Annotated in this window: 52 protein-coding genes and 1 riboswitch (2 of these 53 only partly in view); of the genes, 32 read left to right on the top strand and 20 right to left on the bottom strand. The window is 61.5% G+C overall.

The features are described from left to right. On the top strand, window positions 1–312 hold the end of the coding sequence (locus BM338_RS12485; protein WP_218156335.1) for a DUF4126 domain-containing protein. The gene continues 333 nt to the left of window position 1, outside the view; 312 of the gene's 645 nt are visible here — the last part of the coding sequence; its start codon lies off the left edge, out of view; it ends in the stop codon at window positions 310–312. A gap of 3 nt (window positions 313–315) precedes the next feature. On the opposite strand, the gene BM338_RS12480 is transcribed toward BM338_RS12485, so the two are convergent. Then, complete coding sequence (locus tag BM338_RS12480) at window positions 316–2,067, bottom strand: M1 family metallopeptidase (protein ID WP_090451174.1); 1,752 nt, start codon at window positions 2,065–2,067, stop codon at window positions 316–318. 129 nt (window positions 2,068–2,196) lie between these two features. On the opposite strand from BM338_RS12480, the gene BM338_RS12475 reads away from it, so the two are divergent. Both BM338_RS12475 and BM338_RS12470 read left to right on the top strand, forming a co-directional pair. Next, window positions 2,197–2,700 (top strand): hypothetical protein, encoded by a 504-nt coding sequence (locus BM338_RS12475; RefSeq protein ID WP_090451173.1) that lies wholly within the window; start codon window positions 2,197–2,199, stop codon window positions 2,698–2,700. A 259-nt stretch (window positions 2,701–2,959) separates the two neighbouring features. Next, the gene (locus BM338_RS12470) at window positions 2,960–3,295 is read left to right on the top strand and encodes an endonuclease domain-containing protein (RefSeq protein ID WP_090451172.1); all 336 of its coding nucleotides are present in this window, start codon (window positions 2,960–2,962) and stop codon (window positions 3,293–3,295) included. A gap of 147 nt (window positions 3,296–3,442) precedes the next feature. Here BM338_RS12470 and BM338_RS12465 read toward each other — a convergent pair whose 3' ends face one another. The 4 genes from BM338_RS12465 to BM338_RS12450 all read right to left on the bottom strand — a co-directional run bounded on the left by BM338_RS12465 (window position 3,443) and on the right by BM338_RS12450 (window position 8,606). Further along, the gene (locus tag BM338_RS12465; RefSeq protein ID WP_090451171.1) at window positions 3,443–4,822 is read right to left on the bottom strand and encodes a leucyl aminopeptidase family protein; all 1,380 of its coding nucleotides are present in this window, start codon (window positions 4,820–4,822) and stop codon (window positions 3,443–3,445) included. A 147-nt stretch (window positions 4,823–4,969) separates the two neighbouring features. Continuing rightward, window positions 4,970–5,671: an HAD family hydrolase gene (locus tag BM338_RS12460; RefSeq protein ID WP_090451170.1), complete on the bottom strand. Its 702-nt coding sequence runs from the start codon at window positions 5,669–5,671 to the stop codon at window positions 4,970–4,972. A gap of 8 nt (window positions 5,672–5,679) precedes the next feature. After that, window positions 5,680–6,906: a LysM peptidoglycan-binding domain-containing protein gene (locus tag BM338_RS12455; RefSeq protein WP_090451169.1), complete on the bottom strand. Its 1,227-nt coding sequence runs from the start codon at window positions 6,904–6,906 to the stop codon at window positions 5,680–5,682. A gap of 326 nt (window positions 6,907–7,232) precedes the next feature. Next, window positions 7,233–8,606: a Do family serine endopeptidase gene (locus BM338_RS12450; RefSeq protein WP_090451168.1), complete on the bottom strand. Its 1,374-nt coding sequence runs from the start codon at window positions 8,604–8,606 to the stop codon at window positions 7,233–7,235. A 619-nt stretch (window positions 8,607–9,225) separates the two neighbouring features. Here BM338_RS12450 and BM338_RS12445 point away from each other — a divergent pair. The 6 genes from BM338_RS12445 (at window position 9,226) to BM338_RS12420 (ending at window position 16,075) form a co-directional block, all read left to right on the top strand. Then, complete coding sequence (locus BM338_RS12445; protein ID WP_090451167.1) at window positions 9,226–11,388, top strand: adenosylcobalamin-dependent ribonucleoside-diphosphate reductase; 2,163 nt, start codon at window positions 9,226–9,228, stop codon at window positions 11,386–11,388. 158 nt (window positions 11,389–11,546) lie between these two features. Then, complete coding sequence (locus BM338_RS12440) at window positions 11,547–12,122, top strand: hypothetical protein (RefSeq protein WP_177229323.1); 576 nt, start codon at window positions 11,547–11,549, stop codon at window positions 12,120–12,122. Between the two features lie 100 nt (window positions 12,123–12,222). Further along, window positions 12,223–12,978: a TSCPD domain-containing protein gene (locus BM338_RS12435; protein ID WP_090451166.1), complete on the top strand. Its 756-nt coding sequence runs from the start codon at window positions 12,223–12,225 to the stop codon at window positions 12,976–12,978. A gap of 116 nt (window positions 12,979–13,094) precedes the next feature. Beyond that, window positions 13,095–13,895 (top strand): hypothetical protein, encoded by an 801-nt coding sequence (locus BM338_RS12430; RefSeq protein ID WP_177229322.1) that lies wholly within the window; start codon window positions 13,095–13,097, stop codon window positions 13,893–13,895. A 109-nt stretch (window positions 13,896–14,004) separates the two neighbouring features. Next, window positions 14,005–15,369: a tetratricopeptide repeat protein gene (locus BM338_RS12425; RefSeq protein WP_177229321.1), complete on the top strand. Its 1,365-nt coding sequence runs from the start codon at window positions 14,005–14,007 to the stop codon at window positions 15,367–15,369. Window positions 15,370–15,559: 190 nt separating this feature from the next. Beyond that, entirely contained in the window at window positions 15,560–16,075 is a 516-nt protein-coding gene (locus BM338_RS12420; RefSeq protein WP_090451164.1) for a hypothetical protein, read from the top strand. 21 nt (window positions 16,076–16,096) lie between these two features. Here the strand turns inward: BM338_RS12420 and BM338_RS21605 are convergent, their stop codons facing one another. Continuing rightward, the gene (locus BM338_RS21605) at window positions 16,097–16,267 is read right to left on the bottom strand and encodes a hypothetical protein (protein ID WP_177229320.1); all 171 of its coding nucleotides are present in this window, start codon (window positions 16,265–16,267) and stop codon (window positions 16,097–16,099) included. Here BM338_RS21605 and BM338_RS12415 point away from each other — a divergent pair. Beyond that, window positions 16,266–17,156: a CPBP family glutamic-type intramembrane protease gene (locus tag BM338_RS12415; RefSeq protein WP_090451163.1), complete on the top strand. Its 891-nt coding sequence runs from the start codon at window positions 16,266–16,268 to the stop codon at window positions 17,154–17,156. The two genes, BM338_RS21605 and BM338_RS12415, sit on opposite strands and share 2 nt — an antisense overlap. A gap of 126 nt (window positions 17,157–17,282) precedes the next feature. Here BM338_RS12415 and BM338_RS12410 read toward each other — a convergent pair whose 3' ends face one another. Beyond that, the gene (locus BM338_RS12410) at window positions 17,283–18,869 is read right to left on the bottom strand and encodes a DUF4434 domain-containing protein (protein WP_177229319.1); all 1,587 of its coding nucleotides are present in this window, start codon (window positions 18,867–18,869) and stop codon (window positions 17,283–17,285) included. Between the two features lie 205 nt (window positions 18,870–19,074). Between BM338_RS12410 and BM338_RS12405 the strand changes: the two genes are divergently transcribed. The 3 genes from BM338_RS12405 to BM338_RS12395 all read left to right on the top strand — a co-directional run bounded on the left by BM338_RS12405 (window position 19,075) and on the right by BM338_RS12395 (window position 22,758). Next, window positions 19,075–19,539 (top strand): LIC_13387 family protein, encoded by a 465-nt coding sequence (locus BM338_RS12405; protein WP_177229318.1) that lies wholly within the window; start codon window positions 19,075–19,077, stop codon window positions 19,537–19,539. Window positions 19,540–19,707: 168 nt separating this feature from the next. Continuing rightward, window positions 19,708–20,739 carry a hypothetical protein gene (locus tag BM338_RS12400; RefSeq protein WP_090451160.1) on the top strand — a complete coding sequence of 344 codons (1,032 nt, stop codon included), beginning with the start codon at window positions 19,708–19,710 and terminating at the stop codon, window positions 20,737–20,739. A 159-nt stretch (window positions 20,740–20,898) separates the two neighbouring features. After that, window positions 20,899–22,758 carry an esterase/lipase family protein gene (locus BM338_RS12395; protein WP_143109290.1) on the top strand — a complete coding sequence of 620 codons (1,860 nt, stop codon included), beginning with the start codon at window positions 20,899–20,901 and terminating at the stop codon, window positions 22,756–22,758. Between the two features lie 152 nt (window positions 22,759–22,910). Here the strand turns inward: BM338_RS12395 and BM338_RS12390 are convergent, their stop codons facing one another. Continuing rightward, window positions 22,911–23,384 (bottom strand): hypothetical protein, encoded by a 474-nt coding sequence (locus tag BM338_RS12390; RefSeq protein WP_343124158.1) that lies wholly within the window; start codon window positions 23,382–23,384, stop codon window positions 22,911–22,913. A gap of 92 nt (window positions 23,385–23,476) precedes the next feature. After that, window positions 23,477–24,130, bottom strand: coding sequence for a hydrolase (locus BM338_RS12385; RefSeq protein ID WP_090451157.1), 654 nt, complete (start codon window positions 24,128–24,130; stop codon window positions 23,477–23,479). Window positions 24,131–24,327: 197 nt separating this feature from the next. Here BM338_RS12385 and BM338_RS12380 point away from each other — a divergent pair, with 197 nt between their 5' ends. The 11 genes from BM338_RS12380 (at window position 24,328) to BM338_RS12330 (ending at window position 35,298) form a co-directional block, all read left to right on the top strand. Further along, on the top strand, window positions 24,328–25,221 hold the full coding sequence (locus BM338_RS12380) for a LysR family transcriptional regulator (protein ID WP_090451156.1): 894 nt from the start codon (window positions 24,328–24,330) through the stop codon (window positions 25,219–25,221). 768 nt (window positions 25,222–25,989) lie between these two features. After that, window positions 25,990–26,301, top strand: a complete 312-nt coding sequence (locus BM338_RS12375) for a hypothetical protein (RefSeq protein WP_090451155.1) — start codon at window positions 25,990–25,992, stop codon at window positions 26,299–26,301. Window positions 26,302–26,464: 163 nt separating this feature from the next. Continuing rightward, entirely contained in the window at window positions 26,465–28,156 is a 1,692-nt protein-coding gene (locus BM338_RS12370) for a TrbL/VirB6 family protein (protein ID WP_090451154.1), read from the top strand. Then, window positions 28,143–28,694 (top strand): hypothetical protein, encoded by a 552-nt coding sequence (locus BM338_RS12365; protein WP_090451153.1) that lies wholly within the window; start codon window positions 28,143–28,145, stop codon window positions 28,692–28,694. The genes BM338_RS12370 and BM338_RS12365 overlap by 14 nt, the downstream gene beginning before the upstream one ends. Window positions 28,695–29,269: 575 nt before the next feature. Then, on the top strand, window positions 29,270–29,872 hold the full coding sequence (locus tag BM338_RS12360) for an outer membrane beta-barrel protein (protein WP_090451152.1): 603 nt from the start codon (window positions 29,270–29,272) through the stop codon (window positions 29,870–29,872). 115 nt (window positions 29,873–29,987) lie between these two features. Next, entirely contained in the window at window positions 29,988–30,587 is a 600-nt protein-coding gene (locus BM338_RS12355; protein WP_090451151.1) for a hypothetical protein, read from the top strand. Window positions 30,588–31,306: 719 nt separating this feature from the next. Further along, window positions 31,307–32,380, top strand: coding sequence for a hypothetical protein (locus BM338_RS12350; protein WP_177229316.1), 1,074 nt, complete (start codon window positions 31,307–31,309; stop codon window positions 32,378–32,380). A gap of 243 nt (window positions 32,381–32,623) precedes the next feature. Continuing rightward, entirely contained in the window at window positions 32,624–33,037 is a 414-nt protein-coding gene (locus tag BM338_RS12345) for a lysozyme inhibitor LprI family protein (RefSeq protein ID WP_218156334.1), read from the top strand. A 96-nt stretch (window positions 33,038–33,133) separates the two neighbouring features. Continuing rightward, window positions 33,134–34,066, top strand: a complete 933-nt coding sequence (locus tag BM338_RS12340) for a M14 family metallopeptidase (RefSeq protein ID WP_090451150.1) — start codon at window positions 33,134–33,136, stop codon at window positions 34,064–34,066. Between the two features lie 45 nt (window positions 34,067–34,111). Next, entirely contained in the window at window positions 34,112–34,624 is a 513-nt protein-coding gene (locus tag BM338_RS12335; protein WP_090451149.1) for a DUF1697 domain-containing protein, read from the top strand. 137 nt (window positions 34,625–34,761) lie between these two features. Beyond that, entirely contained in the window at window positions 34,762–35,298 is a 537-nt protein-coding gene (locus BM338_RS12330; RefSeq protein WP_090451148.1) for a DUF6630 family protein, read from the top strand. A gap of 57 nt (window positions 35,299–35,355) precedes the next feature. Here BM338_RS12330 and BM338_RS12325 read toward each other — a convergent pair whose 3' ends face one another. Beyond that, window positions 35,356–35,757, bottom strand: a complete 402-nt coding sequence (locus tag BM338_RS12325; RefSeq protein WP_090451147.1) for a RidA family protein — start codon at window positions 35,755–35,757, stop codon at window positions 35,356–35,358. Window positions 35,758–35,900: 143 nt separating this feature from the next. On the opposite strand from BM338_RS12325, the gene BM338_RS12320 reads away from it, so the two are divergent. Beyond that, on the top strand, window positions 35,901–36,494 hold the full coding sequence (locus BM338_RS12320) for a YIP1 family protein (RefSeq protein WP_177229315.1): 594 nt from the start codon (window positions 35,901–35,903) through the stop codon (window positions 36,492–36,494). 91 nt (window positions 36,495–36,585) lie between these two features. On the opposite strand, the gene BM338_RS12315 is transcribed toward BM338_RS12320, so the two are convergent. Then, the gene (locus tag BM338_RS12315; protein ID WP_090451283.1) at window positions 36,586–37,350 is read right to left on the bottom strand and encodes an SDR family oxidoreductase; all 765 of its coding nucleotides are present in this window, start codon (window positions 37,348–37,350) and stop codon (window positions 36,586–36,588) included. A gap of 366 nt (window positions 37,351–37,716) precedes the next feature. Between BM338_RS12315 and BM338_RS12310 the strand changes: the two genes are divergently transcribed. Further along, the gene (locus BM338_RS12310; protein WP_090451145.1) at window positions 37,717–38,370 is read left to right on the top strand and encodes a hypothetical protein; all 654 of its coding nucleotides are present in this window, start codon (window positions 37,717–37,719) and stop codon (window positions 38,368–38,370) included. A gap of 80 nt (window positions 38,371–38,450) precedes the next feature. Here the strand turns inward: BM338_RS12310 and BM338_RS12305 are convergent, their stop codons facing one another. Continuing rightward, window positions 38,451–39,299, bottom strand: coding sequence for a LysR family transcriptional regulator (locus tag BM338_RS12305; RefSeq protein WP_090451144.1), 849 nt, complete (start codon window positions 39,297–39,299; stop codon window positions 38,451–38,453). A 111-nt stretch (window positions 39,300–39,410) separates the two neighbouring features. On the opposite strand from BM338_RS12305, the gene BM338_RS12300 reads away from it, so the two are divergent. Further along, the gene (locus tag BM338_RS12300) at window positions 39,411–39,920 is read left to right on the top strand and encodes a lipocalin-like domain-containing protein (RefSeq protein WP_090451143.1); all 510 of its coding nucleotides are present in this window, start codon (window positions 39,411–39,413) and stop codon (window positions 39,918–39,920) included. 79 nt (window positions 39,921–39,999) lie between these two features. On the opposite strand, the gene BM338_RS12295 is transcribed toward BM338_RS12300, so the two are convergent. The 3 genes from BM338_RS12295 to BM338_RS12285 all read right to left on the bottom strand — a co-directional run bounded on the left by BM338_RS12295 (window position 40,000) and on the right by BM338_RS12285 (window position 42,707). After that, window positions 40,000–40,326, bottom strand: a complete 327-nt coding sequence (locus BM338_RS12295) for a ubiquitin family protein (protein ID WP_218156333.1) — start codon at window positions 40,324–40,326, stop codon at window positions 40,000–40,002. A 34-nt stretch (window positions 40,327–40,360) separates the two neighbouring features. Further along, window positions 40,361–41,470, bottom strand: a complete 1,110-nt coding sequence (locus tag BM338_RS12290; RefSeq protein ID WP_143109289.1) for an NHL repeat-containing protein — start codon at window positions 41,468–41,470, stop codon at window positions 40,361–40,363. Between the two features lie 364 nt (window positions 41,471–41,834). Further along, entirely contained in the window at window positions 41,835–42,707 is an 873-nt protein-coding gene (locus BM338_RS12285; RefSeq protein ID WP_090451141.1) for an ATP-grasp domain-containing protein, read from the bottom strand. A gap of 14 nt (window positions 42,708–42,721) precedes the next feature. Beyond that, window positions 42,722–42,798: riboswitch (S-adenosyl-L-homocysteine riboswitch) on the bottom strand. 160 nt (window positions 42,799–42,958) lie between these two features. On the opposite strand from BM338_RS12285, the gene BM338_RS12280 reads away from it, so the two are divergent. Continuing rightward, entirely contained in the window at window positions 42,959–44,461 is a 1,503-nt protein-coding gene (locus BM338_RS12280) for a GGDEF domain-containing protein (protein ID WP_177229314.1), read from the top strand. 12 nt (window positions 44,462–44,473) lie between these two features. Here BM338_RS12280 and BM338_RS12275 read toward each other — a convergent pair whose 3' ends face one another. Then, window positions 44,474–45,499 (bottom strand): TraB/GumN family protein, encoded by a 1,026-nt coding sequence (locus tag BM338_RS12275; protein ID WP_177229313.1) that lies wholly within the window; start codon window positions 45,497–45,499, stop codon window positions 44,474–44,476. A gap of 97 nt (window positions 45,500–45,596) precedes the next feature. Between BM338_RS12275 and BM338_RS12270 the strand changes: the two genes are divergently transcribed. Continuing rightward, on the top strand, window positions 45,597–46,070 hold the full coding sequence (locus BM338_RS12270; protein WP_090451138.1) for a cupin domain-containing protein: 474 nt from the start codon (window positions 45,597–45,599) through the stop codon (window positions 46,068–46,070). A 321-nt stretch (window positions 46,071–46,391) separates the two neighbouring features. Here the strand turns inward: BM338_RS12270 and pgaD are convergent, their stop codons facing one another. Genes pgaD through pgaA form a run of 4 tightly spaced genes read right to left on the bottom strand, consistent with a single transcriptional unit; the run spans window position 46,392 to window position 52,115 of the window. Continuing rightward, window positions 46,392–46,865, bottom strand: a complete 474-nt coding sequence (gene pgaD, locus BM338_RS12265) for a poly-beta-1,6-N-acetyl-D-glucosamine biosynthesis protein PgaD (protein ID WP_090451137.1) — start codon at window positions 46,863–46,865, stop codon at window positions 46,392–46,394. Continuing rightward, the gene (pgaC, locus tag BM338_RS12260) at window positions 46,862–48,109 is read right to left on the bottom strand and encodes a poly-beta-1,6-N-acetyl-D-glucosamine synthase (protein ID WP_090451136.1); all 1,248 of its coding nucleotides are present in this window, start codon (window positions 48,107–48,109) and stop codon (window positions 46,862–46,864) included. Before pgaC ends, pgaD begins: the two co-directional genes overlap by 4 nt. An 8-nt stretch (window positions 48,110–48,117) precedes the next feature. Then, complete coding sequence (gene pgaB, locus BM338_RS12255) at window positions 48,118–50,025, bottom strand: poly-beta-1,6-N-acetyl-D-glucosamine N-deacetylase PgaB (protein WP_090451282.1); 1,908 nt, start codon at window positions 50,023–50,025, stop codon at window positions 48,118–48,120. A 2-nt stretch (window positions 50,026–50,027) separates the two neighbouring features. Further along, the gene (gene pgaA / locus BM338_RS12250; protein ID WP_177229312.1) at window positions 50,028–52,115 is read right to left on the bottom strand and encodes a poly-beta-1,6 N-acetyl-D-glucosamine export porin PgaA; all 2,088 of its coding nucleotides are present in this window, start codon (window positions 52,113–52,115) and stop codon (window positions 50,028–50,030) included. Between the two features lie 733 nt (window positions 52,116–52,848). On the opposite strand from pgaA, the gene BM338_RS12245 reads away from it, so the two are divergent. From BM338_RS12245 to BM338_RS12235, 3 genes are all read left to right on the top strand, one after another. Next, the gene (locus BM338_RS12245; RefSeq protein WP_090451134.1) at window positions 52,849–53,496 is read left to right on the top strand and encodes a response regulator; all 648 of its coding nucleotides are present in this window, start codon (window positions 52,849–52,851) and stop codon (window positions 53,494–53,496) included. A gap of 107 nt (window positions 53,497–53,603) precedes the next feature. After that, window positions 53,604–54,992, top strand: a complete 1,389-nt coding sequence (locus tag BM338_RS12240; protein WP_177229311.1) for an ATP-binding protein — start codon at window positions 53,604–53,606, stop codon at window positions 54,990–54,992. 545 nt (window positions 54,993–55,537) lie between these two features. Then, window positions 55,538–55,925 carry the start of a sensor histidine kinase gene (locus tag BM338_RS12235; RefSeq protein ID WP_255367296.1) on the top strand. The gene runs 815 nt beyond the window's last position, so the window shows 388 of its 1,203 coding nt (coding positions 1–388); its start codon is at window positions 55,538–55,540; its stop codon lies off the right edge, out of view.

Raw genomic sequence — 55,925 nt, 5'->3', positions numbered from 1 at the left:
GCGCTGGTGTCCGGCACGCACCTGGCCAAATCCGGTGGCCGTGCCCTGATCAACACTTCGCCCGAGCCCTTCAGCAACTGGGGGGCCAGCGTGGGCGAGGACATCTCGTGGATGGGGATTCTCTACCTGATGTGGCAGCACCCGCTGGTGCTGCTGATAGCGCTGGGGATCTTCATCCTGCTGCTGCTGTGGTTGCTGCCGAAGATCCTGCGCGGTCTGCGTGCGCTGTGGCGTACCGTGCAACGCTTCCGCGGCGCACTGGGCGGCGACACGACGGAAGAGCGTCTGCCGCCGCCACAGTCGTTGCGCTAAATCTTACTTCGCCGCCTTCGCTTTCTTGGCGGCCTGTTCCTTCTTCCACTGCTGGAATTCCGCCATGTGCGGCAGATCCCGCAGCACCTTGCTGCGCGGGTCGATGATCACCAGCGCACCCGCTGGCGCATCGAGATGGCCTTCGCCGTTGGTCATCGGCACGGTGTGCAAGGTCTCGCCCACCTGCACCTCGATCGGCATCGGGAACGGCTTGTTCTGCGGCACTTCCCAGCGCAGGTTGAGCACATTGCCCTCGTGCTTCATATCCAGCTTGGGCAGCGCAGCCTGATACAGATAGACGTCGAAGAACCAGCCCAGGTCCTTGCCGGTCACCTGATGCACGATGTCGATATAGTCCTTGGTCGTCGCGTAGTGCGGCGCGAAGTTGCCCGGCTTCGGGTCGGGACGGCCATACACCAGACGGCGCACCGTCTCGAAGAACGCCTTGTCGCCGATCATCTGCCGCAACGTGTGCAGCATCAGCGAGCCCTTGTAATAGATGTCGTTGGCGGGGCCGTGATCGGCGTCGTACACCTCATGCTCGAACTGGCTGCGGCCGGCAACGATGGGATAGGCGTCCTTCACCATGCTGCGCTCGTTCTGCAGCATGGAGAAATACGGCATGTCGCCATAAAGATACTGGCCATACAGCGGCTGCATGTAGGTGCCGAAGCCCTCATGGATCCACATGTCGTCCCAGTCGGTGTTGGTCACTTGGTTGCCGAACCACTCGTGCGAGAACTCATGCTGCAGCAACCAGTCGAAGCCGTACTCGCTGCGCGGGTAGCCGTTGCCATAGGCATTGATGGTCTGGTGTTCCATGCCCAGGTGCGGCGTTTCCACCACACCCATCTTCTCGTCGCCGAACGGGTAGGGACCGATCTGCTCTTCGAAGAAATCCAGCATGCGCGGGAATTCGCCGAACAACTGCTTCGCCTGCGCCTCGTGGCCGCGCAGATACCACATCTGCATCGGAATCGTGTTGCCGTAGCGGCTGTGGTAATCGCCCTTCAATACGTCGAACGGACCGATGTTGAGCGAGATGGCGTAAGTGGTCGGATGCTTGGCGCGCCAGTGATACGTGTGGTTCTCGCCCTCGTCCTTGATATCCACCAGCACGCCGTTGCCCGGCGCAGCCAGCGTCTTCGGCACGGTGATATAGGTATCCACCAGATCCGGTTTGCCCTGTGGATGGTCGATGCACGGCCAGAACAGATCGCAGCCTTCGCCCTCCACTGCGGTGGCGATCCACGGCTGCCCATCCTCGGTCTTCGCCCATACGAAGCCGCCATCCCACGGGGCGCGTTGCGCCACATGCGGCTTACCGCCGTAATGGATCTCCACCACCGCCTTGCTGCCCTTCGCCAAGGGCGCCGGCAGCTGGATGCGCAGACGGCCGTCCGGGTTGCTCCACGTGCTGGCGGCGAGCGGTTTGCCATCGAGGCTGATGTCGCTGATGGCCAGGTTATGGTCCAGGTCCAGCACCAACGCATCAGTCGCTTCGCGTGCCGTGAAGGTGAGCCGCGCGGTGGCATCCAGGGTCTGCTTGGCGATATCCGGCGTGAAATGCAATTCCGCATGGTCGAAATTCACCCGTCGCTGCTCCGCCGGCATCACGCCGCCCGAGCGCTGCGTCAGCTCGCTGATCGGCGGTTGAGCAAGTGGCTTGGCCGGCGTGTCCGCGGCGAACGCGGCGCTGGTGCCCAGCAGAGCGGCAAGACCAAGGGTGAGCAGGCGAGGGCGGAGGATCGTCATGGGCGGGTTCCGGGGAGCGAAGCCCATAGAATGGCAGCGCAACGCAGCGCGCAACATCGCCGAAGGTCATGCCGGCTCGATCGGAGGCATGATTAAGCGCCTGCCTATCCCCCATGCCATGGAATGCCAATGACACCGACCACGCCCCAGGCCTTCATCATCCGCCGTGTGCCTGGTATCGGTCAGATGCCGTGGATTGAAGGGCTGACGTGCGCGCTGCTTGCCCTGATGGCGGCCTTGCTGTTCAAGGCATCCTCTGAAGCCACGCCAGGCAGCTTCGATGGCCCGGGACTCTTCATGTCCGCCCTGGCGGTGTCGCTGCTAACGACCTATCGGTTGGGCAAGGCCATCGTGGAGCACCTGCCGTTGAGCGTGTCGCCATCGGGCCAAGCCCTGCTGTGGCGATTCCGGCTGGCCTACCGCAACCCGCAGAAGGTGCTGCTGGAGCACAACTACAAACTCTGGTTTCGTACCTATGTCGTCTACGACAACGGGCGCTTGTTTGTCGCGGAGCACCACGACCACCGCGAGGATGAGGCGTTCGCCAACGAGCTTGCCGCGTTTCTCGGCGTAGCTGCGTACAAAAACGACAGCTCGGGGAAGCTGAGGAAGTTGGCTAGCAAGAAGAGTTGAGTGGTGCGTGTTGCGTGACGCGCAATGAAGGGCTCGACCCCACCCCAACCCTCCCCTGCTGCACGCAGGGGAGGGGGCCGGTTGTCGCGTGCTTTAGCTCCTCCCCCTGCTTTCAGGGGGAGGTTGGGAGGGGGTAAGGCTCTTGCGCCACCCTCTCAAATGATCAGCTTTAGATGACGTCGCGTAACTCCAGCGTCTGCTAGAGGTGGCTAAGCGGGCGAGGAAATCTTTGCAGCACCATTCACTGCAAGGACGCCCCATGCAACTCATCCGCCAGCGCGCTCGTCAGTTGCGCAACAACAGCACCGATGCCGAGCGCTGCCTATGGCGCTTCCTGCAACGCGAACAAATCGCCCGATACAAGTTTCGACGTCAACATCCACTAGCAGGCTACATCGTCGACTTTGTTTGCCTCCCTGCACGATTGATCATCGAGCTCGACGGCGGACAGCATCTCGATGCGCAAGCCTACGATGCAGAGCGCACGGCCAAACTGGTGCGATTGGGCTATCGCGTACGGCGGTTCTGGAATGACGACGTGCTATTGCGCACGCATGAGGTGTTGGAGGAGATCTGGAGGGAGTTGCAGAGGTAGTAGCGGTGTCGCAAGGGCTTACCCCCTCCCAGCCTCCCCCTGCAGGCAGGGGGAGGAGCTAAAGCTTGCGACACCTTGCTCCCTCTCCTGCTTGCAGGGGAGGGTTGGGGAGGGGTAAGCCCTTGCGACTCCCTCTCCCAATTTCCCTCAGCGCGAATAACGCCCCTGCAGAAAAGCAAAGAACGCCCGCACACCCATCGCCTCACCACCGCGCGGGCGACCCGGACGATCGGCGTCGTTCCACGCATACGTATCCAGATGCATCCACGCCGTCGATTCCGGCACAAAGCGCTCCAGATACAGCGCCGCGGTAATCGCACCCGCATGGCGCGATGCACCCGAGTTGGCGAAATCAGCCAGATAGGAGTCGAGCATCTTGCGATATGGACGCCACAGCGGAAGACGCCACAGCGGGTCGTTCACCACGCGGCCGGCGGCCAGCACGTTGTCGGCCAGCTCGTCGCGGTTGGCGAACAGCGCCGGCAGATCCGGACCCAGCGCGACGCGCGCGGCGCCGGTGAGCGTGGCGAAATCCACGATCAGGTCCGGCTGCTGTTCGCTGGCATAGGCCAGCGCATCGCACAGCACCAGACGGCCTTCGGCATCAGTGTTGTCGATCTCCACGCTATGGCCGGCACGGGTGATCACCACCTCACCCGGACGCAGCGCATTGCCGCTCACCGCGTTTTCCACGGCGGGAATCAACAGCTGCAGGTGCACTGGCAGTTTCGCTTCCATGATCAGGCGCGCCAGTGCGATCGCATGTGCGGCGCCGCCCATGTCCTTCTTCATCCAGCGCATGCCGTCGGCGGGTTTCAGATCCAGGCCGCCGGTATCGAAGCACACGCCCTTGCCGATCACGGCCAACTTCGGATGCTCGGCCTTGCCCCAGGTCAGTTCGATCAGGCGCGGCGAGCGATGGCTGGCGCGACCCACGGCATGAATAGTGGGGAAGTTGGCCTTGAGCAGCTCATCGCCCACCCATTCGCGCACCTTGCCCTTATAGGTCTTGCCGAGCTGGTTCACCGCCTCGGCGAGCTGCTTCGGACCCATATCTTCGGTGGGCGTGTTGACCAGGTCGCGCACTTGCGCGGTGGCATCCACCAGCGGTGCCAGTACCTGCAAATCAGCAGCGGCGACGGCCAGCTTGGCCGGCGCCCGCTTCGCTTTGCGGTAGCGGGTGAACTCATATGCACCCAGCGCCCAGCCCAGCGCCGCCTGCGATGAATCGGCCAGCACGCCCTCCGCCGCGAGGTGATAGCTGCCTTCCGGCAACAGGCGCGGCAGGTGTGCGAGAGCGCTCAGCGCGTCGGTCGCATCCACGCCCGCCAGCACACGCGCCAGCTTGCCGTTGGTATCGGAGAGCAGGGCGAACGTACCGGGCGCGGCTTCGAAGCCGGTCTCGCTCAGCCAGCGCCGCTGTGCCGCACTAAGGCGACGCTTGGTCGCGGTGAAATGCGCGGCGTCGGTGGTCTCGATGGCGATGCTCTGGCGATCGCCGGATTTGCGTTCGATCAATGCGGACATGGGACTCCATTCGGCGTGCATGCGCACGCAGGCTTACAAGACATAGCGAGGAATGATGCGCGCTTTCGTAAGCGATGCCTATGCCACTTAGTCGCATCCCGGCACAGGCCGGGATGACGATGTAAGTAAGTTCGATGGGTCTTCTGCTCAGCGCGTTACGGGATGCGCATCCAGCCAATCCGCGAGCGCTTCCATATCCGGCAGATCCAGATCCGGTGCTGCGCCCAGCAAGCCCGGCCACGGATGCCGTGAGCGATTGATCCACGCCGTACGCAACCCCGCTTCGCGCGCGCCGACCACATCAAGTTCCGGGTCGTCGCCGACATGCAGGATCTCGCCGGGCATCACGCCCAGGCGTTCGGCCGCGGTGGTGAAAATGAGGCGATCGGGCTTGGCTGCCCCGGTATCGCGTGCGCAGATGTGGTGCGCGAAATGCGCACGGATGCCAATCAAGTCCAGATCCGCGTTGCCATTGGTCAGGCTGGCCACCGGCCAGTGCGCGGTGATGCGCTCCAGCGCGGGCAGGCTGTCCGCATACAGCTCCACGCTGTTGCGGGCGGTGAAATAAATCTCCCACAACGCTTCCAGCGGCGCCTCGGCGATGCCGCAGGCGGCGAACGCACGCTGCATGGTGATGTGGCGCTGCGCGGTGAAGTCGTGGGCCAGGTCGGTGCGCTCGGCAGCCACCTGGGCGCGCAGAACGCGCATGGCCGGGATCGGCCATGCGCGCGCTACGTCGGGATAGTGCTGGCGCAGGTACGCATCCAGCTCGCGGTCCGCACGCTCCAGGGCCGGCAGTACCGGCCACAGGGTGTCGTCCAGGTCCAGCGTAAGGGCGCGGATGCGCACGTCAGCGCTTACTGCGCGCTGACCTTCAGCACCTGGCCGATCCGCACCATGTCGTTCTTCAGGCCGTTCCAGCTGCGCAGGTCGGACACGCTCACCGAATACTTCTTGGCGATCGCGCCCAGCGTGTCGCCCTTGCCCACGGTGTGGGTCTTGGCGTCGGCGCTGGCTTCGGCCTTCTTGGCGGCGCTTTCTTCATTGCGCGTGTCCAGCGCCTGCTTCGCGTCCTGGGTGCGCTCCGAAGTCGGGGCGACTGCGGCGCGCGAGGCATAGGTCGCACCTGGCGCAGCCACCGGCGTTTCCTGCGGCATCGGGCGGGCACCCACTTCGGCGAGGATCGTCGGGCGACGCGACGCATCCAGCTCGGCCAGTGCCGGCGCTTCGTCATACGGCACCAGCGAATGCTGGCGAGCGATGCTGCGCACCGTATCGGTGGAGAGGAAATCCACGAAGCCCTTCACCTGCGCGGCCTTCGGGTTGCTCTCGTTGGTGATCAGGTACACCGGGATAAACAGCGGATAGCTGCCGTCCTTCACCGTCGAGGTGGTGGCCGGCGCGCCGTTGATGTGGAGCATCTTCACCTTGCTGTTGCCGCTGATACCGGCCAGCGTGGTCACGCCCATCGCCTTCGGATCGAGCGTCACGGCCTCTTCCAGCTTGGCGGTATTCACGTACAGGCGCGGTGCCGCCACCGGCTGGCTGCCGCGACCGAACAGCAGCTTGCGCAGGCTGTATTCCACACCGTCGCCGGGGCTGGCCACGGCATATAAGTTGATCGGCTCGTCGTTGCCGCCGACGTCCTTCCAGTTGGTGATCTTGCCGTAGTAGATGTCATGCACCTGCTTCAGCGTCAGGCTGCTCACCGGGTTGGAGGGGTAGGTGATCATCACCAGCGCGTCCCACGCCATCGGCGTGAACACCAGGCTGCTCTCCGCCGTGCCGTCCGGGCCACGTGCGCTGCCGGCGAAATCCGCGGAGCCCTTGGCGACCGCGTCCAGGCCAGAGGCGGTGTTGAACGGCTGCACCTCGATCTTGCCCTTGCCAGCTTTTTCATAGGCCTTGGCCACATCGATCACGATGCCGCGCGCGGTGGTTACGTCGCCGCGCCACACCAGGGTGGGTACGGCCGGCTGAGCGGGCTTCTTGGAGGTCTTGGCTCTGGGCGCGGCAGACACCGCGGTAGCGGCGCAAACGCCGAGGAGTGCAACAGAAAGGATGCGTGCAAGACGGAAGGACATAGTGTTGGGAGACCCCGGGTTCGACTGAGTAAGGACTGCGTACTGCCGTCAATGGCATGCATGCGTGGGTAAAGCTGCGGTATTTCATCCGGCCGCCGGTGAAACATCAAGCGAGTTCATGCGCTTGGATGAAGAAAGGCGCTGTGATGTGCGCGTCATCGCATCGTGGCCCGGCTTGCTGAAACACAAGCTGACGCGGGGCTTCCATATCAAGGCCCGCTGCGACGCCCCTTAACCGCCCCCGTAGGAGCCCACCCTGTGGGCGACCGTTCTTGCGACGGCACCTTCCAAGCACACCCCTCGCACACAGGGTGCACTCCTACCGGTCAGCGAATATCGACGTAGCGCACGCCCTCGTCGCCTGACACCACCAGCACCAACTGCCGCGGGTTCACCCCGGCCAGGCGCTTCAGTGTCGCCAGGTTGGGAATGCGCAAGTTGCCCACGCCGATCACGATGTCGCTGCTGCTCAGTCCAGCCAGCGCCGCACGACTACCGGCACGCACCGAACCTACCGCCACACCAGCCACGCCCTGACCACGCAGGTTCTGCGACAGCTCGCTGAAGGTCACGCCGGCCAGGCGCGCATCTAGGCTGGCACCGTCCAGCGTCGCCAGCTTCTCCGGCGTGAGCTTGGCCACCACGTCGCGCGTAGCGCCGTTGCGCTGCACGCTGAGCTTCACCGCGCTGCCCACCGGCATCAGGCCTTCGGCGTTGCGCAGCTCCTGCGCGTTGCGCAGCGGCTTGCCGTCGATCGCGGTGATTACGTCGCCCACCTGGATATCCGCGCCATCCGCCGCCGAGCCGCTGCTCACGCGTGTCACCACCGCACCCGTCGTGCTCTTCAGGCCCAGCACCTGCGCAATGCGTGGCGAAATGTCCTGCGTTTCCACCCCCAGGTTGCCGCGGCTCACCTTGCCGTGTGCGATCAGCTGCTCCATCACCTCGCGGCTCAGGTTGGTTGGAATTGCAAAGCCGATGCCCACGTTGCCGCCCGAGGGCGAGAAGATCATGGTGTTGATACCCACCAGCTCACCGCGCAGATTCACCAGCGCGCCGCCCGAGTTGCCGGGGTTGATCGAGGCATCGGTCTGGATGAAGTTCTGGTAGCCAGTGCCGCCCAGCCCCGAACGCTGCAACGCCGACACGATGCCCGAAGTCACCGTCTGCCCCAGCCCGAACGGGTCGCCCACGGCCACCACGAAATCGCCCACGCGCAGCTTCGACGAATCCGCCATCGGCAACGCCTGCAGTCCGGTCGCCTGGATCTGCACCACCGCCACATCGGTATCCGGATCGGTGCCGATCAGCTTGCCCTTGAAGTCGCGCCCGTCCTGCAAGGTGATGGTGATGTCGTCCGCGCCGCCCACCACATGGTTATTGGTCAGCACATAACCCTTTGCCGCATCCACGATCACGCCCGAACCCAGGCTCTGCGCAATGCGCTGGCGCTGCCCGCCGGGCAGGCCGAAAAACTGGCGGAACACCGGGTCGTCGAAAAACGGGTCGCGCACCTGCACCCGCGTCTTGGTGGAGATATTCACCACCGCGGGCGTCACCTTCTCCAGCATCGGCGCCAAGGAGGGCAGAGGCTGTCCATCCACCGTCGGCGGCAACGTGGCATGACTGGCCAGCGGCACGACGGTGGCGAGCAGGGCAGCAAACAAGACGGCAAGGGGGCGAATGCGACGGTGTTGCATGAAGACTCCTCGACGAAGTTGAGCGTGAATATTGAATCGCCTCCGCGGCGGCAGCGCGAATCTTAAAACCTGTTTTGTGTGCCCCGTTTGAAGCGTGATCGCGCGCGCTTTGCCCCTCCCCCTGCAAGCAGGGGGAGGTTGGGAGGGGGTGAGCTCTTGAGATGTCACTGCACACTTGATGGCTTCACCCCACCCCAACCCTCCCCTGCTACACGCAGGGGAGGGAGCGAGTTTGCTGCAGCTTTCGGCAGCTTCATCGCGTGATCGCCTCGCACTACACGCCCCGGAAATCCGCCCACATTCGACTAGCCACAACACCCACGGTTCCAGTCGTCCAACCCGCCAAAACTCTTTGACATCAGACAACCACGGGGGTAACGTTCACCTCCGTTCGCAACCACAACATCTTGTGTATGGATGCCGGCGTTTTAACAAGTGCTGGTGTCATGTGACAGCTCTTAGGGGGAGCGGTTGCAGTCCAGGCAAGGAAATGTCCGGCAAGGGCTTCGCAAGACGGGTGGCAACGTCGTCACGGCGTAGCGGAAACCGAGCGGACGGATAAAGCCAACAATAAGAATCCAATGGGGCCGCAAGGCCGCACCGGGAGGTCAGGAAGCCGATGAGCACCGTGCGTGCACCAGCCGTGGGTCTGGAAATCAATCGAGATGGCGTTGCAATGATTCCCCTGCAGCCCGCATCACAAGACATCTGGGACAAGAAGTACCGACTGAAAGCCAAGTCGGGTGCCCCGGTCGACGGCAGCGTCGACGAAACCTATCAGCGCGTCGCGCGCGCACTCTCCGACGTGGAAGCCACGCCGGAACTCCGTGAGCACTGGAACGAGCGCTTCCTGTGGGCGCTGCGTCGCGGTGCGATTCCGGCGGGCCGCATCACCTCCAACGCGGGCGCGCTGGCGCACAAGCCGGCCACGTCCACCATCAACTGCACCGTGTCCGGCACCATCCGCGACTCCATGGACGACATCCTGGAGAAGGTGCACGAGGCGGGCCTTACGCTGAAGGCCGGCTGCGGCATCGGCTACGAGTTCAGCACGCTGCGCCCGCGCGGCGCGTACGTGTCGGGCGCTGGCGCCTACACCAGCGGCCCGCTGTCCTTCATGGATATCTACGACAAGATGTGCTTCACCGTCTCCTCCGCCGGCGGTCGCCGCGGTGCGCAGATGGGCACGTTCGACGTCGCGCATCCCGACGTGAAGGAATTCATCCGCGCCAAGCGCGAGGATGGCCGCCTGCGCCAGTTCAACCTCAGCCTGCTCGTCACCGACGGCTTCATGCAGGCGGTGGAGCACGACCTGGACTGGCCGCTGGTCTTCCCGGTGCACGTGAAGGAGCAGGACGAGATCGACCTCACCGACCCCGAAAAGGTCGTGTGGCGCGAATGGCCCACCCACGAAAACTACGTGGAGCGCGAAGACGGCCTGGTCGCCTGCAAGATCTACGGCCACATCCGCGCCCGCCACCTGTGGGACATGATCATGGTCTCGACGTATGACTATGCCGAGCCCGGGTTCATCCTGATCGACAAGGTCAACGAGATGAACAACAACTGGTGGTGCGAGCACATCCGCGCCACCAACCCCTGCGGCGAGCAGCCGCTGCCGCCGTACGGCTCCTGCCTGCTCGGTTCGATCAACCTCACCACCTTCGTGCGCGACCCGTTCGGCCCCAAGGCCCGCTTCGACTGGGACGAATACCGCGAAGTGGTGAAGGTGTTCACCCGCATGCTCGACAACGTGGTGGAGATCAACGGCCTGCCGCTGGAACAGCAGCGCAACGAGATCCTGGGCAAGCGCCGCCACGGCATGGGCTTCCTGGGCCTGGGCAGCACGCTGACCATGCTCAAGATGCGCTACGGCGCCGCCGACGCAGTGAGCTTCACCGAAGACGTCTCGCGCGAAATGGCCGTGGCCGGCTGGGAAGTAGCCCTCGACCTCGCCAAGGAAAAGGGCCCCGCCCCGATCCTGTTGCAGGACTTCACCGTCACCGGCGACATGCTGCGCAAGCGCCCGGAAATGGTCGCCGACGGCTACAAGGTGGGCGACACCATCCCCGGCCGCGTGCTGCACGCCAAGTACAGCCGCTACATGCAGCGCGTGGCCACCGTGGCGCCGAACCTGGTGGCTCAGCTCGCCGAAACCGGCGCGCGCTTCACCCACCACAGCTCGATCGCGCCCACCGGCACCATCTCGCTGTCGCTCGCCAACAACGCCAGCAACGGCATTGAGCCGAGCTTTGCCCACCACTATTCACGCAACGTGATCCGCGAAGGCCGCAAGACCAAGGAAAAGGTCGAGGTGTACAGCTACGAGCTGCTCGCCTACCGCGGCTTCATCAACGCTAACGCGATGCCGTTCACCGACGACCCGCAGAACAAGCTGCCGGAATACTTCGTCGCCGCGGACGACATCTCGCCCAAGGAGCATGTCGATATCCAGGCCGCCTCGCAAAAGTGGATCGATTCCTCGATCTCCAAGACTGCGAACGTGCCCACCGACTACCCTTACGAAGACTTCAAGGACATCTACTTCTACGCCTATAAGCAGGGCCTCAAGGGCTGCACGACCTTCCGTTTCAACCCTGCTGCATTCCAGGGTGTGTTGGTCAAAGAAGCCGATCTTGAGAGCACCCTCTACCGCTTCGAATTAGAAGACGGTAGCGTTATCGAACTGAAAGGCAACGAAGAAGTGGAATACGACGGCGAAATGCACACGGCCGCCAACCTATTCGATGCCTTGAAGGAAGGCTATTACGGCAAGTTCTGAGCGTGGGCCAGCCGCTTCTCGAAGCGGTTGGCCCGTGCGCGGTTCGATGTTCAACGCCTTGATAAACGCAGGCCCACGCCAAGTACTGAACTCACGTCGGAGGGGAAACCCAGATGTCTATTGATACCGATTTCGAAGTAATCGAAGTAATCCCGGCCATGCCGGAAGCCCCGGCCGCTTCGGCCGCAACCCCGGCCCCCAAGGCCAAGAAGGCTCGCAAGCCGGCCAAGAAAAAGGCCGCAGCTGCGAAGAAGGCCGCTCCGGCCAAGAAGGCTGCCAAGAAAGCGGTGAAGAAGACCGCCAAAAAGGCTGCCGCCAAGAAGAAGCCGGCTGCCAAGAAGGCCGCTGCCAAGAAAGCCGTGAAGAAAGCGGCCAAGAAGGCAGGCGCCAAGAAGACGGCCAAGAAAGCCGTCAAGAAGGCAGTGAAGAAGGTCGCCAAGAAAGCCGCTTCCGCCAAGAAGGCTGTGAAGAAGGTTGCCAAGAAGGTTGGCGCCAAGAAGAAAGTTGCTAAGAAGAGCAGCGCCAAAAAGGCCGTGAAAAAGACGGCAAAGAAGGCAGCAAAGAAGGTCAGCAGCAAAAAAACGGCTAAGAAAGTCGCCGTGAAGAAGACGGCCAAGAAGGCCGCCGGTAAAAAGACCGCCAAGAAAGCGGTCAAGAGGTCCACTGCCAGCAAGAAGGCAAGCGTCAAGGTCGCGCGCAAGCCGGCCAAGAAAGTTGCCCGCAAGAAGAAGTAAGTAACACCACGCTCCGGCCCGGCCGTGCGCCGGGCCGGAGCGTTTCGGCCCGCCGCGCGCCGATACCTCACGCCAACGCAACTGAAAAAAGTACATTCCTATGGCGATCAAGATCGAAAAGAAGATCAAGGGCTACAACGTCGTTAAGCCCGAGGACAAGGCCGCGCCCGCCGCAGCTCCCGCCGCGCCCAAAGAGGCCCCCAAGGCGGAAGTGATCCAGATGCACGAGAGCCTGGAGCGTCCCGAGACGCTCATCGGCTCCACCTACAAGATCAAGTCGCCGCTGTTCGAGCATGCGTTGTACGTCACCGTCAACGACATCGTGCTCAACGCCGGCACCCAGCACGAACAGCGCCGTCCCTTCGAGATCTTCATCAACTCGAAGAACATGGACCACTTCCAGTGGATCGTGGCGCTCACCCGCATCACCTCCGCCGTCTTCCGCAAAGGCGGCGACGTCACCTTCATGGTGGAGGAGATGAAGGCCGTGTTCGACCCGCGTGGCGGCTACTTCAAGGCCGGCGGCGTCTACATGCCCAGCATCGTCGCCGAGATCGGCACCGTCATCGAGCAGCATATGAAGATGATCGGCCTGATCCACGATCCAGAGATGGACGAGTCCACTCGCCGCCTCATCGCCGAGAAGCGCGCTGCTTATGAAGCTGGCGCTGCAAAAAAAAACTCTGATGTGAGTGCAGCGCCTGCTGCTGCCGCCTCAAGCGCTGCCGATACCGGCGAACCCACCAACGGCTTCCCGCCGGGCGCGACGCTGTGCTCCAAGTGCAATACCAAGGCGCTGGTGCTGATGGATGGGTGTCAGACGTGCCTCAACTGCGGATATAGCAAGTGCGGCTGAGCGTTGCTGCTATGCATTGAGCACCCGAAGGGCGGCAGTGATGTCGCCCTTTGTTATGTCCAGGAAGTGACGTAGCAACACGCGATTACAAAATCGCAAATCAGGGAGGAAGGGGAATGTTTGGATGGTTCCGCAAAGGGACTTTGCTGGGTTCCGAGCTCACCGAATGGCAGTTCGAGTGCTTTGATTGGCTGCTGAGGCATACCGGCGGTATTCAAGCTCTAAAGCAACGCAGCCTGGTATTACCCACGCCTCAAGCCTTTCCAGATAGAGGCCTGAAGGGACACGCCTTCGCAGAGGCCATCTTTGCGCGCGTGAAGCAATATGCGGGCATGGAGGGCTGGCCCTGCGAGCTGCAAGCCCAAGAAGAAGACCCGAACCAGTTGGTTGCTCCGGCCTTGCTGGTCAAGGGCAGCCCCTCCTCGCCAGCAGGAACATTTCGAGCAACTAAGTCTGGCGCCCTGATTACTTACCATCCCAGGCAGCTGGGCGACCCGATGTCGCTGGTTGCGACGTTTGCGCATGAACTGGCGCACTACCGAACAGCGGGCTTCGAAGAGCCGCCACCAGGTGGGTGGGAGATTTGGGAACCGGCGACCGACCTTGGCGCAGTCTTCCTCGGCTTTGGCCTCTTCCTGGCAAACTCCCGCTTTAACTTCTCGCAGCACTCCGATGGGCAGACCATGGGGTGGAGCTGGCGACAGCAAGGCTACGTCTCTGAGCCGGAAGTGCTCCACATGCATGCCATCTTATCGGTGCTGCTGGATTCACCCTGCGGAGAGACATTGCGGTATCTCAAGCCCGCGCTGCGAGGTATCTATAAGCGCGTCTACAGGGAGGTAAGGGGTGCGGCTGATGTGCTTGAGAGGTTGGGCCAGGGGGATATGGCCGTGGTTTCGGAGCCGTACTTACCATAGCGAAAAAAGGGCAGAGACATTGTTTCCAATAAATATCTCTGCCTCTTATTTTTTGATGTGAATCAAGATTCGTAGAGAGACTCCACAGGGGAGAGTTATGGGGAAGGTTATGTTCGCGATAGCTGCCGCTATCGCGCTGTCGGGTTGTGCGTCCAGTCCTGTGCAATCGGTGCCGACAGACGTTGAGAACGGCCCGGGCCACGTTGCAGCAGAGCTCAAGCGGCTCGAACCCTTGGTGGCTAAGGGCGACGCTGAAGCGGAATATCGCTTGGGCCATATGTACTCCCATGGCGAGGGCGTGCCTAAGGACGCCGCAAAAGCCTTGGTCCTGTATCGCGCATCGGCCGCTCAAGGAGATGCGGACGGCGAAAACGCTCTCGGCGTCTCTTACTACAAGGGCGAGGGGGTGCCGGAAGATCTGGACCAGGCCATCGCGCACTATTGGCAAGCTGCCGCCCAGGGAAATGCCAAGGCGGAATACAACCTAGGGTTCAACTACTTACGCGGCACAGGGTTGCCCCTGGATCCCACAGAGGCCGCGAAATGGTTCAAGTTGTCTGCCGCCCAGGGATACGTGTTGGCGGAGTATCAGCTTGGGTGGATGTACGACGAGGGCGTTGGCGTCGAACGAGACAACACGCTGGCTTTAAAGTGGTATCGCGCCGCGGCTGCCCAGGGTGACCCGGATGCGGAGAACAACCTGGGCCTAATGTATGACGACGGTCGCGGTGTGCCGCGCAGTGTGGAGCAGGCCATGGCCTGGTATCGGCAGGCGGCTCAGAAGGGAAGCGTCAAAGCGATGAACAATCTCGCCATCGTCTATCGCTTCGGTGACCAAGGGCAGCCGACGGACTATGGACAGGCCGTCTTCTGGTACAGCAAGTCGGCTGAGCAGGATAACTCAAAGGCGGAAAATAACCTGGGCGTAATGTACGAAGAGGGTCTCGGCGTCGCGAAGGACATGCAACGTGCCGTCGCCCTCTATCGCTCGGCCGCAGCACAGAGCTATGGCGAGGCGCAGGCAAATCTCGGCAGACTGTACGAGTACGGCATAGGTGTCGAAAGAGACTATGCGCAAGCCTTTCGTTGGTACTCGGCTGGCGCCAAACAGGGTGTTGGGAGCGCCGAGAACGGCCTCGGGGCCATGTATGCGAATGGCGAGGGTGTAGCGAAAAATGAGGTGGCTGCCGAGAAGCTGTTCCGCTCAGCCGCTGCGCACGGCTCTAGCGGCGGCTTGCTCAATATCGCCAAAGCATATTTCGTTGGAGTTAATCACCCCGCCAATCCAGCTGCTGGTTATGCGTTGGCCTATGTGGTGGCTGATATGAAGGATGCACCATCTGATGCAGCTAGCGTCCGCGACAGCATGCGCAAAGAACTCAATGCCGAACAGCTGGCTAAGATCACGGGCTTGATCGAGAGGATGCGTCAGCAAGATCCACTCGCAGTGCTTGATGGTGAAGCCAGAAACTAAGTTTTGATCAGTACAAAAAATAGATCAGAGACATTTTTTCAATGAATGTCTCCGAAAATTTGGGCCAGGTTGGACTTTCAGGGTTAGCGCAATCGGAGCTGCACTCTGGTCCCTAACCCTGAAGGTTGGCCGACAGAATGAGAGTTAAAAGTGATCCGAAGTGTTTCTCTAACAGGGGGAGGGCGCTCTGATGCGTTTGGCGGCTGTCTGTTTTCTATTTCTCGTGGCGGCTGGTTCTGCCTTGGCCTCAACCGGCGCTGTGCCTTCTCAACATGCTGAGAAAGATACGGACAAGTTCGTCAGGCTGACGGAAGCGCTTGAGGCGGACCCTCTCAGAAGCGATGGCAAAGCTATTCGCGGTTGGCTGTTGGAGTGGCTGACGGCAACGCCGGACTACACGGTCACCATTTGCGACATTCTTGGGCCGATCCCCAATGAAGATGGGGTGCCGCACGGTTCCGAGTTGCTCATGCAGCAGATGTTCGGCAACGCCGCGTATCAGATCAAAACCCCTGGCCAGACAGACAAGTTTTCCCAGCAGCTCGCAGGCATGGAGAGTGTCCTGCGGGCCTACTCCGCCATTCTGGCCAAAGACCCCGGTGCGCACATTCCGTACTTCGATGATTTGCTCGCAAGGCAACGCAACGGCTCGCTCAGGGAATTCATGGTGCTAGTCGTTGGTAAGGGTTGTGCGAACAAAGATTGATCGTGCATAAAGAGGGCGGGGTTAGATTGAACTGGCCTCGTTTTTTATTTCCGCTTTTGGAAGCTTCTTGCGAATCCAATAAGCAGTGCCTTCTGGCAGTTGAGCGTCGATAGCGACAGGAACAACCTGCGCCCGAAAGCCACCGTCCTGCCTGGTGGCAAACGTAAGCAACGCAAAAGAGGGCGCAGTCATGCATTCGTCTTTTCGCACGCCGGCGTGGTTTTACTTTGCACTCGCATTCGGTATCGCATGGGTCGCCTGGCTTTTCCCGGTGCTGGCGAGTCGCGGCGTCTTGCCACTTGGGCAAGGCACACAGTTGATATGTCTGTTTGCCGGCTCCTTTGGTCCTTTTGTGGGCGCCTTCCTGGCGGTCTACCGCGATGGTGGTTGGCCGGCGGTACGCGAATTTGCCGGCCGAGCCCTGCGCTATCGCATAGGGCTCATCTACTTCCTTAGCGCCGTATTGCTGGTGCCTGTTGCGGCTGGCTTGTCGATGGCATGGCTAGCCAACCACGGCGGCCCGCCGTTCGCCATTGCGGTGTCCTTGAGCCACCTTCCCCTGCTCTATCTGGAACTCTTCCTTTTCGGTGGCTCCGTCAACGAGGAGTTCGGCTGGTCCTATGCGATCGATCGTCTGGAGCAGAGGTACTGTCTGCTCCAGGCTGCGGCGCTGCTGGGCGTGATCTGGGGCTGCTGGCATATCCCGCTATTCTTCATTGCTGGGCTTACGCAGTCATTCATGCCCTTCTGGGCATTCCTGATCTTTACTGTAGCGTTCCGCATCGTGATTGTCTGGGGCTACGCAAGCACTCGTAAAAGCATTCTGATTGCGCTGCTCTTTCACACGGCGAGCAATCTTACCTTCAACCTCTTTACCGTGGTGGACCGCTCGCCGCAGCACGTTGAGCGTGGTTTTATCGGCTGGGCATTGATCATGCTCGCCGTCGCGCTGCTGGTTGCGCTTACCGCGCGTTGCTACCGCCGCGCAGCATCGAATGTGATCGACAATCCTCATGCCGGCACAAGCAACGAACGCGAACCTTTGAAAGGTTCCAGCCTGAGAAGCCGAGGAGATCAATAGAGGGCGACGGCTCACCGCCAACTTCAACACAGAGGGAAACTTGAGTCGGGTTGTACCTTCAGAGCCAGTTCTGCCGGAACTGCACTCTGACTCCATTTCTACTATTTCCATCGCTCGCAGATTTCCTCAAGGCTTGGAAACAATCTCCATCTCGCCAAAGAAAAGCCACCCACTGGTGGTAAAGAAGCGGAGCTTCAGGTAACGAGTATTTAAGCCTAGTGGGCTCTCATTGGAAAACACGTACTCGCTGTCGTAAGCCGCCGCATTTCCGGAACTCGGCCTTATGACGATCTCCTCGCCGCCGGTGTTGCACACCTGGCCTGATCCTGTCGGATAGCACCGAGCCAAATAGATGCCGCTGGGATACCAGTTGGTGCCATCGGCCGAAGCAAGGATCTCCATTTGGTTTGGAAGGAGGATGCCGCCGCTCGAGGCGTTAAGCATCTGTGCGGCAATCCAGTCGACTTTCGACGTCTTGCCGAAGTCCATCACGATCTCCGCTACATATTGACCTGTAGGCGCATCGGGATATTGCCAAGCAGGAATCCCAATCCAGGAAGATGAGTTAAATGACTTCGGGTCTCCCGGCATTCCGTCGAACAACTTGTTACCCGTATCCGGATAGCTCGTGGAGGGTGGTGTTGTCCATCGGTACGACGGAACCAGTAGTGTGCCTTCTTTGCCATAGATGGCCTTGTAGGCATCCTTGAGGCGAGCGGCGCCATAAAAAGTGCCATTGGAGGGCAGCGCAAGGCTTGTCATATGCGACAGCGGCAGCCAGCCAAGGCGCTTTCCAACATAGGCGGTGCTTGCAAGCGACAACTGCCTGTTGATTCTTTGGATGGATGCGGGAAGGTAGGCGCCACCGTAGCCAGACGACAGGGTGGCACCGTAGTCGAAGAGTTCGTTGACCGACCACAAGTAGTCGCGTCCGATCGCCTGGGATGCGTAATAGTAATAGTCCCCCACGCTCTGCTCACGTCCCCAGCCGACATCCTTGGCCCCCGTACCGACACTATCTTGTATCGCATACACATCTATGCCGGTCGCAGATATAAATCCGGACAGTCTTTGGGAAGTTTGCTGCGCGGAAAGCGGCTGTTGTCCCGGCTCGGTATACAGGTAAGGGGAAATAAGTATCGGTTTGTTGGACCGTGTCCTAAGATATTGAGCGAGCTTCGCGTCATGCGACGTTACAGCCGTGAACTCGGTGTCGCCTGGCTTGGCCAGCGCGGGTTCGTCGGGCAAATACCATCCGGCAAACGCACTGGCGTAGGGGCTTCCATTAATGACGCTCAGGATCGAATCAAGTGCTGGTGATAACTGGGCGATGGTGTAGTCGGTGATGTTGTAGTAGGGAGTGCAGTTCCACCAATCGGTGAAATACCCGAGCCCTACATATACTTTGATATTCCTGCTACTAGCCTGCTGCAGAATGTCGGACAGAGCGTTTGGCATGCCAGCTACCCACTGATAGCCGGCATTTTGTGCGCGAAGCGCGCACGAATACTGGAGTGTGGACTGGATGACCAGCGTATCCATGTCCAGCTCATTCATCTCTCCGGTGATCTGCGCAAGCTGCGTAGGCCTTATCGAAGGATTCAGGTACTCAGCCTGGATAAACGTCCCCCCGATGGGGAGAGTGGTTTGGGCGCCCGCGCCAGCTGAAAGTACGGCGAGTGCCACCGCGCTGATTGATTCAATCCATTTCATGACTGCTCTGGTTTCCTTGCCTGGGATATCGAGGCGAGTGCCTCGCCTGCAGAGTGAGGCAAAGGAGGCTACGAGAAAAGAGGCCGAACTGGCCGGCCTCTGACCGATGAGCAGCGGGTGGAAACCTGGGTCAGGCATTTCTGGCATTTTTTGATCAGTGGATGTCTCGGATCTTTTTTCCGTCCTATCATGATTCAGTCTTGATGTGATCCTGGCTGTAGCCTCGGAGAGCAACATGAAACCATTCGTTCTCTTGCGAATCGCATCGATCCTCACGCTGCTTTTTGCCGCCGGCCACACCTCGGGTGGATTGAGTCTCTGGTCTCCCGCTGGCGAAACCGACGTTCTTCGCGCCATGAGGTCGTTTCATTTCGATGCGGCTGGCACCAGTCGAACCTATTTGGACTTCTATCTCGGCTTCGGCTACATCCTCAGCGTCTACCTGTTCGCGCAAGCCGTCGTGTTCTGGCAGTTGGCCTCCATTGCTAAATCCGACGCCTATCGCACGCGCCCACTGATCGGCACCTTTCTGCTGGTGGCCATCGCATCCACCGTGCTCTCGTGGCGATTCATTTTTGTGGTACCGGTGATCTGTTCTGCCACGATTTCTGTTTGTCTTGCGCTGGCGTTCTTCTTTTCGGGAAAGCGCGGCAGCGGTGCGGCGAAGTAAGCATGCAATTTCGGGAGATGGCAGAGACGTTCCCGGAATGGGATGCCTGCCGCATTGCATCAAGGGCAGCGAGCAGATGCTGAAGTAGTGCTTTTCGTAAACAAGGTGGCTTCGCCTTGGTGTGGTTGGTATGCGAACGCGTGCAACACGGCAAAGGAGCTATGTGTGATGAGCGCTGACTATGAAGCACTGCTGCGTCAATTGCAGAGCCTGCAGACGCAGGTCAACGATTTGCAATATCAGTTGCAACGTAACCGGATACGCCGACGCTCAATCAGGGCGGTGATAGGCGCTACCGTGGTGGCGCTGTTATGTAGCTGGGCCGCTTACAGCCAAACCAGTGAACCCGAATTCACTCTGATGAAGCAGGTGGCGAGTCTCGAAACGCGCATGGAGACCATCGAGAAACAGCTAGCCTCCGGCAAATTCAAGGCGCCTTTCAGCGTGGTCGACGAGAAGGGCGCGCCGATCATGTCGGTATTCTCTGGAAGCAACCGCGGCATCTACGTGCTGAACGACGCCACCAAGCCAGGCGTGACGGCCAAAGGTGTTTCCATCGAGGCCGGTGATCAGGTTGGCGTGCGCGTGCGCAGTGACAATCAGCAAGCCTGGATGGGTAGCCTGCAGCAGGGCGTTGCCGTTTATGTGGCGGGTGGCACCGGTGAAGACGACATCAGAACCCTCATGGATTACGAGGGCGGTTTCGAGGTGCGCCGTACCAATAAGCGCGTGGCCGCTTTGGGGGTTACGGCAAAGAACAACATCGCCTTGCGGTTCTATTCGCCAACCTATGGGCCGACGCGTCCGCTGGTTGCCATGGGCGTTACCACTAACGATAACCATGGTGGGCTCGACGTAACGGATCCGAACGGCAAACTGCTCACGCGGATCAATAGCGTTGGCAACAAGACCGGCTTTGTCAGCGTCTATCCAGCGGCCGATACACCCTCGGCCAGTTTGCAAATCAACGACACGGGCGGCTTGCTGTCGGTGACCGATTTACACGGTACGGCGATTGCCAGCCTGTCGCAGGGGCACGCCGGCGGCAAGCTTCAGTTGACGGATTACAGTGGTGAGGTGATGGTCTTGGCAGGTGTTACCGACAACCTGCATGGCTCGGTGTTTGCTGGACCCGAGAGTATGCCCAGTGGTGCACCGGGACTGCCGATCAGTTCCATCGTTGGCAAACCACATGAGTGAATCGCTTGCTGAAAAGGGGCGCTTTATTTCTAGTTGACCGATGTCGGAAGTGAGCCCGACTCCCATGGTCGGACTACGCCGTCTAGCTAGTTGCCGCCCCCCGTGCCTAGCGAGAGCATTCTCCACTGTCCGCCATGTTCGGCACCTGGGAGAAGGTCCATGGGCATCTTGCGGCGCGTATCGGCTTTCCTCGGGGGAAGTCGGCGTCAGGGGGCGTGGCGGCTGGCTGCCGTGGCGGTGATGAGTCTGGTGCTATGCCTCTCGGCCTGCTCGGGCGGGGACAAGCCCGGTGAGTCGGGCGCGGCAACGCATCCCGTGGGTACCGATGGAAGTACCACGCCGCCTAAGTGGGTTTACCAATCGACCCCGCACGCGCAAGTGGCGGTGGTATTCGTTCATGGCATCTTCGGTGACACCCTGGGCACGTGGACCAACGACAACGGCACCACGTTCTTCAAATTGCTCAAGGATATGCCCGGCATCGGCGACCGAGTGGATGTCTATGCCTTCGGCTTTGAGTCGTACATGTTCAAAGGCGGCTCGCTCGACATGCTCGGGGCAGCCGACAAGCTGGACGACTACCTGAAAGCCGCGGGCGTCTGGGATTACCCATCGGTGGTCTTTGTTGCGCACAGCATGGGCGGCCTCGTGGTGATGCGGGAGCTGGTGAAGCATCGCGAGCACCTCGACCAGGTGCCGCTACTGGTGCTGTACGCGACGCCACAGGAAGGGGCTTCCATTACCTCCTTGGCGCAACACGTGGTGAGCAACCCGGCGATTGCCGAGATGTTCCAGCTCGACAGCAATACGTACCTGCAGACACTGGATAGCGACTGGCGCTCGCTGGATAAGGAGTTGCGGCCCACAGTGGTCTGTGCCCGCGAAACCAAGGAAACCCATGGCGTGATGATCGTGCCGATGTCCAGCTCGTCGCGCTTTTGCGACGACGCGCCTTCGGCGATCGGCGGCGCCGATCATCTGAGCATCGTCAAGCCGCAAAGCGCAGACGACCATGCCGTAGTGGTTCTGTTCAATGCCCTCCGCGAAATCGTGTTCGGCACGCCGGAGCACCCTCTGCTAGCGCTGCCCAGCTTCAAAGCGGAAGACAATCACTGGACCTTTGATCTTCACAGCCCCAGCGGCGATAACGCCGCCGTGCTGACTAACAACGGCAAGCACATGCTCAACTACACCACGACGGCGGATTCCGATCTGCAGTTGTGGCGACCCGACCAGGGCGGTATTCCTTCGGGTCATTCGGGCGTGCTTATGCTCGCCATTCGACCGTCGGTGATCCGCGCCCAGTACAGCTTTGATATCCAGGTGCCCGTGCTTGGGCAGCGCCATGTGATCGTGCGCGTGCCTGACGTGTCAGCCGTGCAGGGCAAGCAGGATGAGTTGCTCAGCACCATGGCTGCGCACATGAAGGAGTACTTGGCGACGGTCCCGCCCACCTTGAGCGCCGAGGAGCGCAATGCGGGCCTCGCCGCCGCCGCCGGCGACGTGTTGGCGAAGGCGTCGCCAGACCTGCCGCCATCGGCCCGCTGGGTCATGACAGCCGACGCCCTGGCGTTCGTGGGGCTCAATGACGTCGCCAGCCACGCATTGAACAAAGCCGGGCAAACCTCCCCAGACATCCTGCGATCCACCAACGCGCAACTGGTTGCCCAGTCCATCGCCACGCAAAGTGGCAAGCCCCAACAAATCACGGGCGACGCCGTGGTACCGAAGCTGACCACCGAAGTAGCGAACGCCAAGTTCGTCGCCAACCAGGATCGTTTGAGCCACATCATCGCGACCGATCCGCAAGCCTGGACAGACCTGTCAGCCAAGTTCCAGGACATCCCCGTCATGCAGTCCGAAGGCCTAGGCCTGAAAGGCGATGTTCTCAAAGCGCAGGGCAAGGTCGAGGACGCCAAGAAGGCTTATATCGACGCTGGCAAGGCGAAGTCATCGCCGTTGATCGACAGGAAGATCGAGGCGGTCAAGCTTCAGCAGACGCAGCAGATACATCTATAGATGCCGCAGCGGCAATCAGAGGGGTAGGGGCGCCCTATAGAAACCCGGGTCAGGTTGCAGAAACCCGGGACGATCCAGTTGATGCGGAAGCACTTAGGGAAGCATGGCTTGTTGTGACCGGGCGACAGCCAACCCTTACACGCGGGCCCGGCCTATATAGGCCGCCTGCCTACTGGCCTGCTCGGCCATTGCGTCCGCTTTTTTACCCAGTTGAATCCGCAGCTGGAAGCGGATGTTGGACCATTTGAAGTGGCCGTCAGCGATTGCGGAGCCATGGAGGCGGCCTCCGCGATCACGTCGGCTACCTGGGACGGACGCGACACCATGGGCACATAACCCGTCGACAAGGTGGTCGTGTTGGCCTTGAGCTTCTTCGCGAGAGTGCGCTGTGCGTCCGGATGGATCACGCGATCGTTGTTGGCGACGATGTACCAGCTCGGTTTTCCAGACCACGCGGCAACAGTGACTTTCTCTTCGAAGTTCGCGCCCCATACGGCTCCTTGCGTCGTTGCGATCAGATCCATGGTCCTTTCTATGAGGCGATGGATAGCCAGGCTGGGCCGGCTGCTGTCGCGGGTAATAGCTGGAGGAAGTGGTCGTTGATCAGCCGGCCGCTCTGCATTCATGCATGAGCAGCCGTCTTGTGAAGCGGGGATGACGGAGTTCGATAAGCAGCCAGCATGTTGGCGCCGATCGAACTCTCGCTATCCCGCTTGGATCAGCCTTTGGGATTCGGCACCGGGGTGTTGAGCAGTTGCTGCTCCCACAGGAATGCAATGCCGCTACCAGCGACGTGCTGCTTGAGCACGTCGGCCAGCTCGGCGGCGTGCTCGGTCCGGGCCCAGTCGCGCTGCCATTCGGACGCCAGCGCTAGCCAGGTCATCATGTTCGCACCGGCCGCGATCATGCGCTGGATAGCAACCTCATGTGCCTCGACCGAAGTCCCTCCTGACGCGTCGGTGATGACCGTCACGTCCCAGCCTTCGCCAAGCGCCTGGATCACCGGCATCGCGACGCAAACTTCGGTCCACAGGCCGGCGATGATCAGCTGCTTGCGGCCCGTCGCCTTGACCGCGTCCACCACCTTCTGATCCTGCCATGTATTGATGAACGTCCGGTCGATCACTTCCTGGCCGGGGAACACGTCGGTGATGTGCGGGAAGATGAGACCACCCCGATCAGCGATCACGCTCGTCAGGATGGTGGGGACGCCGAAGGCCTTGGCGGTCTTCGCCAGCGCCGTCGAGTTGTTGACCACCATCTGCGGATCATGGCTGTTCAAGTTCGCGAGCTGGTACGGCTGGTGGTCGATCAGAACGAGTACCGAGTCTTCCGGACGAAGAAGCGAAGCAAGGCCGTTACGAAAAGTCATGGATACATCCTTTGCTGCCGTTGTGGGTGAGGTGTGCAGGGAGACATGCATCAACGGGTGCGCTGCCTCGGGGCAAACCTTGTCATTCCCACGCGTGATGCGGTAGCGCCATGTCGTGTCAAGCTGTGTCGCAAAATGAGGAACGCCGAATTGGATATCTTTGTGTCAGGCTGTATCGCGAAATCGGGAACGCGAAGTTGGACATCGAAGAGCTGCGCACATTTGTAGAAGTTGCCGATGCCGGGGGCGTTTCGCCTGCCGCGCGCCGGCTTGGCGTCTCCAAGTCCATTGTCAGTCGGCGGCTCGGCCGGCTTGAAGCAGAACTCGGCGTCCAGTTGCTTGCACGAACCACTCGTGGCGCCGCCCTCACTGAAGCCGGGGTCACGTTTCGAGAGCATGCGGCCAGAGCCTGCGCCGAGATCGACGCGGCCAGAGAAGCGATTTTTCCCGAGGGTGACCTTCGCGGCCGCTTGCGTATTGCTGCGCCGCTTTCTTTCGGCCCGACCCACTTCGCTTCCGTGCTCGCGGAAATGGCGCGACGTCACCCGCAGCTTCACGTCCATACCTCCTACAGTGATCGCTTCGTTGATATCGTCACAGAGGGGTTTGATTGTGCGATCCGGGTTGGTTATCTCCAGGACTCCAGCTTGATCGCAAGATGCGTCGGGCCGCTTTATGGAAAGCTTGTCGCGAGCCCGGACTATGTCAAAGCACACGGTTCTCCCGAGACGCCGGAGGAACTTGCCGCCCATGAGGCCCTCATGCAGGGAACGGAAGCCTGGCAGTTCATGGATGGCGACGAGGTCATCACGGTTCAGCCACGGGGGCGCTTTAAAGCCGACAACGGTACGGCGCTCATTGCCGCCGCCGTCGCAGGACTCGGCATCGCTTGGCTTCCCGATGGCCTCACTAATGAATATGTGACCTCCGGCGCGCTTGTACCGGTCATGACACGCTATCCGCCACCTCCGGCAGGTATTTATGTCATCCGCCCGCCAGGCCAGCATCCCGCACGGAAGGTACGGGTGCTCACCGAATTGTTGATCGAGTGTTTCGAACAGGCCCCGCATCTTGCGGGTGTTAGTCGCTAAAGCAACTCTCGAACAACCCTTCATCGAGTTCGTCATCCCGGCTTTCGCCGGAATGACGAGTAAGGAGAGGCTTTTCGAGGTTTCCTAAAGCATGGAAACCGGGTCAGGTTGGACTTTCAGAGCTGGCTCTGACAGAACTTCACACAACCCGCGAGATTTAAGTTCGCCAATTCAAAGCGTGTGGACGCCAACGTTCCTATCGATAGCATTCGCAAGCGTCATCAGCGGATGACACATCCCGCATACGCCATGCAGTCCAATCCCTACAGACGTCTATCTGATCTTTTGCTAGCTTCGTTCTGTTGCTTGCGGAGTCTGTTGCACGTCGACGCAAGCAACCATTGCAGTGATGCAGTGTAGAAGCGCGAGCCAGAGGTGTTACGAGCACCCCTGACCCGCTAACCAAACCAACTAACGGAGAGTTGATATGGCTAAGCCAGATCATACGGTACTCGTTCGCCCGCCGAACCCCTCGGCGGCATCCTCACCGATAAACCGGGCCGCTCGCGTTATCAGCGAGCACGATTGAGGAACCGCGGCACTGCCGTTTCCATGCGATTCCACTCAAGCCGTTGCACCCGGCGCGTTGCTGTGTGCTTCGATGGAAAGCGCAGACGTCGCGATCCACTTCTTCAATCACACCGCACCGGCGCTCAAGCATGAGCCGTCGGTGAGCCCTTGAGTCCTGTGATCGCCCCGCGGCACGTCGCGCATTAAGTGCGGTGTGCCGCACCTGGGACAACAAGGGTGGCTACCAAGGAGATAGGTATGAACAAGGATCTTGGAGATCGCTGGTTGCTGCGCCACGCCGGCTACTACGCCGACCCGCAAGCCGCGCCCACCGATCTATTGAACGACGCTACCGAGTGGCTGGGGTACGCGCGAGGCATGGTCGACGTGTTGTCGGAATTGGTGTTTGAAGCGGACACCGTCAACGTGCGTCGCCTGTCGCTGGCGATGGATGGCGTCAGCGTGTTGATGGACATGAGCGCCCGCTCCGTCGCGCAGGCGCATGCGCATTGGTTAGTGAGTGCGGCAGGGGAGCCATATGTAGAGACAACGGCGAGCAATGACGCATGAAGTAGGGGCGGTGTGGCTTCCGTCTCTGTGGGGCAAGAAGAAAAGTCAGGCCGCCTAGGTATCTTCTTAATCGCTTCTTATAGACGGCTATTCGCCATGGCACCTACCGTCCGTGTACGCGGGCGCGAAGCCATGCTGGCGCCGCAAGAGAGGGAGCAATGCCATGGAACCGGCCAACCTCGGCGATTTCGTTTACTTCAGGCTGATCGATAACTACCTGCGCCATGAGATGACCCGCATCATGCTCGGCTTTATGGAGCGGGCCATGTCGTGGGCCGGAAGCATCGCGCTCATGCTGGTCACGCTATGGGTGATGGTGCAGGGCTATCGCATCGCCACTGGTCAGTCCCGTCAGCCGATGATGCGCTTGGTGGTCGATACGGCGCGCATCGCGCTTATCGTCTCCGTAGCCACCACCATGGCGATAGGCAGCACTAACCTTTATGGCTGGCTGACGAAAGACTTGGACAGGGAGATCCATAGCCTCCTCACCGGCGACCACACCGAAACTTCCGCGGAGGCCATCGATCACAACCTGGCCTATACCCAGCTGGCCGTCAGCGCTATCGACATCGTGCAGGTGCCGCAGGGCGATCACGAACTGCTCGCCACCAAATCGCGCACGACACTGATCGCCAATTTTGGCATCGCCAGCCCTCCAATGACTGCCGCCGCCATGTCGCTGATGTATCAACTTGCGCTGCTGTTGTGGCTGGCCCTGGCGCCGCTGTTCATCCTGAGCCTGATCTTTGAGCAGACCAGAGACTTGTTCCGCCGCTGGCTGATGTATGGCATCGGCACTCTGTTCGGCATGGCCGCGCTAAGCGCAGTTACCGCCATCGCCCTGGAGATGAACCTCAGAGTCGCCATCGCATTCTGGGGTGCCAAGGTGATCAATGGCATGCGCGGCGACAACACGGAAGGCCTCAGCAACCTCGCGTTGCAGCAGGGCGGCCTTGGCCTGCTACTCACTATGCTGATCGTCTCCGTGCCACCCATGGTGTCGAAGTTCTTTCGCGGCACGCTGGCGAACTTCATGCCGTTCTCGGCGTTTGGGCAGGGGACGGCGGCGGTGCGGCATGGGGGAATGGGATATCCGGCGGCGGCAGAGCCGGACTCCGTGCCGTCGGCTCATGCTTACAGACAAGCGCCTGGTTCGGACCAACCAACGGCTGATCAGATCAAGAGGGGGCCGGGTGCTGGGGCAGTGTGGCGAGCTGAGCGCGAAGCCTCCGCCATGGCCGATGCGGCGCGGGGCGACCCCGGTTATTGGACTGCGCAAGTTGGGCCGCCCGCCCCAGGAACGGCAGCATCGACCTCAAATTTAAGTAGCTCTCAGTGGGTTAACCGCTACCCGACGAGCACCTCGACTACTGACTTGATCGAACCATTTCGCTCCAACGTCCAGAGATTCATCACTGCAATGGAGGCCGGCGGTGCAGATGTGCGGATTGCAGCAACGTTGAGACCACCAGAACGCGCTTACTTGATGCACTATGCCTACGAAGTTGCGCATGGCATGGATCCCGCATCCGTGCCATCGATGAACGGGGTGAGCATTGATTGGACTCATCTAGACGCTGCGGGTCATATTGATCTTGCCGCGTCGCGTTTCGCGGCTCAGCAGATGGTGGATGGCTACGGCATTGCCTATCCGCCGGCACTTAGCTCGCGCCATTCGGAAGGGAGGGCTATAGATATGGGCATTACAAATTTTGCGGGAAAGTCGTTCACCAATGGCGATGGGGTCAGCGTAAGGGTGATGAATCAAACTGACCTTGTTTCGCTTGGCTCAAGCTACGGAGTCGTGAAGCTGCCGTCCGATCCACCACATTGGTCCGATGATGGGCATTGATATGCGACCTCTCCGGCTTCTATTTCTTCTCGTCTTGGCAGCGCTCGGGTTCACAGGTATCTCCGTGGCGAGTCCAGCCATTGGCCTGATGAAATTCAGCCCAAATCATGGTTGGGAAGTCTACGCAACGAGTGACAAATTCCATAACAAAGAGAGATTGTTCGTCCTTCCTGTAGGTGGCGATCACGCGGTGATCTGTTGCGCGATGATCGCAGGAGGCGGGCGAAAGGATCCCGATGAGATGTTCCTTAGCGACGTCAATAGCGACAACGGAACACAATTTGTGTACCCCGCTCACCTGCCAGATGGAGTCATGCCGACTGATGGCAGGATGGCTATGGTCATATCGGCCAAGTCAGCAAAGGCAACGAAGGGTGGCTATGAGGTAATCAATTTTGATGATCACGCCTATGTGGTCAGTTCTTGCTTCGGGGCCGAAGGGATAAATATATATATTCACGAATCCAATCGATCAGGCGACCACTACTACGGTTACCTTGGATATGCGATCGAAAACAGCAGCTGTCCGGCGCAGTAGTGATCGTTAGCTGCGGGTTTCTTGAATTAGACATCGGAAGAGCGGGGCGGAGATAGTTAACTAGTAACCACCTCCGTCACCCTTAAGCATCGACGCCCCTCACCCAGCTCGATTGCTGCGAGTGGCCCAAGCTGTGCCCCGGCTCACTCGCACACCTCCCCACATGCTGCTAATGTCTCCCGCCGAACCACGGGTTCGGCAATCAAATCAGGGGGGCAGGGAATGCGTTTCGGGCCAAATGGACGGCTTCTTTTAGTGCATATCGCGTCATGGGACCAAAGCACGGTGTGCCCCGGCTGAAGCGGGCAGCATAGACGGTGCGGGTGACCATGGGCGATTCGCAGCCCTCGATGATGGGTATGCGTATATCAAGCGCTGGATATCGGCCGTGTCGCTTCAGGTGACAGGCCTTGCGTTGTGTTGTGTTTTGCATGGAATGAATGTGCGGCATTTTGTGGGTGGTTTTTGATTTTCTGTAGATAGGCAAGCAAGGTAATGAGTGGGCTCGCCATGGCCTGCTATGGGATGTACTTCGCGCCATAAGCGCATTTCAAACTCACTAGGGATAGGTACTCATGCGTCACTTGTTTCTGGCTGCGTCGCTGGGCGCGGCAATGGCTGTTTCTTCGTTTGCCGCGCATGCCGGCGACGCGGATCCCAACCACTACTTCATCAACGCGGGCGCAGGCATGTCGCACGCCGGCGTCTCCGGCCTCAACGACAAAGACAGCTGGGGCTACGGCGTCAACGCGGGTTATCGCTGGCGCGATACCTGGGGTGTGGAGGCCGGTTATGTCGATCTTGGCAAACCCGAGACCAAGGGGTGGATATATGGGAATTCCGCGTATCCCCAAAAACTGACACTCAGTGTCTCGGGCTGGACACTGGGCGCCAACGGTCGCTGGACCTTCGCGGAAAACTGGCACGTCAGCGCGCGGCTGGGCGCGTTCTTCTCCCGCTCGAAGCTGACGGCGCAGGGCTACTACGTTGGCGGAGAGACAGCCAATGACACCAACCTGTACTTTGGCGCGGGGCTTGGCTACGACATCACCTCGCAGCTCAGCATCGGTGTGAATGTCGATCGCTACCAGGCCAAGGCCAAGAGCATCTTCATCAATGGCACCAATAGCACGGTGCTGGTGTCCGGCACGCTCGAGTATCGTTTCATCAGCCAGTAATTCCCGCGGCTGATACGCTGTTGGGCAGAGGTGCGGAGGTAGTCGAGTCAGCCTGACTGCCTTCGGACCCAGCCCAGCAGCCCCACCGTTGAAGCTAGAGAGGCATTGAGCACGTATGCGCAGGTGGGGTCTCGTATTGCTCTTCCTGCTGATCGGCTGGGGCGCGCTTCATTGGTGGCGACATCGGCCCGTGGTGCAGGCGCCGGGGGTACTCGCGCCGGATGCGCCTTTGCAGGTCGATATCGATCATGGCGCGCGGCTGCAACAGGGCGACGTAACCCTCACTACGCGTGCCCGTTATGAGTTGACCGCCCGTGTTCTTTCACGGGAGGACTACGGCCACGATGCAGGTGCCTCGCTCGCCCCCGTGGATCTCGCGCTCGGCTGGGGGCGTATGTCCGACAGCGCCGTGTTGGCGAGTATCAGCATCAGCCAGTCCAACCGCTTCTACTACTGGCACGTTCGCGTGTTTCCGATTCCGCAGCGCGATATCGAAACCTCCAGCGCTAATACGCATGTGATTCCCGCCGATGAGCAGGTCCGTCGCTCGCTGGAGCAGATACGTCCGGGGCAGTTGGTGCATATGGAAGGGTTTCTTGTCGATGCCAGTCGGCCGGATGGTTGGCAGTGGCGTACGTCAATGACACGCGAGGACACCGGAAGCGGTGCTTGCGAATTGATGTACGTCGAAAGCATCAGCACGGTGGCGCCGTAACCCGATGGCATTGATGGCTTCGGCTGTCATTGGCGTGCGATTCGGAAGTGGGGCGTGGTGACGGGGTTGCTTGCTTGGCCACCGCTATCTTCGAGCGTGACAACCGCGACCGGTTGAGAGCTCACAAATTGCATCGGTCGCTCCAATGCAATCCTGGTTGGCGTCGAATCTCAGCTGCGCAGTTTTCTCCTCCCCCTGCTTGCGACGCGAAGCTAGTCCCGTGGGACAGGGGAGGGTTGGGGAGGGGTAAGTACTTGAGAAAGCGCACCGGGAGAGGTTGTCGCAAGGGCTTACCCCCTCCCGACCTCCCCCTGCCCCACGGGACTAGCTTCGCGTCGCAAGCAGGGGAGGGAGATGGTGGTTTGCGCCGTTGAGAGTCGAGCCCAATCAGGCAACGCAATTAAGACCGTTGCACGTCACAGAAAAAACACCTGCATGCAATTAAAAATCAATTCTCAGCTTGCTCCAGACTGTCGAACATAACGAATCAGAAAGATATTTCGATTCGTGGCCGAAGGCTTTGTCTTTTGGCGCAAGTAAATGCAGGTAAAACCAATATTCGAATTAACTTGCGCATTAGGCGTGACTATTAATCCGTGAAGTCGGCATTCGATTACCTGGGTAATCGCTTTTTTGAAAGCCAGCGTTCGGGAGGGCTTTCGCTCTAGGGGGTATCACAGCGCCTGGATGGTCCAGCGCTGAATCAATGGGAGAGTTCTATGCAGTCCAGCATGAAGCGTGGTGTGCGTCGCATGATCCAGATCGCGATCGTGAGCAGCCTGGCGAGTGCCGCCTGGTTACCGTCCGCCTTTGCCGCACAGGCCGGCGACAGTCACATCGATGCCGTAGAGACTCAAGCGCACGCCGATTGGCGTGAAACCATGGCCCACTCCGCCGCCCCGGCCGAAGGCTGTTACCAGGCCGACTACCCCAGCATTCTGTGGAAGCAGGTCGGTTGTAATGTCGCCCCGGCGCGCTTCCATTCCATCCCGCCGCATCCGCACGCGCACCCGACCGCATTGGCACGGGGCGCCACGCAGACCACCGGCAATGGCAACGACTACGCCATCCAAACCTCGACCTTGATCAAGAGCACCACGGGCACCTTTCCGTCGGTGACCGGCGTGACCTCGGAGCAGGGCGTGGGCGTTCCCGCGTTTGGCGGCGGCGGCATTCTCGGGCCGAACGAATACACGCTGCAGATCAACTCCAACTTCGACGGCAGCACCGCCGCGTGCAGGAGCCACTCGGGTTGCACGGTGTGGCAGCAATTCATCTACTCGCCTGACTACAACGTCAATGGCCAGGCGGCTGTGTTCATGCAGTACTGGCTGATCGGCTATGGCGGTACCAGCTGCCCGAGCGGATTCGGCAGTGATGGTGGCGGCGATTGCTACAAGAACAGCGCCGCGGTTGCGGTGCCGGATATCCCGGCCACCCAGCTCGCCAACCTGAAGCTTTCGGGCACGGTGGTCTCCGGTGGCAACGACACGGTGACGTTCACCAACGGCACCAAGGCTTACAGCATCAGTGGCAAGGACAGCGTGTTGTATCTGGCCCAGGTGTGGAAGGAGTCGGAGTTCAATGTGGTCGGCAATGCCGGCGGTTCGGAGGCGGTGTTCAATTCCGGCTCGTCGGTGACGGTGAAGGTCGCTGTGAACGATGGCAGCACCGCCACCCCGACCTGCGCCGCCAATTCCGGCACCACCGGCGAGACCAACAATTTTAACCTCGGCAACTGCACGGCCTCGGGCGGATCGACGCCGTACATTCAGTTCACCGAATCGAACTGAGATCCATGAGTAGATAGCTGTGGCTATCTATATAGAGCGAGCCGAGGGGAGCGATCCCCTCGGCTTTTTTGTTGTCTCGGCTATCTGCTCAAGAACGAATGTCTGCTGAGGCCATCGTGAAGCCGATGGGCTCTCGCCAACATTCGCAATGCCATCGTTGCAGACAGCAGAGAGCAGAGGTAGTTTGCCGCAGCTGGCAGGTGCCAGAGCTTTAAACAGTGTAGACAACCAAGGAGAAGGCCAATGAAGACACTGAAGCGCTTTTCGATGGGGTCTTTCGTATTGATGGTTCTCTCTATGGGAACCATGACGACCGCATCCGCGGATGAAACGTACAAAAAGTGCATCGACAAATCCTCCGACAATGCCAGTTGGGCGCAATGCGGCGGTCAATGGATGCAACGCGAAGACGACAAGCTCAATAGCACCTGGAAGACCCTGTTCGCCAAAGTGAATGGCCAAACAAAAACAGACCTGCTGGCAGAGCAGCGTCTGTGGGTCTCCTTCAAGGAGAAGGCCTGTAAGTTCTATGCCAACGGTGACTGGGGACGCGAGGGACAGGTATTGAGCTACCCGTCATGCCAGGCCGGACTCATCGCGTCCCGCACCAAGGATCTGCAGGACTACCTGAAGGATATGAATCAGGGCGGCAACTGAGTCTTCGGTTGCTTCGCATAGCGGCGCGAATACATCGCTTTCGGCCGGTGTTACATTTCTCGCCTTAACCGATTGCACTGCGGAGCGAACCACGCCATGACGACCCAAGCCACCTATCCCATCGGTACGCCCGGCACACCCTGGGGCCCTGCAGAGGTGGCTGCGTGGCTGGCGCGACAGACCCGACAGCGCAGCTACGCAAAAGATGTATTGAGCGCGGTGGACGCGCTGCGCTCGCGCTTCGACGTGGTGAAGTACGGTCAGCTGGATTACGCGCCTGATAGCTATCCGCTGGTGGCGATCAAGAGCAGTCACTGGAACGAGGCGCTGCCCTGCGTGCTGGTCACGGGTGGCGTGCATGGTTACGAGACCAGTGGCGTACACGGCGCGCTGCAGTTTGTCGACCGGCATGCGGACGCCTACGCGGGCAAGGTCAATTTCGTGATCGCGCCCTGCATCAGCCCCTGGGCCTATGAGCGCATTCATCGCTGGAATCCGCAGGCGATCGACCCGAACCGCTCGTTCCGCGACAACAGCCCGGCGCAGGAATCCGCAGCCCTCATGCGCCTGGTTGCGCCCTTCCGCGATCGCGTGCTGGTGCATGTCGACCTGCACGAGACCACCGACACCGATGAATCGGAGTTCCGGCCGGCGCTGGCTGCGCGTGACGGTATGGCGTTCGAGCCCGGCGAAGTTCCGGATGGTTTCTACGTGGTGGACGACAGCGAAAATCAGCAACCGGCATTCCAGCAGGCGGTGATCGCGGCGGTGGCCAAGGTCACCCATATCGCTCCGGCCGACAGCAAAGGCCAGATCATCGGCTCGCCGGTGGTTGCGCCGGGCGTCATCAACTACCCGCTGAAGAAGCTCGGACTCTGCGCAAGCGTCACCCCCGCACGCTATACCACCACCACCGAGGTTTACCCGGACAGTCCCCGGGCGACACCCGAGCAATGCAATGAAGCACAGGCGACCGCGGTCTGCGCGGCGATCGATTTCGCGCTGGCGCATGCTGCAACGGCAGCGTGACGTTGACGCGTGGGTGGCGGCTCTGATGCCGCCAAGGGGGAAGGTATGGCGGTCTACATAGCACTGTTGCGCGCTGTGAATGTCGGCGGCACCGGCAAGCTGCCCATGGCTGAGTTGAAGGCTATGTGCGAGGAAGTGGGCTTCGAAGAGGTGCGCACTTACATCGCCAGCGGCAATGTGGTGTTTCGCAGCCGGAAATCGGCCACCCAACTCAAGACGACGCTGGAGAAACGCCTGGCGCTGTACGCCGGCAAGCCAGTAGGTGTGGCGGTGCGCACTGCGGCGGAAATGGCTGAGGTGGGCAACGCCAATCCGTTTCCGCACATGCCGGGCAATCGCACCGTCGCCATCTTTCTGGACGAGCCGCCGCCGGCCGATACGCTGAAAACCGTCACCCATCAGAACAGCGAGCAGATCCGCCTGGGTAAGCGCGAAGTCTATGTCTACTACGGCGACGGCATGGCCGATTCCAAGCTCAAGATCGGTGCCGCCAAGAACGGCACGGCGCGCAATATGAATACTGTGCTGAAGCTGGCGGAGATGGCGGCGGCGTATTGAAATGGCAGGTTCGGGCAACGGAACGTGCTCGCTTATCCCACTTCAGCGGAAGGACGCGATCCCTTCTGGTCCAGGCCGCGCTTTGCAACGAACGCCGCGAGCGCGATCATGTGCTTCCCACTCTTCGTAGCGCCCCCATGAACCCATCCGACGACGATTTCGATACCGAGCATACCTTCGACGACGAGGATGGCGATGATTCGGTAGAGGCCCGCGTGTGGCAGCTCCTGCAGCTGATCAACCCCGGCGACGAGGAAACCGCGCTGCAGCAGTTCGCGGCTTATCGCGATGCGGTGGCGCAGGCCGATGAGGATGAGGTGGAGCCGATCCGCGTAATAGGCCAGGTGATCGACTGGCGCTCGGGTTTCCAGGTGGAGGCTGACGATACGCGAACACTGGTGCAGGCGATCGATGAGCTGGTCTCGCGCTGGAATCTGTCGGTGGAGTGGGATGGCGACCCGGACGATGACGATTTCCATGAGGACATCGACGCCGCGTCACTGTTCGCCACGGCTTATGACAGCCTGGCCCCTTACGGCTACACCTTGTGGGCATGGGAAACAGACGAAGGACAGTATGCCGGCTGGATCACGCTGACGCGCGATAACGAGCCTTTGCGGGAGCTGGCTACCTTGCTGGACATCCAGGTGCGGCTGGGTAGCGAAGTCACTTGAAACGACGGAGCCGGGTGCACCGGTTCCATTACCGGTGACAGCGTGGCGGCAAGGGCGTTATGCATCATCGACGACAGCGATGGCGTCCACTTCCAGCAGGTAATCGGATCGGGATAGTGCAGCCACGCCGACCAGGGTGTCGGTAGGCTTGTGATCGCCAAATAATGCAACGCGGCCTTCTTCGATCATGGCCAGGTGTTCACGCTGGTAGCCGGCAACAAAGATGGTCAGTTTGGTGACGTGCTCTGGCCTGGCGCCGGCTGCGGCGAGTGCTAGCCCGATGTTGGCGAATACCTGGTGCGCCTGGGCTGTCATGTCGCCGGGACCCACCAGATGGCCTTGGCTGTCTTCCGCGACCTGTCCCGCGATGAAGACCATGCGGTTGCCAGTGGTCACCACTACATGGCTGTACGTTTCGGGTTTGGCGATGCCCTCTGGATTGATGCATTTCAATGCCATGAGTTTGACCTCTTCAAATGCCAGGACGATGTGTCGGGTGCCGCAACCAAGCTTGAGGCGCTAAGCTTTCAGTCTGATGTTGATGATCGGCAGGTCCGACATCAGCGAAGATTTCAACGATGAGCGAACAAGGAAGGTTACGCATGCCGGATTCCGCAGCGACCGTTCAGCCCAATCCCTTTCTTACCATCTGGTGGCATCCGCGCGAAACCATGGCACGCATGGCAGCGGCGGATAGCTATCCCCATGCCTATGGGCTAGTCGCCATCTGCGGGCTTGTCGCGGGGATTGTTGAGGACGGGAGCGATCCCAGCCAGTGGATCAGGGGTGCAGTGAAAGGTGTGATTTTCCTCGCCTTGCTGAGTCCGCTGGCCCGGTTCATTGGTCGCAAGCTAGGCGGCCAGGCCGAGGTGCCTGCCGTTCGCGCCGCGCTTGCCTGGGGCAGCGTGCCTTACCTGTGGATGCTTCCGCTGAGTCTGTTCGGTGAGCTGGTTCCTTCCACTCTCGACGACGCCAAAGGGTTCGAGTTGGTTCTGTGGGTACTTCTGGTGCTGGTCATGCTCGGCGTGCACGCATGGTGCGTCGTGACTACCACGCGCTGTCTGGCTGAAGTCCAGCGCTTCTCGATCTGGCGTGCGCTGGGAAATTATCTGCTCACGTTGCTGGTGGCGTGTCTGGCGGCCTTTCTGTTCCTGGCGGGGCTGACGTTGATCAGTCGCATGGTGTTCGGGCATTGATCCCGATCCGCGACGGAAGTGGTCGCTGATGCGGGCGGAGTTGCGCTCCATCGCAGCTCCGCCGAATAGTTGAAGCCGACAGCCCCTTTCTTCAGGTCCGGGTGATGGACACCCCGCCATCGACCAGCAGTGCGGATCCCGTCATGAAGCTCGAGGCATCCGAGGCGAGATAGAGCGCGGATCGTGCGATCTCTTCGGGGCGTGCAAGTCGCTTCAGTGCATGCAGGCCTTCAACGAAAGTACGCGCCTCCGGCGTATCGAAGGTAGCGCGGCCCATGGCGGTATCAGTGCCTCCGGGGAGCAGGGCGTTGGCGCGAACGCCCTTGAGGCCGAATTCTGCTGCGATGACCTGGGTCAGGCCGATCAAGCCGGCCTTGCTCGCCGCATAGGCGCCCATGCCAGGGAAACCGACGGTGTGGCCCACAAAGGTCGACGTGAAAATGATGGAGCCGCCGCCGCGCTCCACCATCGCGGGGATCTGATACTTGGCGCCAAGGAAGGCGCTGGTCAGGTTGATCTCCAGCGTTTCGCGCCACGCATCCACGGCAATGTCGGGGACTGGCACGGCATTGCCTGTGTAGCCAACATTATTGAAGGCAATGTCGAGGCCGCCGAAGCGGTTGACTGCGGTTTCCACCAGAGCGTGGGCGAGCGATTCATGGCTTGCGTCTCCGGCGATGGCTACCGCGTGGCCGCCTTCGCGTTCGATCTCCGCCACGAGTGCGTCAAGTTCCAGCTGGCGCCGCGCGGCGACGACTACGCTGGCTCCTTCCCTGGCGAATAACCTGGCCGCTTCGTAGCCGATGCCCGAACTGGCGCCCGTGACAATCGCAACTTTGTTCGATAACTGTCCCATGTAAGCCATGCTCCTATTCGATTGCTGTTGAATGGGAGAGCGAAAGTCGCAGATGGCTTGCGCGGGTAACATCCGTTTCTTGCGATCGACATCGCCGGATGAATGCCGGCCTTCTCGCGAACGTGCACTAGGTCAGCGCTACATCATTTCGTAGCACAGCTTTCGGAACATGAAGCATCGAAACCGTCTCCTGCCATGAGAGGCGCTTTTGGTTCGCTTATGCGTCGCCGCCGGACGTGGGCGACGGTACTGCCCGGATCGGGCTCGCGGGCAGTGGTGCATGGGTGCTTGCCGACGATTGGCAAGACGCCGCATGCAGGATGGTGCGTCAACCGATACGAGCTCTTTCGCAAAGAGAGAACGTCTATGGCTACGCGGAAACGCAGCACAGCAAGCAAATCACCCAGGAACAAGGAAGGCGCGGTACTGGCTCAGGGAGACATCACGCGTCTCCATGACCAGCTGACCAACTACAAGATCGTCAAGCAGCACATCCAGCATCACACCATCGATGAGTTGCAGTTCTATCCGGACCACGATCCGAGGCGCGAGTCGCCCGAGTACACCAAGACCCATCACCACTTGTGCGTGGAACTCGATCTGCCTTGCCTCGTGTGCGGCGTGAAGTACTCCACTCTGGGTGACAAGAAAGCCAATCGCTACAGCGCGAAGGCGATGGAAACGCATCATCATGTGATCGAGTGGGCGTTGCAGAACGCGGTGGATGTCGATCGTTTCAATCAGATCTTGCGTCCCAATCTGGCGCATCGCCATCCCAACGATAAAACCTGGCAGTACGAGAAACCCTTTGATGCCAAGAAGATCACGTCGTGGGTGGATCACTCGGAGCACAACCTATGGGTGTTGTGCGACGTCCATCACCGGGCGAAATATCTCGGCATCCATGAAATCACCTATCCGATCTGGGTGCCCATGGACTTGCTGCGTCCGGACTTTGAAGCCTGGGCGGTCGAGGAGATCAACAAGCTTCGTGCCGGCGTCAGTCCTTTGCAGGCCTGAGTCCTCGCCACCTATGCCCGGTTTGCTGGTGGTGATCGGCAAACCGGGACAAGGCCCGCAGGCGTTTGCGGCGCGTCTCGTTACGCCAGGCTTCTGAACGCTGCCGCCAATGTCCCCAGCGCTGCGCGCGAACGGCGGTCGTGCAGCGCGCTGTATAACACCACTTCGTGCGTGGGCAGTGTCGGCAGTGAAAGGTTCGCGCCCACGTCGATGGTATGCGGCGGTGCGCTGCGACGTGGCAGCACGGCGATGGCGAGCCCGGCCGCGGCGGCAGCGCCGACCATCGCGGCGCCTTTGCCGATGAAGACTTCCGTCCATGCGATGCCGGCCTGGTCGAGTGTGCGCACGGCGGCGTTGCGGATGCTGCAAGAGGCACCCTGAGTGGATAGCGGCAGGGGCTGGCCACTGCGCGGCTGCCAGTCGGCGGTGGCGATCCAGGCGAAGGTTTCGTCGTACAGCTTTTCGCCGTTGTGGCGCTTGTCGGCGGGTTGCAGGACGAGTGCGGCGTCCAGCTTGCCTTCGTCGTAGGCCTCGGCGATCTCGACGGAGCCGGCGGCGCGCAGTTCGATCAGCAGGTTGGGGTCGTGCTCGCTCATCCGGCGCAGCATGCCGGGCAGTTCGGCGCTGACCAGTTGATGGCTGATGCCGATCACCAGCCGGCGCTGTTCGACCTCGAACGAGGCGATAGCGCGCTCGTGGGCGCCGATCAGTTCACGTGCGGCTTCGAGAAAGGCGGCGCCTTCGGAGGAAAGGCGCACCTGGCGAGGTGTGCGTTCCAGCAGGCGCCGGCCCAGCTGCTGCTCCAGCCGGCGCAGCTTGAGGCTCACCGCGGATTGGGTACTGTCGAGCGCCTGCGCCGCCCGCGTGAAACTCTGCAGTTCCGCCGTCAGCACAAAGGCCTTGATGGCGTCGAGATCGAGCGTCTTCATGGGGACGGGAGCCATGTGATTTTGTAATGACTGAAAGTCGTGCTGGCCGGTACAACCGCCGCATCATAGCGAACTACGCTGTCCGCACTTTGGCAGAACGGGAACAGCCTTATGCAGCGATTTCGGATGGTCTTGATGTTGTGCGGCCTGGCATGGGTGGCGGGTATGGCGCATGCCGCACCGGATATGCCGGTGCCAGCCACGCTGGTCGGAGCCTGGACCCTGGAGCGGGTCGATAATGTTTATCCGGATGGCCGGCGGGTGGAGCTATACGGGCCGCATCCGCAGGGGTTGTGGATCATCGACGCGCAAGGGCATTACATGATGCAGATGGTCCGCGCCCAACGCAGCGGCTTCGCTGCCGGCGACAAGTCGAAGGGCACGCCGGAGGAATACCGCGCGGCGTCGCTGGACAGTAACGCGCACTTCGGCCGCGTCAGCGCGGACGGCAGCGTGATGCATACGCATATCGAGCAGGCTTCGTTCCCGAACTGGAACGGCAAGGATGGCAGCGCGCCTTACACCCTTAAGGGGGATGAGCTGAGCTATGTGGTGGCCAAGCCTTCCAGTGGCGCTGCTGAAGGAGCGCATGGCGAAGTGGTGTGGCGGCGGTTGCCATAAGCGGACGCTGCTGACGGAAAGGCCAGCACCATGGGCAGCATGCCGATGGTGCTGGCTTTCGCGGTCATTCAAGCAGGGATCAGCCGCCTCGCAGCCTGAGCACGAGATGCAAGGTGGATTCCTTCTGGATGTTGTAGTCGGACAGCGTTCTGCCGTCTTCTAGCTGCTTGCCGGCGAAGATCAGCCGCTGCTGATCTGGCGGTATACCTTCCTTGTCCTGGATTTTTGCCTTGGCGTTCTCGATGGTGTCGGAAGGCTCGACTTCGAGCGTGATGGTTTTGCCGGTCAAGGTTTTGACGAAGATCTGCATCGCCGCCGCCGCAGGGGCGAACACGGCGCCGCTGACGATCACCAGGCTCAGCAGCCATGCGGACAAGCGCGTCCGATGTTTGCGTTCGGTTTTCATGAGAATTCCTTGCAGAGTGGATGGCGTGGTCGCATTACTGGGTCACCGCTAGGCCGCTGGGTTCGGCTCCTGCCGCACCTTGCGCGGTATTGCCGAAATCGCTCAGCGTGGTGCGCGCGCCCGTGGCGGGATTGACCAGAAAAACCGTGCCGTTGCCGCCGGTACCAGCCAGGCTGTCCGAGACGCCCAGGCCGCCATACCTGGCCAGCCAGGTCACGCCGGTTGGACTGGCTCCGGTGGCGCCTTGCGAGGTGTCGCCAAAATCACTCACCAACGTGCGATAGCCGGTCGTCGGGTTGACCTGTACCAGGGCACCGGCGCCGCCCGTGCCCGCTTCATCGACCAGCACGTAGACCTGATTCGATGGAGAAACCGCGACACCGACCGGCGTGCTCAACGGATTCGAATCGACCCAGCCTTCGCTGCTATCGCCGAAGTCGCTGATCACGGCGCGGGTCTTTCCCAACGGGTCGACACGGAAGAGCGCGCCATGCTGGTTGGTGCCGGCACTGCCGTCGGCCACCAGCACGGTGCGGCCAAGGCCGAGCAGTCCGCCGTACATCGCCATGCTGTCGGGGTAGGTGCCTTGCGGACCGTTGCCGTCGCCGAAATCGATGAGGATGGTGCGATTGCCATTGGCGTCTACAGAGAACAGCGCGCCCTGTCCGTTGGTGCCGACATAGGGGTCGCACACCAGGACACCGCTCCAGCTCAGCAGGCCTGGCGGTACGGCAAGCACGCTCACCGGATACAGGCCGAGCGGCCCCTGCACACCGTTGCCAAAATCACTGAATACCGAGCGGTGTCCGGTGGATGGATCAATGCTATAGAGCGCACCGTGCTCATCGGTACCGCCGCTGCCGTCCGTCACCAGCACCGAGCCGGGGATCAGGCCCAATAGCTGGGCCGGCAGCCAGGCGACACCGTTGGGATCAATGCCGGTCACGCCTTGTGACGCGTCGTTGAAGTCGCTGAAGACGATGCGTTGGCCGTTGCTCTGGTTGACCGTGAACAGCGAACCCAGATGCTGGGTGCCTGCCGTCTGGTCCACCGTCAACAGCGTTCCCGGCGTTAGCGAACTCGCCAGCGCGCTACCTGCGAAAGCGCCTGCGCAAAGCAGGCACGACAAAAGTCGACGTTTCATCATCGTGTCCTATGGCTGAGAGTGGGGTAGCGAAACTTCAAAAGCTCTCAAACTGCCGCTCGATCCGCGCCGAATTCGCGCCACGTCTCTGGACACAGACGTACCGCACCAGGCCGCCGGGAGGCTTGATGTGGTGCTCGCATGAGCGAGTCAATGATTGGCTTGTTCCGGCAACGACGAACCGGCCGTTTCCATCTCGGCCGGTTCGCAGGCGACCTTCTACGCTCCCCGCGGTGCGCCGGCGTCAACGGTCGATGAAAATGAGTGCTGGCTTCGTGGTTCTGCGATGTGCGCGGAAAAATTTCGTGAGTTGCGCGGCGACGTCACGGGTTGGCAACAAAGGGCGTCGCCGCGCGTCGCCTGATCACGCCGTCAGTCGCTGCTTCACGTGTGCGGCAAAACGTTCCGCTGCCTTCGGCTGTACTTCCAGATGCAGGAAGGGCTCGATCATTTCCAATTCCATCAGCAGGAAGCTGCCGTCCACCACGACGCCATCCACGCGCGCATAGGCGATCTCGGTATGGCCGAGTGCCGCCGTGGCAGCGAGGGCGCGTTGCGCGCTGGCGATCAATGCCGCATCGGGTTCGATCAGATCGGCGGTGCCGCCGAAGTCTGATTGCACGCGGTAGTCGCCAGCCGCGGGGCGCTTGATCACGGCGTGACTGTAGGCGCCGCCGAAGAACAGCAGCGACCATTCGCCATCGCTGACCACTTCGTGCAGGAAGGGCTGCACCAGGTAGTCGAACGCCAGCGGGAGTTGCGCGATGGCTTGCTCGAAACTTGCTTCGCCGACGGCGCCGCGCGCGGTGTGCCAGGCGGTGCCGCTGACAGTGGGTTTGACCACCACTTCCTGTCCACGCCGCACGGACAGGAAGTGAGGCAGATCCTTCGCGGGCACGATCTGAGTGGGAATGATGTCGACGCCCTGCGCCGCCAGGTCGAGCAGGTAGCGCTTGTCGCTGTTCCAGCGCACCAGCGGTTTGTCGTTGATGGTGGGGACGGGCAGCCGGTCCAGCCAGCGGGTGAAGGCGGCGTAGTGCTGGAAGTAGTCCCAGGTCGAACGCAGCAAGACGGCGTCAAAGGCGGCCCAGTCCACGGCAGGATCGTTCCACACGCAGGCGGTGGGTTCGATGCCAAGCTGGCGCAGGGTGGCGGCGAGATGGGCGTCGTCCGGGTGGATGCCAGGAACCAGGTCGGACGTGGCGATGGCGAGGCGATGGGTGATAGGTGCGGACATGCTGAAACCTCCAATGCTGGAGGGCGCCCTTGTCTGGATGGATCCGGGCCGAGCGTGGCGGAACAGGTCCGTCGCAGCACCCCTCGGGCCGATGTGCGGCGAGTCTCGCCGAGCGGTACCCGGGCCGTCAACGCGGCGCATGCCATCTTGCCGGAATGCGGGTGGCGTCCTTGCTTTTGAACGGGCGATTTCCCAAGCTGTGCCACAGCGGGCCAGCCAAGGAGGCTGGCCCGGTTATCGCGGATGTGAGCATGCCACTGCCGAAGATCGAGCTGGCTCTCGCTTTAGCGTTCCTGGCACTGCACGTGCTGGTTGTAGCGCTGTTTCCGCAAAACGATATGACCCTGTCCTACCCCTTCATGATCGCCGCGCCGCTGCTGGCGACGCTGGTGATGCTGCGGCGATGCCTGCTCGATGGGTTCGCGCTCCACAAGGGATGGGTTCTGGTAGCGGCCAGCATGCTGCTGTGGACGCTGGGCATGGCGATGAGCGCGGCATCGGAGCTGGTGCTCGACAGCCATAACCTCACGCCGGGCGCGATCATGCTGGTGTATATCCAGTACGGCGTGCCGATTACCTATGCGGCCTCCGGCGCCAACGAAGAACGTCAGTCGAAGGTTGTGCGCGTGATCGACGCCGCCATGGCCATGGCGCTCGGTTATCTGTTCTACGTGTATGTGTTTTCGCTGACTACCTTGCAGGGCGCAGCGGATACCGACCATGCACGGCAGGTGGTGTGGATGTTCGATCTCGAGAATCTGTTTCTCGCGTTCTGTTGCGTCTTGCGCTACCTCGCCGCAAAAGGACACCGCGAAGGCCGGCTGTTCGGGGTGCTGGCGATTTACACCGTGGCCTACCTGTTCGCCGCGCTGTATTTCAATCACGTGCTGGCGCTGGAAGCGTCGCGCATCGGCGGCTATCGCACGCTGTGGGTGATCGAGGTGCCGTTCCTGCTGCTGGCGGCGCTGGGTTGGCGCTGTGTCATTCCGCCGCTGGTCCGCCGCCCGCGTCTGGTCCGCATCATCCATAGCGGCAGCCCGCTGATGCTGGCGCTCGCGGTGCTGCTGATTGCGCTGTTCCTGCTGCGCAATCACTTTTATCTTGGTGTGGGCGGCGTAGTGGTGGCCCTGGTGGGCTACGGGCTACGCAGCACGCTGACGCAGGCACGCCATATCGCTTCGGAAGATGCGCTGCGTCACGACCGCGCCGCACTGGAAAGCATGGCCTGGGAAGACGGCCTGACCGGTGCCTTGAATCGCCGCGGTTTCGATAACGCGCTGCAGCGTGAATACGCGCGCGCCTTGCGTACCGGTCAGCCGCTCTCTCTCTTGATGGTCGACATCGACTACTTCAAGCGCATCAACGATCGCTACGGTCACCTTGTGGGCGATCGATGCCTGCAGGCATTGGCTGCGGAATTGCATAAGCTGCGCCGCCGCTCCACGGATCTGCTGGCGCGTTACGGCGGCGAGGAGTTTGCGCTGCTGCTGCCGGACACCGATCTGGACGGTGCTACCACGGTGGCGATGCAGGTTCGCGAGACTGTGCGCGGCCTGGCTATCGTCAACGCCGACAGCCCATTCAGTATCGTCACGGCCAGCGTTGGTCTGGCCGTTTCGGCGATAAGCGGGGACCAGATCGCGACCGATCTGGTGGCACGTGCCGACGAAGCCTTGTACGAAGCCAAGCACAGCGGCCGCGACCGCATCGCCTACGCACCACCGTTCGAACCGGCGCCGGATGCGCCGGCTTAGCGCGACGACCTGCTACTCAAGCTCATCCGGTGCCTGCACCGCATAGCCCTGAGCCTTGAGCTTGCCGACTAGGCCATCCGGCGCCAGCACTTGCTCCATCGGAAGCAGCGCGAATGTCTGCGCGTTGTGTGTGAGCGCAGTTTGCGCGGCCCACAGCCAAGCGCCTTCCATGCGCTCGGGCAGATTGTGCAGGCCGAGCCGCTGGGCGAAATCGGCGTTGGCGACCGGCACGACGCAGGAGTCGTAGCGGTTGCCCGGCGCCAGCTTGCGCAAGGTGACCATATCGCCGGTGGCCCAGGCGTTGGCGCGCACCGTCAGCGTGTCGAGATCGTGCTCGATGCTTTGCATGGTCTGGTCGAGGCAGGCGATATCGCGCTGGGTGATCTGGCGCTGTGTTTCTGCCGCGTCGACGGCGGAGCCCACCATCATCTCGTATTTGACCGGCGTCAGGCGGACGTCGTGTTTGCGCGCCAGTCGGGTCACGGTGTCGATCACGTCGCTGGTGTCAGTGAGCTTGGCCGTGTCCAGCGCCTTCTCACGCAGCTTCACGGTGACCAGAATCGGCCGCCAGTACTCGATACCACTGCTGCTGCCGATGTACTGCTGTTTCAAGGTTTGCCAGCGCGTGAACGTCTCTGGCGGCAGCAGCTGCTGCAGACTGGCACCGTCCGGATTCTTGCGCGAATTGAAAGAGGAGGACTGCACGTTCAGCCGGTTGAACAGGCCTTCATGCATCCTCAGTTCGGCCGTGGGCGGTTCGAGCAGCTCCTGCGATTGCGCGATGACCTGTTCCACCTGGGTCGAGCGCCATTTCATATGTTTGGGCAGTGGCGTCAGTGTGCCGAGCACCCACAGCACGTGTTCACCCCGGCTGACTTTCCACAGACCGGGGCCAGGCTGGATGCCGGTGACAGTCACCGTCTGCAGGCGCACCGCGTCCACGGGAGAAGCTTGTCTTTGTGCATCGCTGGCGGATTGCGCCCATGCGCTCGTACTGATCAGCAAGGCGCTGACGTAGAGGAGTGTCTTCCCGCGCATCTGGAACTCCATGCAGGCAAGTACGCGATTGCCGCGCTGCGGCCTGCGCAGGATACTCGGGTGTGCCGTGTTGTGGTGTGCCCAAGGAGAGAAGGTAATGAGCAAGCCGCGTGAATTGTTGAAGGCCGCCGAGATTGAGGTCATGCCGGTGCAACATTCGGTGCACACCCTCAACCCGAACGCGGTACGTCTGAAGAAAAACCTGGGCGATGCTACCGGCCTTACGCAGTTCGGTTTTCTGATGGTGACGCTGATGCCGGGCCACGACGCGGCTGAGTATCACCGGCATCTTTACGAGGAAGAATGCGTCTATGTGTTGTCGGGTCGCGGCGAGGCGGTGATCGATGAGCAGCATTACGATCTCGGTGCCGGCGATTTCCTGGGCTTCGCCCGGGGCGGCCCGGCGCATACCGTGACCAATACTGGGACCGAGCCACTGGTGCTGCTGGTCGCGGGGCAGCGGCTGGCGCAGGACGTCTGCGACTATCCGCGCCTGAATAAGCGGCTCTATATCAACGGCGCAGTGGAAGAGCTGGTGGATATGAGCCATATCCAGCAGGGCCCGATTTGATTGTCTTGACGGGCGGACCGGAGGAAACCATCCCGACGTCTGACACTGGAAAGGGCGCAGCTACAAAGCACACCGCCCGCTTTCAGGCCATTTCTCTTTGGTTACTTTCTCTTTGGGCCAGCAAAGAGAAAGTGACCCGAGCCGCGGCAGCGGTTCGGAAGCCCGCGGCAGGCGAGCCCGGGCACGCAGACGCGACAACCGAGCGACAACGCCACTGGATTCCGGCCTTCGCCGGAATGACGAGTAGGGAAGCCTGTCTCGAGTACCCACTTCTCACCCCGCTGGAAGAGAGATCAAGCCGAGCTTCGAAGCTAACGAGGCCTAGGCGGCAGCGCTATGCAAGACACGCTGCTGCGCACCTTGCTGATGCACGATCAGGCCGTCTTCGAGAAACTCCAGCACCATGTGCGGCGCCGTATACATCCAGGTCGCCGTGACGTGCTGTACGCCCAGCGCGCTGGCAATGGCGGTGCGGTCGGCGGGCAGGCCGCGGTGGCGCCGGCGCAGATGGCCGTAACGCAGGCGGTTGTAGCCGGCCCATGCCGCCGCGGCCAGCGCGCAGGCGCAGGCGATCGCCAGCATGGTCAACAAGTCGTTCATGCCGCGGTCGTGTTCGCGTACGACCATTTCCACGTAGCTGATGCGCAGACCGAGTAGCCACGCGACTAGCGTGGCCAGGGGCAGCCACAATGACGCCCACACCGCCCAGGCCAGCAAGGTGGCCGTGGTGAACAACAGGCGCTGGGCCGGACGCTGGCGCTCCGGTCGTTGAATCAGAATGGCTTCGGCTCTCATCGCACACCTCGGTCAGGGCTAGTCCATACCGCTCGCGTTCCCTTGCGCTTGAACAGCGCCTTGGGAAAGGCCACCACGGTGGTGGCCGTGCTGAGCAGCCAGTAAGTCAGCGGGTACCAGATCATCCAGTAGTAGTTGCGTCCGACCCGGGTCTCGTAACGCCGGTCGATCAACGTGGCGATGCCAAACTGGATCAGGCAGATCATGCCAAGCATCACGCCATGCCATTGCGGCAGCAGCGTTGGCACACGCATCGTGGGTGGCAGCGGCAGGAATAGACCCAGCAGCCACAGCACCACGATACTCAGCATCGCGTACGCCCAGGCCAGGCTGAGGATGTATTCCAGCGCGATCGGCCACATGCGGCGCTTGCGCCAGCGCAGCAATTGGCGGGTATAGCGCAGCACCACTTCCACGCCGCCCTGGGCCCAGCGCACGCGCTGCTTCCACAGGCCGCGCAGCGTTTCCGGCATCAATATCCAGCACAGCGCATTGGGTTCGTAGCGGATATCCCAGTGGCGCATCTGCAGCCGCCAGCTGATGTCGATGTCCTCGGTCACCATGTCGGTGCTCCAGTAGCCGACATCGTGCACGGCGCTGCGGCGAAAACAGGCGATCACGCCGGAGACCGTGAACACACGCCCGTACACACGCTGTGCGCGCTTGATCAGGCCGATGATCGAGGAGAACTCGCCGACCTGCAGCTTGCCCAGCAGGGTGGAGCGGTTGCGGATGCGCGGGTTGCCGGTGACCGAGCCGACGCGCGAGCTGCTGACCATATGCCGCATCAGCCAGTGCGTAGCGTATTCGTCGAGCAGGGCATCGCCGTCCACGCAGACCAGGAATTCACCGCGCGCCGCCATGGCGGCCATGCGCAGGCCCATGGCCTTGCCCTGATTGCTGGCGAAATGGATCACGCGCAACTGTGGATACTCCGCCAGCAAGGCATCCAGTTGTGCGCCGGTGTCGTCGGTGGAGCCATCGTTGACCGCGATCACTTCGAAATGCGGATAGCGCTGCGCGGTGAGGTGGGCGATGGTCTCGCGTACCTGTTCGCCTTCGTTATGGCAGGGCACGATCAGCGTGACGAACGGATAGCTTTCCAGCGCGGGCGGGTCGACGCGCCTGGGCTGCCCGCGTTCCCAGCGCAGGTAGTAAATCAGGCCGCCGCTCATCCACACAAAGGACATCACGAGCGGGTAGTAGAAGGCGTAGTCGAACAGCCAGGTGATGATCTGATGCATGCCCTTCCTCAACGTTCCGGGTAGGGGTATTCAGCGGCGGAGATGTAGGGCCGGATGGCCTCCAGCGCGGGTTGGCCGGCAATGAAGTTGTCGGGGTAGTAGCCGAGATGACGCACACCCTGCGCTTGCAGCAGGTGCATGCGAGCGCCGATGACGGCCGCGGGGATCGGTGTGTTGCCGTGGCGCCAGTCGACGGCGGCCAGTTCGAACACGGTGCGATCCAGCGCGTGCGGTTGCGCCGCCACGGCGGCGGCCAGCCGGCGGAACCAGCCGTCGGTGGCGGGCTGCTGATCCAGCTGCGGCATGGCCATCAGCGCGGTGTAGTCGTAGGCGGCGTTGAAGGCTGGCAGGCTCTGCGCGAACCAGGCCTCGGCTTCCGGTTGCAGCACGGGTCGTGCGTAGAGGTTCCGCGCGGTCTTGATCTGCGCGCGCCATGGACGCACGCGTGCCGTCAGTTCGGTGGTGAAGTCGATCAGATACTGAGTGCGCTGCGCGGGTGTGCTGTGCGCCAGCGGGCCGAGGTTGTCGGTGTCACGGATATAGGCGTCGTCGGAGAACAGCAGGCCGCTGAGGGGCGCATGCATGGCAAGGTCTTCGTAGACGTCACCGATCATCGTGCGCACCTGTGGATCCCACGGCGCAAGGCGGTAGTGATCGCCGTCGTGCGCGGCACCGGATTTGCCCAGTGTCGGCAGGCTGTCCGCATGCGGGAAGCGGAAGGCCAGCACCGGCATCCATGCATACACCTCCACCTCGCAACGCGTGCGCAGTTGCCAGGCGACGCGTGAGAAGAGATCGGCGCGTACCGGCAGGTGGCGATTGGGGAAGTACACGGCGTCGGCCACGCCATCGCCATCGGGATCGGCATAAGCCTGCAGCCAGACCTGGCTCGGCTTCATGCGCCGGATGCGGTCGAGCAAGGCGGAGAGGTTCTTGTCCTGTTGCGCGGGGTCCGGGTCGTAGACGTAATCCAGATCCACTTGCACCACGCGCAGCGGCGTCACCGCGCGCTGGCGGTAGATCAATGCGGCGAGGCCCTCGACGCCGATGTTGTCGGAGATAAGTAGACGCGGGATGGTTTTGTCGGGTGCCAGGGTGACTGGGTCGTCGTCCAGGCTGAAGGACACATCCATGCCTTGCGCGGCGGCCTCCGCCTGGGCGATGCCGTTGTAGTTGCCGTAGGGCCACACGATGGCGCGCGGGCGCTGTCCGGTGTGGTGTTCGATGTCGTCGGCGCTGTGCTTGAGATCGGCGCGGATGCGCGCGCGATAGGCGGCCTCGGTTTCGTAGCCGCGCTGCGGGTCATAGGCGAGGCTGACCGCCGCCGGCATCATGTTGCCTTGCGGGTTGGCCAGCACGCCCCGGTGCAGGTCGTTGGTGTGCGAGGCGATATCCACCAGGCCGGAATCACGCATCTCACGCGACTGCGCCCAGCCGACGAAGCACTCATGTGCGCATCGCTCGCCGTTGTAGTCGAAGCGCTGACTGTCCGGACGATCGATCCAGGAGCCTTCCACGGCGAATAGCGCAGGGTAGTGATAGGCACGCAGCAGCGGAAACACGCGCGTGTAGAAGCTGATCAGCCCATCGTCGAAGGTCAGCAGCACGGCCTTGTCGGGCAGCGCGCGCTGTCCGCGGCGCGCGGCGATCACTTCGTCCAGGCTGACCATGTGGAAGCCGTTGGCGCGCAGCCAGTCGAAGTGCGCGATCAGGTGATCGGTGCTGATGGCGGTGCTGTCCAGCCGGCCGGCATCGCGGATGTCGTCGCGCACGTCGTGGTAATTGAGCACGATCAGCGGCGGCAACGGCGCGCGCGCGGGCGGTGGTGTGCTGAGCGCATCAAAGCGATCGGCTGCCCATGCCGGTGCGGCGAGCAGCGAGAGCATCAGCAGGAGCAGGGTGCGTAGTCTCAGCATGGTCATTCGCCCCAGTGCATGGTGAGGTCCAGCATGACCCGCTTGTCGCGCCGGCCGTCGTACGGCTGGCTGGACCAGCCCAGGCCCCAGCCAAAGGAGAGTCCACCGCGCGGTGCGAAGGTCTGGCCGTAGCGCAGGCTGGCCATCCAGCCGGTGCCATAGCGGCATTCGTGATAACTGCCGGCCGCGATATCGATGCGCTGGCGCCAGCTGCGCTCGTAGCGTTGATACAGCAGACTCTCGAGTCGGCCATCGAGTGCGGCCCAGCGCGCGCAGGCGGGGCTGTAATACGGCACGTCGGTAAGCGTGTTGCGGGTGCCGCCGAGCTCCACCCCGCCATCGAACGTGAACCATGGCGCGGTGTGCACGCGCTGCATCCACTGTGCCTGCCAACCGCGGCGCTGGTTACCGTCGCTGAAGTGATCCTGCGAACCGCCCAGCTTGATCGCGCTCAGTTCGCTCGGTCGCCATTGCACGGAAGCGTCGAACGTATGCGCGGTGATGCCGTAGTGGCTGGCGCGCAGCGGTACGTCTTGATCGCCGGTGTTGCTCCAGCCGAGCACGAAGGTCCAGTAGTCGCTGGGGAACCAGCGCACGCCGGCTTCGAGTGTGTTGCGGCGGCTTTCGCCACCGATGCCTTGCAGTGCCTGCACGTAGGCTTCCAGTCCGCGCGCGTAGCCACGCAAGCCGAGACCGAGGCGGTCGCGCTGACCCGGGCCTTCGGGTAGCGCTGCGCTGGCCAGGCGGGTGATGCCGTAGAGGCGCCAGCGATCGTCGAGCAGCGGGCTTTGCAGGGTGGCCTGGGTTTCGTGATCGCTGTCGCCGTAGTTCGGCGCGCCGCCCTGGCCGCGCGAGTGATCGAGATCGAACTGCCAGCCGCGCTGGCGATCCCATGCCTGGCGCGCGAGTTGCACCTGTGGGTCGCGCGGGATCACGGCTTCCACCCGTTGCAAGGTTGGCTCGACGCGGTCGAAATTGTTGAGCTCGCGCCAGCTGTCGATCATCCCCAGACGCACGGCGATGTCTTCGGGATCGAGTGCCGCCGCGCCGGCCAGTGTGTCTTCCGAGCGGCGCGGCCAGCCGCGTGCGCGCTCCACGTCGGCGAGTTCGCGCCACAGCGTTGAGTTGCCCGGCGCCTGCGCACGCAAGGCATCGATGCGTTGCCAGGCTTCGCGATAGAGCCACGCTTGCTGGCGGACTTGCGCGGCGGCGATGTCGGCGTCGGTCTTGTGCGGGTTATCGCGCGGGCGTGGTGATCCCGGTGCGGGCAACCAGGTTTTTTCCGTGGCGGCGGTGTGGTCGATCAGTGCCGCGGCGTCGCGATAGCGGCCGGTTTCCAGATAGGCATAAGTGAGGCCGATGCGCGGGTCGGTTTCGTTCTCCGCGTAGGCGTCGGGATGGTTGCGGATGCTTGCTTCGTAGAGCGGGATGGCTTGTTCCGGCAGGCGCTGTTGCAGCAGCGCATCGGCCATCGCGGCGGTGGCATAGGGTGGCACGCTGCCGCCGTCGCGTTGCAAGGCGTTGTAATCGTTCACTGCGGCGGCACTGCGTGAAGCCTGGTTATAGGAGACGAGACGGTCCGCGCGGATTCCCGTTGCCAGATGGGGCGTGTTGCCGTGACGGGCTAGTGCATCGTCCTGAAGTGCAATGGCGCGATCTGCTTCCGCATACGGCTGGCGCGGATCGGCCGGCACGGCTTTTGCCCAGCGCGTTTGATGCGCGGCGGCGTCGGCTTCCAGTCGCGCCATGTCGTCGGGAGACAGCGAGGGCGTGAGCTCGCGAGCCAGCTGTAAAGCTTGGTTCGCGGCGCCGAGTTCGGATAGCAGGCGAATGCGCAGGCGTTGTGCTTCCGCATCGCGCGGCCAGCGTTGCAGCAGAGTTTCGCAGACGGCCAGGGCTTCCATGCGGTGGCCGCTGTCGCGTTGTTGGCGCGCATGGGTCAGCAACCGGTCATGAGTAGCCTGATCATTGGTCGCCGTCGTGGCATGCGCGGCGGCGACACAATAGGCGAGCGTGAGCAGCGCGAGCCGCGTGATGCGCCTGTGTGTCGGTGCTGCGAGAGCAGGTTGTAACGTTCGAGCTGACTGCATGGGGCTTGCTCCCCGGAGCCGCTCGGTGGCGACGCCGGTATACCTGGGAGCCTTGCCGACTGCCGAAATGAGCACACGCGATAGTGATCCGCCCTTGGGGCGAAAGACCGGGTATGCGGATTTCGTCGCGCCTCGCTCCGTGGCTGTAAAAGGATCCCGACAGGCCGCACTGGGGTTGGTAGTGCGGCCTGTCTCCGACCGGACGGTCGACGCATGACCGTCCGTGGCATGCGGGATGACACTCGACGCTCTAATGAATCGGCCCGGGTCCGGCGGGAAGCCAGGAGCAGGCTTGGCGTCGTTGCGGGGAGCAGTGTTGCGAAATCGCCGGGGCATCGGAATCAGAAAAGTCCTATGCCGTCACGAATCGTTGACGAGGTGGCGACCAGGCCGGTTTCCGGCATAGATCGCGGTCGAGCGTGATGGCCAGGATCTAGCGATTCCAACGGCTCACGGGTTGGCCGGGGCTGTTAGCGGTGCCGCTGCATGGTGTCGCAGCACCTTTGGTGGCGCGGGAGTTTCGGACTGCTCCCATAGATGCGTCGCGGGTCGCATGGTGGAATCGTCGGGTCGTGTGCGCCGTGCGCAAGCGGCAAAGCCATCCGCCAGGTCGACGGACTTTCCCTTGCAGCGCTCACGGTCCGATCGGCATCGCCCGGCCCTCTCAGAAGAGCGAGCGCTGCCGACGCCGCGACCCCGGATGAGATGCCATCCGCCTCAAGCCGAGTCTCTTATGACGACCTCTTTCACCGCCGGTCCTGTGCGTGTCGCCTTGCTGGACGATCACGAATTCATCCTCAGAGGCCTCACGGCGTATCTCAAGCAAATACCCGATATCACGGTGGTGGGCAGCCACAGCAGCAGCCGGACGTTCCGCGCGATGCTGTCCGCCATGCCGGTAGATGTCGCCTTGATCGACTACGCATTGGGCTCTGACGATATGGATGGCGTGGCGCTGGTGAAGACGCTGCGCGCGCGCCATCCCCAGCTGCGCATTCTGGTGGTGTCGGGACACGAGCAAAGCATCACCGTGAACATGTTGTTGCGCGAAGGCGCGAACGGCTTTTTCAGCAAGACCCAGGACGCTAACGACATGCTCGAGGCGATCACCGCCGTGGTGGCCGGGAAAACCTATTTGCCGCCCTCCATCGGTGTTGATGCGCCACCCAGGCTGCATGCGCCCCTGTCGCCGCGCGAATGGGAGGTGATCCGCTGCTTTCTCGACGGTCTGTCGGTGAGCCAGATCGCCAGCAAATTCAATCGCAGCTTGAAAACCATCAGCACGCAGAAATCGATGGCGTACAAGAAGCTGGGCATTCAGGCCGATGCTGAACTGTTCAAGCTGAAGGAGCAGATCCTGCTGATGCATGGCGGGTCGTAATGATGCGTGCGCCGCTCGCCGCCCTGTCGCTGCTCGCTCTGCTGTTTGCGCTGTATCAGATGCATCGCGCACGGCTGGCCTCGCGGCGCAGCGAGCAGCAGAAAGCCATGTTGCCCGCGGTGATGAGCCATGAGGTGCGCACTGCCGTCGATGCGCTCAGTTCCTCCATCGAACTGCTGGCTCATGCCGGATTGGGCGGTGAGCAACATGAGTTGCTGACGACCGCGCGGACCAGAAGCCGCAATCTGCCATGCCTGTTGAGCAATGCGCTGGACTACATCCGCACCGAGGCCACGGCGTTTACGTCTGCGCTGGTTGCCTGTGATGTGCTGGCGGTGGCGCGGCATTGCGTGAATGCGCAGCAGCTGGCGATCGAATCGAAGGGCTTGCAGGTCAAGCTGGATCTTCCCTGTGGCCCTTTGCCTTATCTGATGCTGGACGAGACACGTCTGCGCCAAGTGCTGGATAACCTATTTGGCAATGCGGTGAAGTTCACCACGGAGGGACACGTTGGCATGGCTCTGTGGCAGGAGCCTGCGTGCGATGGGAAAGACGGGCTGCGTCTGGTGGTGGAGGTCTACGACACGGGGTTCGGCATTCCTGCCGATCAACAGCACGCGCTGTTCAAGCAGTTCTCGCAGGCACATGGGCCGCTGGCCACGCAACTGGGTGGTTCCGGCTTGGGCTTGTCCATCTGCCGGGAGATCGTGGCGCAGTTGGGCGGCAAGCTCAGCCTGACCAGCGAGGCCGGCGTCGGCACGTCGGTGCGTATCGAGTTGCCGACCGGTCTGGTGCCGATCGGAGAGGATGAAGATGTCGCCGACAGTGCGCCGATGATTGCCGCGATGATTACTCCCGGACAGCATGGCAAGGTCCTGCTGGTGGAGGATCATCCGGCCAACCGCAAGATTATCCAGGCACAGCTGCGTCGTCTCGGCTACGACACGACGGCGGTCGATCACGGACAGGCCGCAATCGATGCCTTCCGTGCAGATGACTATGTTGCAGTGCTGCTCGATGGCGAGTTGCCCGACATGAATGGCTACCAGGTAGCAGAGGCATTGCGTGAGCTGGAGGCAAGCCATGGATACGCGCGTGTGCCGCTGGTGGCGATCTCGGCGACGCAGGGCGATGCGCATCGGAAACGCTGTGAGATGAGTGGCATCGACGCGGTGCTGGGCAAGCCTCTGTCGATCGAGAAGCTACGGACGGTGCTGGCGATATCGGCCGATCCGATAGAAATCGAGGAGGATACCCGCGCGCTTTTTGTCCAAGAGGCGCGGAATGATTTGGTGGCGATCAGGACGGCAATCACCGCGGGCGAGTTAGCTCTGGCCGCGCATCATGCGCACCGTATCAAGGGCAGCACGCTGATCTTCGGTGACCGGCAGGTGCAGACGATGGCTGGTGAAATCGAACAGATATTGATCGCAGGACAGCACATTGACAGCGAACGTGTGGAAGCCATGCTCTCTGCGCTGGAGCACGCGCTTTAAGATCGTTTCCCGTAGAGCCGCTCAGGCTCGCCATGCTGAAATGCCTGCACATCTCGGGGTGAGGACGATGCCGCTGCACACGCTCCCGTGTCGGCAGCGTCTGCGAGGTGTGATGCGTATGGTTGGTTGTTGCAGTGATAGTTCGGGTATGTCCCGGTGCCCATGGATGGGTGGTACCGGTTGTCAATGAAATCGCAGCACATAGTGGTTTGTCCTCCGCATCCGTGATGTTGCTGCGAACTACGCAAGAGGTATCTATCTCCCCCTGGGGTACCTCGGCAAACCAGGAACGGGTGCCGGTCTTAGTGGCACCATTGGTTGCGGGCCTGCATAAGGCCCGCAATTTTTTTGCCTGTGGGGCGGATTTCGCTCCCGGAAATCCCGCATTCGTCGCTGTTATCCCGGTCCCGTCGTAACCCCCGTCTGGAACCGGCCTTGCCCGGCTATGCTCCCGGTCCATCGAGACGATGACGCCGTGGGGGGACACCGTGGTTACTAGCTTCTTCTTTGTGATTCGCCTGATGGTGGCCTGGTTCCTCGCCTTCATGCTGTGCGTGGTGGTGTGGATGGGCGCGACCGACGGGCGCTACCACGGGCCAGCTTGGCCGTTCGTGCTGGCTGTGCTCGCCATGCTGGCGATGGTGATCACCGGTGCGTTCTCGCATGTGCGCCGCGTGCGCCTGATCGCCGGTCGTGTGGACCACGACACGCTTGCCAACCGGCAGCGCCGCCAGGTGGAGATTCCCTTCGAGGCGGGTGAGGCCTTCGATCTGCTGGATGCGGCGATCCGCGAGCTGCCGCGCACGGAGGCGATCGAAAGCGCCCGCGACAGCCTGCAGATACGTGCGCAGGTGCGACGCATCGATCCCTATGGCAACAAGCCGCTGAAGCGTTTCAGCATGTTCGACTGGTTCGGCCGCAAGGACAACCAGA

The sequence above is a fragment of the Dyella sp. OK004 genome (assembly GCF_900114495.1).
Lineage (GTDB): Bacteria > Pseudomonadota > Gammaproteobacteria > Xanthomonadales > Rhodanobacteraceae > Dyella_D.
This window is presented reverse-complemented; position numbering and strand designations above follow the sequence as displayed.

What these genes read in the sequence shown, in the direction of transcription:
- BM338_RS12480 (WP_090451174.1), bottom strand. Translation starts at nt 2,067, where the DNA reads ATGACGATCCTCCGCCCTCGCCTGCTCACCCTTGGTCTTGCCGCTCTG.
- BM338_RS12475 (WP_090451173.1), top strand. Translation starts at nt 2,197, where the DNA reads ATGACACCGACCACGCCCCAGGCCTTCATCATCCGCCGTGTGCCTGGT.
- BM338_RS12470 (WP_090451172.1), top strand. Translation starts at nt 2,960, where the DNA reads ATGCAACTCATCCGCCAGCGCGCTCGTCAGTTGCGCAACAACAGCACC.
- BM338_RS12465 (WP_090451171.1), bottom strand. Translation starts at nt 4,822, where the DNA reads ATGTCCGCATTGATCGAACGCAAATCCGGCGATCGCCAGAGCATCGCC.
- BM338_RS12455 (WP_090451169.1), bottom strand. Translation starts at nt 6,906, where the DNA reads ATGTCCTTCCGTCTTGCACGCATCCTTTCTGTTGCACTCCTCGGCGTT.
- BM338_RS12450 (WP_090451168.1), bottom strand. Translation starts at nt 8,606, where the DNA reads ATGCAACACCGTCGCATTCGCCCCCTTGCCGTCTTGTTTGCTGCCCTG.
- BM338_RS12445 (WP_090451167.1), top strand. Translation starts at nt 9,226, where the DNA reads ATGAGCACCGTGCGTGCACCAGCCGTGGGTCTGGAAATCAATCGAGAT.
- BM338_RS12440 (WP_177229323.1), top strand. Translation starts at nt 11,547, where the DNA reads ATGCCGGAAGCCCCGGCCGCTTCGGCCGCAACCCCGGCCCCCAAGGCC.
- BM338_RS12435 (WP_090451166.1), top strand. Translation starts at nt 12,223, where the DNA reads ATGGCGATCAAGATCGAAAAGAAGATCAAGGGCTACAACGTCGTTAAG.
- BM338_RS12430 (WP_177229322.1), top strand. Translation starts at nt 13,095, where the DNA reads ATGTTTGGATGGTTCCGCAAAGGGACTTTGCTGGGTTCCGAGCTCACC.
- BM338_RS12425 (WP_177229321.1), top strand. Translation starts at nt 14,005, where the DNA reads ATGTTCGCGATAGCTGCCGCTATCGCGCTGTCGGGTTGTGCGTCCAGT.
- BM338_RS12420 (WP_090451164.1), top strand. Translation starts at nt 15,560, where the DNA reads ATGCGTTTGGCGGCTGTCTGTTTTCTATTTCTCGTGGCGGCTGGTTCT.
- BM338_RS12415 (WP_090451163.1), top strand. Translation starts at nt 16,266, where the DNA reads ATGCATTCGTCTTTTCGCACGCCGGCGTGGTTTTACTTTGCACTCGCA.
- BM338_RS21605 (WP_177229320.1), bottom strand. Translation starts at nt 16,267, where the DNA reads ATGACTGCGCCCTCTTTTGCGTTGCTTACGTTTGCCACCAGGCAGGAC.
- BM338_RS12410 (WP_177229319.1), bottom strand. Translation starts at nt 18,869, where the DNA reads ATGAAATGGATTGAATCAATCAGCGCGGTGGCACTCGCCGTACTTTCA.
- BM338_RS12400 (WP_090451160.1), top strand. Translation starts at nt 19,708, where the DNA reads ATGAGCGCTGACTATGAAGCACTGCTGCGTCAATTGCAGAGCCTGCAG.
- BM338_RS12395 (WP_143109290.1), top strand. Translation starts at nt 20,899, where the DNA reads ATGGGCATCTTGCGGCGCGTATCGGCTTTCCTCGGGGGAAGTCGGCGT.
- BM338_RS12390 (WP_343124158.1), bottom strand. Translation starts at nt 23,384, where the DNA reads ATGAATGCAGAGCGGCCGGCTGATCAACGACCACTTCCTCCAGCTATT.
- BM338_RS12385 (WP_090451157.1), bottom strand. Translation starts at nt 24,130, where the DNA reads ATGACTTTTCGTAACGGCCTTGCTTCGCTTCTTCGTCCGGAAGACTCG.
- BM338_RS12375 (WP_090451155.1), top strand. Translation starts at nt 25,990, where the DNA reads ATGAACAAGGATCTTGGAGATCGCTGGTTGCTGCGCCACGCCGGCTAC.
- BM338_RS12370 (WP_090451154.1), top strand. Translation starts at nt 26,465, where the DNA reads ATGGAACCGGCCAACCTCGGCGATTTCGTTTACTTCAGGCTGATCGAT.
- BM338_RS12365 (WP_090451153.1), top strand. Translation starts at nt 28,143, where the DNA reads ATGATGGGCATTGATATGCGACCTCTCCGGCTTCTATTTCTTCTCGTC.
- BM338_RS12360 (WP_090451152.1), top strand. Translation starts at nt 29,270, where the DNA reads ATGCGTCACTTGTTTCTGGCTGCGTCGCTGGGCGCGGCAATGGCTGTT.
- BM338_RS12355 (WP_090451151.1), top strand. Translation starts at nt 29,988, where the DNA reads ATGCGCAGGTGGGGTCTCGTATTGCTCTTCCTGCTGATCGGCTGGGGC.
- BM338_RS12350 (WP_177229316.1), top strand. Translation starts at nt 31,307, where the DNA reads ATGCAGTCCAGCATGAAGCGTGGTGTGCGTCGCATGATCCAGATCGCG.
- BM338_RS12345 (WP_218156334.1), top strand. Translation starts at nt 32,624, where the DNA reads ATGAAGACACTGAAGCGCTTTTCGATGGGGTCTTTCGTATTGATGGTT.
- BM338_RS12340 (WP_090451150.1), top strand. Translation starts at nt 33,134, where the DNA reads ATGACGACCCAAGCCACCTATCCCATCGGTACGCCCGGCACACCCTGG.
- BM338_RS12335 (WP_090451149.1), top strand. Translation starts at nt 34,112, where the DNA reads ATGGCGGTCTACATAGCACTGTTGCGCGCTGTGAATGTCGGCGGCACC.
- BM338_RS12330 (WP_090451148.1), top strand. Translation starts at nt 34,762, where the DNA reads ATGAACCCATCCGACGACGATTTCGATACCGAGCATACCTTCGACGAC.
- BM338_RS12325 (WP_090451147.1), bottom strand. Translation starts at nt 35,757, where the DNA reads ATGGCATTGAAATGCATCAATCCAGAGGGCATCGCCAAACCCGAAACG.
- BM338_RS12320 (WP_177229315.1), top strand. Translation starts at nt 35,901, where the DNA reads ATGCCGGATTCCGCAGCGACCGTTCAGCCCAATCCCTTTCTTACCATC.
- BM338_RS12315 (WP_090451283.1), bottom strand. Translation starts at nt 37,350, where the DNA reads ATGGGACAGTTATCGAACAAAGTTGCGATTGTCACGGGCGCCAGTTCG.
- BM338_RS12310 (WP_090451145.1), top strand. Translation starts at nt 37,717, where the DNA reads ATGGCTACGCGGAAACGCAGCACAGCAAGCAAATCACCCAGGAACAAG.
- BM338_RS12305 (WP_090451144.1), bottom strand. Translation starts at nt 39,299, where the DNA reads ATGAAGACGCTCGATCTCGACGCCATCAAGGCCTTTGTGCTGACGGCG.
- BM338_RS12300 (WP_090451143.1), top strand. Translation starts at nt 39,411, where the DNA reads ATGCAGCGATTTCGGATGGTCTTGATGTTGTGCGGCCTGGCATGGGTG.
- BM338_RS12295 (WP_218156333.1), bottom strand. Translation starts at nt 40,326, where the DNA reads ATGAAAACCGAACGCAAACATCGGACGCGCTTGTCCGCATGGCTGCTG.
- BM338_RS12290 (WP_143109289.1), bottom strand. Translation starts at nt 41,470, where the DNA reads ATGAAACGTCGACTTTTGTCGTGCCTGCTTTGCGCAGGCGCTTTCGCA.
- BM338_RS12285 (WP_090451141.1), bottom strand. Translation starts at nt 42,707, where the DNA reads ATGTCCGCACCTATCACCCATCGCCTCGCCATCGCCACGTCCGACCTG.
- BM338_RS12280 (WP_177229314.1), top strand. Translation starts at nt 42,959, where the DNA reads ATGCCACTGCCGAAGATCGAGCTGGCTCTCGCTTTAGCGTTCCTGGCA.
- BM338_RS12275 (WP_177229313.1), bottom strand. Translation starts at nt 45,499, where the DNA reads ATGCGCGGGAAGACACTCCTCTACGTCAGCGCCTTGCTGATCAGTACG.
- BM338_RS12270 (WP_090451138.1), top strand. Translation starts at nt 45,597, where the DNA reads ATGAGCAAGCCGCGTGAATTGTTGAAGGCCGCCGAGATTGAGGTCATG.
- pgaD (WP_090451137.1), bottom strand. Translation starts at nt 46,865, where the DNA reads ATGAGAGCCGAAGCCATTCTGATTCAACGACCGGAGCGCCAGCGTCCG.
- pgaC (WP_090451136.1), bottom strand. Translation starts at nt 48,109, where the DNA reads ATGCATCAGATCATCACCTGGCTGTTCGACTACGCCTTCTACTACCCG.
- pgaB (WP_090451282.1), bottom strand. Translation starts at nt 50,025, where the DNA reads ATGCTGAGACTACGCACCCTGCTCCTGCTGATGCTCTCGCTGCTCGCC.
- pgaA (WP_177229312.1), bottom strand. Translation starts at nt 52,115, where the DNA reads ATGCAGTCAGCTCGAACGTTACAACCTGCTCTCGCAGCACCGACACAC.
- BM338_RS12245 (WP_090451134.1), top strand. Translation starts at nt 52,849, where the DNA reads ATGACGACCTCTTTCACCGCCGGTCCTGTGCGTGTCGCCTTGCTGGAC.
- BM338_RS12240 (WP_177229311.1), top strand. Translation starts at nt 53,604, where the DNA reads ATGTTGCCCGCGGTGATGAGCCATGAGGTGCGCACTGCCGTCGATGCG.